This is a genomic window from Arthrobacter sp. PM3, from assembly GCF_003352915.1.
Classification (GTDB): domain Bacteria; phylum Actinomycetota; class Actinomycetes; order Actinomycetales; family Micrococcaceae; genus Arthrobacter.
Genome location: NZ_CP022314.1, coordinates 1046131 through 1103801 on the forward strand (window position 1 = coordinate 1046131; position 57671 = coordinate 1103801).

The following is a 57671-nucleotide window of genomic DNA, read 5'->3' on the forward strand; positions in this document are numbered from 1 at the left end:
TGAAGTCCTCCCTGCATGGCCGGACCGCGAAACCGGCGCGATGGCCGGCGGGCACCCTTGCCCCGACCGTGGTCCTGTCCTGAACCTACCGTCTGGCGGCGGCAGAAATCAATGGAAATCTGCGCGCGTCCCGGGACCGGCGCACCGGTCCCGGGACGCTTTTGGACGCTCTTGGACGGTTCCTCGCCGCGTCAGTCCGCGAGGAGCTCCTCGAGGGTGCGCCGGGCGGCGCCCCGCAGGGCCGACGGCGACGGTCCGGCGCCCAGGATGTCCCGGCTGGAGGTGCCCAGGACCTGGGGGTACGCCGCCCCGAAGGTGCGGCGCAGGTCTTTGGCCGTCGCACCCTGGGCGCCGAGGCCCGGGGCCAGGATCGGTCCGCGGACCGCCGCGAGGTCGAGGTCCAGTTCGGTGAGGGCGGACCCCACGGTGGCGCCGACCACGAGGCCGACGGATCCGAGGGCACCGTCATAGCGGCCGTTTTCCGCCGCGGCCGCCGCCGTGATCCGGCGCGCCACAGAGTCCGCGCCGCCGACGTGCTGCACGGACGCGCCTTCCGGGTTCGAGGTCAGCGCGAGGACGAACACGCCACGCCCGGTCCCGGCCGCGAGGTCCAGTGCCGGCCTGAGCGACTCGAAGCCCAGGTACGGGCTGAGGGTGACCGAGTCCGCGGCCAGGGCGGACCCGTCCCGCAGCCAGGCGTCGGCGTAGGCGGCCATCGTGGAGCCGATGTCGCCGCGTTTGGCGTCCGCGATGGTCAGCACCGAGGCCTCGGCCGCGGCGGCCAGGGTGCGTTCGAGCACGGCGATCCCGGCGGAGCCGTGCCGCTCGTACAGTGCCACCTGCGGCTTGACCGCGGCAGCGAGGGAACCCACGGCCTCCAGGACGGTCAGCGAGAAGCGTTCCAGCCCGGCGGCGTCGTCCGTCAGGCCCCAGCTTTGCAGGAGGGCCGGATGCGGGTCGATGCCGACGCACAGCGGGCCGCGCTCCGCCATGGCCCGGCCCAGCCGGGAGCCGAAGGACTCCCGGCCGGCCGGTTCTGCGGGGCGTGCCTCAGGCATTCTGCAGGGCCTTCAGGTACGCGGCGTGCTCCTGCAGGCTGGTGACCGACCACTCGTAGGTGCGCAGTGCCTCGATGGCCTGGACGGCGGCGTTGAACTCGGCCACCGTGGTGATGCACGGAATGCCGATGGACGTGGCCGCCGCACGCAGTTCGTACCCGTCGCTGCGGGCTTCGCCGCCGGAGGGCGTGTTGAAGACCATGTCGATCTCGCCGGCGACGATGAGGTCGGCAATGGTGCCCTCCCCCTCGGCGCTGGACCCCTCGGCGACCTTCCGGACCGGGGTGGCCTGGATGCCGTTGCGGCGCAGGACGTCCGCGGTGCCGCCGGTGGAGACGATCTCGAAGCCGAGGTCGGAGAGCCGCTTGACGCCCATGATCACCGAGCGCTTGTCCCGGTTCGCCACGGAGACGAAAATCTTGCCCTCCGTGGGCAGGGCGTTGTTGGCGGCCGACTGGCTCTTCGCGAAGGCGGTGTCGAAGTGCTTGTCGATGCCCATGACCTCGCCGGTGGAGCGCATTTCCGGTCCGAGCAGCGAGTCGACCACCTTGCCCTCCAGGGTGCGGAAGCGGCTGAAGGGCAGCACGGCTTCCTTGACCGAGACCGGGGCTTCCAGCGGCAGGGTGGAGCCGTCGCCGGTTTCCGGCAGCATCTTGTAGGCGCTGCGGAGCTGGTTGATGGTGACGCCGGTGCCGATCAGGGCAGCGGCCTTCGCCATCTGGACGCCGGTGGCCTTGGACACGAACGGCACGGTCCGGGAGGCGCGCGGGTTGGCTTCCAGGACGTAGAGGACGTCGGAGGCCAGGGCGAACTGGATGTTGATCAGGCCGCGGACGCCGACGCCTTCGGCGATGGCCAGGGTGGCGGTGCGGACCCGGTCCAGGACGTTGTTCCCGAGGGTGATGGGCGGCAGGACGCAGGCGGAGTCGCCGGAGTGGATGCCGGCTTCCTCGATGTGTTCCATGATGCCACCGAGGTACATCTCGGTGCCGTCGTAGAGGGCGTCGACGTCGATTTCGACGGCGTCTTCCAGGAACCGGTCGATCAGGACCGGGTGCTCCGGGGTGATTTCGGTGGCGTTGGCGATGTACCGGGAGAGGTTGGCCTCGTCGTAGACGATCTCCATGCCGCGGCCGCCCAGGACGTAGGACGGACGCACCAGCACGGGGTAGCCGATTTCGTCGGCGATCTTCTTGGCGTCCTCGAAGGACACGGCGGTGCCGTTCTTCGGCGAGACCAGCCCGGCCTCGTCCAGGACGCGGGAGAAGGCGCCGCGGTGCTCGGCGAGGTCGATCGCCTCCGGGGAGGTGCCCAGGATCGGCACGCCGGCGTCGGCCAGCTGCTGGGCGAGCTTGAGCGGGGTCTGGCCGCCAAGCTGGACGAAGACGCCCAGGACGCCGCCGGTGCGCTCCTCGGCCGCGATGACCTCAAGGACGTCCTCCAGGGTGAGCGGTTCGAAGTACAGGCGGGTGGAGACGTCGTAGTCGGTGGAGACGGTCTCCGGGTTGCAGTTGACCATCACGGTTTCGTAGCCGGCCTTGCGCAGCGCCATGGAGGCGTGGACGCAGGAGTAGTCGAACTCGATGCCCTGGCCGATCCGGTTCGGCCCGGAGCCGAGGATGATCACGGACGGCTTGGCGTGCAGCGCCACCTCGTCCTCCAGGTCGTAGGAGGAGTAGTGGTACGGGGTGTAGGCGGCGAATTCGGCGGCGCAGGTGTCCACCGTCTTGTAGACGGGGCGGATGCCCAGGGCCTGCCGGACGCCGCGAACCACGTCCTCCGAGTTGTGCGTCAGGGCGCCGATCTGCCCGTCGGAGAAGCCGTGGCGCTTGGCGCGCTGCAGCATGTCGAGGGTCAGGGCGCCGGAGGTGCGGATTTCGCGGGAGATCTCGTTGAGCAGCTGGAGCTGGTCGAGGTACCAGGGGTCGATCTTGGTGGCTTCGAAGAGCTGTTCCACGGTGGCGCCGCCGAGCAGGGCGCGCTGGACCTGGTGCAGGCGTTCCGTGGAGGGCCCCTTGGCCTTTTCGATCAGGTCCGCGACTTCCCATTCCGGGACGTGGCTGAAGTCCAGCTGGGAGCCCTTCTGCTCCAGGGAGCGCAGGGCCTTCTGCAGGGCCTCGGTGAAGTTCCGGCCCATGGCCATGGCCTCGCCCACCGACTTCATGGTGGTGGTCAGGGTGGGGTCGGCGGCCGGGAACTTCTCGAAGGCGAAGCGCGGGACCTTGACGACGACGTAGTCCAGGGTCGGTTCGAAGGACGCCGGGGTCTTCTGCGTGATGTCGTTGGGAATCTCGTCCAGGGTGTAGCCGAGGGACAGCTTGGTGGCGATCTTGGCGATCGCGAAGCCGGTGGCCTTGGACGCAAGGGCCGAGGACCGGGAGACGCGCGGGTTCATTTCGATGACGACGACGCGGCCGGTGTCGGGCTGAACGGCGAACTGGATGTTGCAGCCGCCGGTGTCGACGCCGACTTCGCGGATGACCGCGATGGAGATGTCGCGCAGCCGCTGGTACTCGCGGTCGGTCAGGGTCAGGGCCGGGGCCACGGTGATGGAGTCGCCGGTATGGACGCCGACGGGGTCGAAGTTCTCGATCGAGCAGACCACCACGACGTTGTCGTTCTTGTCCCGCATCATCTCGAGCTCGTACTCCTTCCAGCCGAGGATGCTCTCTTCGAGCAGCACCTCGGAGGTGGGGCTGTACTGCAGGCCCTGGCCGACGATCCGGCGCAGGTCCTCCTCGTCGTACGCCAGCCCGGAGCCGAGTCCGCCCATGGTGAAGGAGGGGCGGACGACCATCGGGTAGCCGAGGTCCTCGGCCGCGGCGAGTGCCTCGTCCATGGTGTGGATGATGTGGCTGCGGGCCGACTCGGCACCGCAGCGCTCCACGACGCCCTTGAACTTCTCGCGGTCCTCACCGAGCTCGATCGCGGCGATGTTGGCGCCGATCAGTTCCACGTTGTACTTCTCCAGCACACCGTTCTTGTCCAGCGCGATGGCCGTGTTGAGGGCCGTCTGGCCGCCGAGGGTCGGCAGGAGCGCGTCGGGGCGCTCCTTGGCGATGATCTTCTCGACCACTTCGGGAGTGATCGGCTCCACGTACGTGGCGTCGGCGAACTCCGGGTCCGTCATGATGGTGGCCGGGTTCGAGTTGACGAGGATGACCCGCAGGCCTTCCTCCTTGAGGACGCGCAGTGCCTGCGTGCCGGAGTAGTCGAATTCGGCCGCCTGGCCGATCACGATCGGGCCGGACCCGATCACCATGACGCTCTTGAGGTCAGTTCTCTTGGGCATTACTTCTTGTCCTCAGTCTTGGAATCGGTGGCGGTCTTGGTGTCGGGCTCAGCCTTGGCGGAAACGTCCGCCATCAGGTCGATGAAGCGGTCAAAGAGGTACGCGGCGTCGTGCGGGCCGGCGGCCGCCTCGGGGTGGTACTGCACCGAGAACGCGGGGATGTCGAGGCAGGCGAGGCCTTCGACGACGTCGTCGTTGAGGCTCACGTGGCTGACCTCGACCCGGCCATAACGCTCTTCGGGTGCCTGGGTGGCGCCGTTGAGCGGGGCGTCGACGGCGAACCCGTGGTTCTGCGAGGTGATTTCAACCTTGCCGGTGCGGCGGTCCATGACCGGCTGGTTGATGCCGCGGTGGCCGTAGCGCAGTTTGTAGGTACCGAAGCCGAGCGCGCGGCCCAGGATCTGGTTGCCGAAGCAGATGCCGAAGTACGGGATCTTCTCGTCCAGGACCGAGCGGAGCAGCTTCACCTGGCTGTCGGCGGTGGCGGGGTCGCCCGGGCCGTTGGACATGAAGACGCCGTCCGGGTTGACGGCCTGGATGTCGGCGAGGGTGGCGGTGGCGGGCAGCACGTGCACCCGGACGCCGCGTTCGGCGAAACGGATAGGGGTCATGCGCTTGATGCCTAAGTCGATGGCGGCGATGTTGAAGCGCGGTTCGCCGTCCCAGCCGAAGTCCTTGGGTTCCACCGTGTAGGCGGTGTCCACGCTGACTTCCTCGGCGAGCCGGGAGCCTTCCATGCGGGCGCTGGCCAGGACGGCGTCGATCAGTTCCTTGTCCGGGGCCTGGGCGGCGTCGCCGGAGAAGATGCCGGCGCGCATGGTCTTGTGTTCGCGCAGGTGGCGGGTGATGGCGCGGGTGTCCACGCCCTGGATGCCGACGATCCCCTGGTCGGCGAGTTCGTCATCGAGGGACCGTTCGGAACGCCAGTTGGACGGGCGGCGGGCGGCGTCGCGGACGATGTAGCCGGCCACCCAGATGCGCCGGGACTCGGCGTCGTCGGTGTTCACGCCAGTGTTGCCGATGTGCGGCGCCGTCTGCACCACGAGCTGGCGGGCGTAGGAGGGGTCCGTGATGGTCTCCTGGTAGCCGGTCATGCCGGTGGCGAAGACTGCCTCGCCGAGGGCCGTGCCGGTGGCGCCGTAGCTGGTGCCGCGGAAGATCCGGCCGTCTTCGAGGACGAGGACCGCGGGCGTCACTGTGTTTTCTGTCGTTTCCGTCGTTTCTGTCACGTCTGTCTTCTTCACTTCTGCGTTCGTCGCTGGCTGGGATTCCGTCACGTCGTTACTTTCCACTATCGGCATCTGCCTGGGGGGCTGCGGAGATCAATTCCTGCAAAGCCGTCTGAAGGGTTGTCTTGTCATCGGCACGCCGCGTCCTGAAGCCGGAGTCCAGCTCGCGGGAGCCGAGCATCCAGCTGAGCACCAGCAGGCCGTCCTTTTCCACGAACTTCCCGGCCATGCCGCTCTCCTGCCGAACGCCGGTGAGGCGGCCGGCCGGGATGAACACCGGGCCGGCGCCGGAGCGCTCGAACAGGACGCCTTCCGGGTGCACGCTGAGTTCGGCGCTGGTGCGGATGCCCAAGTTGTGGACGGCGATCCGGTCCAGCCAGTCGCCGGCGGTGGTGGTGGCCACGTACTGGCCGTCAGCGGACGCCAGCGCGGCGCCCAGGTCCGCGGGGACTTCGGGGAGCGGTTCGATGTCGGACTGGCGGCGGAGGCGGTTGCGCCAGCCGAGACCGAGCAGCGCGATGACCGCCGCGGCGAGGCCCAGCATGAGGAGCCCGGGGAGCAGCCTGTCCATCAGGGGCGGCCCGCCGGTGCGGCGTCGGCGTCGGCGTCGGCGGCCGGCCACCGGTACGGGCTGTTGAGCCTGCCGTCCAGGACGGTGGGATGGCCCTTGAAGAACGTCGCCACCACCTTGCCGGGAAGCTCCCGGCCGGCAAACGGAGAGTTACGGCCCATGGTTGCCATCTTAGAAGGGTCCACGGTCCAGCGCGCAGCCGGGTCCACGAGTGTGACGTTGGCCGGTTCGCCGGGTTCCAGCGGCCGGCCCTGGTCCTGCAGCCGGCCGATCGCGGCGGGGGCCGTGGAGGTGACGCGGGCGAAGTCCGCCCAGTCCATGAGCCCGGTTTCGATCATGGTGTGCTGGACCACCGAGAGCGCCGTTTCGAGCCCTGTCATGCCCATGGCGGCCTGCGCCCATTCGCATTCCTTGTGTTCGCTCGGGTGCGGGGCGTGGTCGGTGCCAACGACGTCGATCGTCCCGTCGGCGAGGGCGGCACGGAGGGCCTGGACGTCGGCGTCGGTGCGCAGCGGCGGGTTGACCTTGTAGACGGGGTCGTAGCTGCGGGCGAGTTCGTCCGTGAGCCAGAGGTGGTGCGGGGTGACCTCGGCCGTGACGTTGACGCCGCGGGACTTGGCCCAGCGGATGATCTCCACGGACCCGGCGGTGGAGACGTGGCAGACGTGCAGCCGGGAGCCGACATGCTGGGCCAGGAGGACGTCGCGGGCGATGATGCTCTCCTCGGCGACGGCCGGCCAGCCGGTGAGGCCGAGGACCGCGGAAACCTCGCCTTCGTTCATCTGGGCGCCGGCGGTAAGGCGCGGTTCCTGCGCATGCTGGGCGACGACGCCGTCGAACGCCTTGACGTATTCGAGGGCGCGGCGCATCAGCACCGGGTCGTGGACGCAGATGCCGTCGTCGGAAAACACGCGGACCCGGGCGCGGGAGTCGGCCATGGCGCCGAGTTCGGCGAGCTGCTCCCCGGCCAGGCCGACGGTGACGGCGCCGACCGGGCGGACGTCCACCCAGCCGGCGGTGCGGCCGAGGGTCAGGACCTGTTCGACGACGCCGGCGGTGTCCGCCACCGGGGTGCTGTTGGCCATTGCGTGCACGGCCGTGTAGCCGCCCAGGGCGGCGGCGCGGGTGCCGGTCTCGACTGTTTCCGCGTCCTCGCGGCCGGGTTCGCGCAGGTGGGTGTGGATGTCCACCATGCCGGGCAGGGCCACGAGCCCGGCGGCGTCGATGACTGTCGCGTCGCCCGCGTCGAGGTCCCGGCCGCGGGCGGCGATGACACCGTCGCGGATCAGCAGGTCCTCGGCGGCGCCGCCCAGGATCGCGGCACCGCGGATGAGGTAGGCGCCGCTGTCGTTGGCGTTCTGTTGCTGGTCGGCCATCAGTGGCCCTCCTCGTGGGAAGAAGTTGCGTTCGGATTGGCGGCAGGGGCCGCGCCGGCCGGAACCAGTGCCGCGGTGGCCGCGGCCGGTTCGCGGGTGTCTCCGGAGAGCAGCAGGTAGAGGGCTGCCATGCGGATGGAGACGCCGTTGCGGACCTGGGCCAGGACGGTGGAGCGGGGTGAGTCCGCGGCGGCGGACGAGATTTCCAGGCCGCGGTTCATGGGGCCCGGGTGCATGATGATGGTGTCCTTGAGGCCCAGGCTGTCCAGGGCGCGGAGCCGGTTGTCATCGAAGCCCCAGCGCCGTGAGTATTCGCGGGTGGTCGGGAAGAAGGACGCGTTCATGCGCTCGCCCTGGACGCGGAGCATCATCATGGCGTCCACGCCCTGCGCGAGGGTCTCGTCGAGGTCGAAGCTGACGGCGCAGGGCCACTTTTCGACGCCGATCGGCAGCAGCGTGGGCGGGGCCACGAGCGTCACCTCGGCGCCCAGGGTGCGCAGCAGCCAGACGTTGGACCGCGCCACCCGGGAGTGCAGGACGTCCCCGGCGATCGCGACCCGCATGCCGGTGAGGTCGGCGCCGGCCGACGGCACGCCGGCAAGCCGCGCCCAGTGGCGGCGCATGGTGAAGGCGTCCAACAGGGCCTGGGTGGGGTGTTCGTGGGTGCCGTCGCCGGCGTTGATGACGGCGGCGTCGATCCAGTCCGTGGCGGCGAGCCGGTGCGGGGCGCCGGAGGCCCAGTGCCGGATGACGACGGCGTCGGCCCCCATGGCCGCGAGCGTCTGCGCGGTGTCCTTGAGCGACTCGCCCTTGGAGACGGAGGAGCCTTTCGCGGCGAAATTGATGACGTCCGCGGAGAGCCGTTTGGCGGCGGCCTCGAAGGAAATGCGGGTCCGGGTGGAGTCCTCGAAGAAGAGGTTGACCACGGTGCGCCCGCGCAGGGCAGGCAGCTTCTTGACCTCGCGCTCCCCCACTGCCGCCATTTCCTCGGCGGTGTCGAGGATGCGGACGGCGTTGGCGAGGCTGAGGTCCTCGGTGGAGAGCAGGTGCCTCATGCGGTGACCTCGATAACCACTTCGTTGACGGGGGCGCCACTGTTTTCCCCGCCTGCTGCCGAATCAGTTTCCTCCAGCCGGACCCGGACCTTCTCGGCCGAGGAGGTGGGCAGGTTCTTGCCGACGTGGTCGGCGCGGATGGGCAGTTCGCGGTGGCCGCGGTCGATCAGGACGGCGAGCCGGACAATCCTGGGCCGGCCGAGGTCCACGAGGGCGTCCAGGGCGGCCCGGATGGTGCGGCCGGAGTAGAGGACGTCGTCGATCAGCACAACCACTTTGTTGTCGATCCCGGTCCGCGGCAGCTGGGTCGGATACGGCGGGCGCGTGGGCTGGTGCGAGAGGTCGTCGCGGAACATCGTGACGTCGAGCTGGCCGACGATCGCGGCGGCGTCCACACTGGGATCGGCGGCGGCGATTTTGGCGGCGAGGCGCACGGCGAGGGGGTAGCCGCGGCGCGGGATGCCGAGCAGGACCAGGTCCTGGGAGCCCTTATTGGCCTCAAGAATTTCATGGGCGATACGAGTAAGCGCGCGGTCGATGTCAGCCTGGTTGAGGACAACCCGGTTGAGCACAACTTTCGCCGGACCCGGTGCAGATGGCACGGAAGTCAAAGCTCGTCTCCCCTTTCCCCGCCTCACGGGACGGAATTAAAAAAGGATTGTTTGCCCTTTCAAATTACCACAGCGGGACTCGCGCCCTCCGCCGTCGGACTGCGTTTAACCTCACATCCACATAGGCTCGGTGCCATGACGACGAACGAACCGCAGCCGGGGCCGGGCCGGCCCGTCAACCCGACGTGGCTGGGGCAGATCCGGCCGGAGGACTACCGGCAGGCGCCGGCCAACCCCGCGGGCCGGTTCCAGCCGGCGTTCCCGCCCGGTCCTGCGCCGGTCCGGGCCCGCCGCAGCACCGCCGGCGCGCTCGGGCTCGTGCTGGCCGGCGGACTCCTCGCGTTCACCAGCATTTTCCTGGTGCTGCCGTTCCTTCTCGCCAGAACCGGCGTCTCCGGCTTCATCGTCGGCTTCGTTGCCTCGCTGATTCCGCTGGGGACCGTCCTGTTGACGGTGCGCTTCATTGACCGCTGGGAGCCGGAGCCAAGACAGCTCCTGCTGTTCGCCTTTGCCTGGGGATCGGTTGTCTCCATCGCGGTCACGATGCTGATCCAGCCCTATTTCTCCTTGGTGGCGGGGCCCGCCTCGGGGCTGGACTACACCACGTTCGCCGTGACGGTGCAGGCCCCGGTCGTGGAGGAATTCGCGAAGTCCCTCGGGCTGCTGCTGCTCCTGCTGTTCGCACGCAAGGAGATCGACGGGCCGGTGGACGGTGTGGTGTTCGCGTTCACGATCGCGGCCGGCTTCGCGTTCACGGAGAACATCCTCTACTTCGGCCGCGCGATCGCCGAATCCAGCGATCCCGGCACGGACCTGGCGATGGTGTTCTTCCTCCGCGGGGTCATGTCGCCGTTCGCCCACGCCATCTTCACCGGCACCACCGGCATCATCATGGGATTCGCCGCGCGGCGCGGCAGCAACGGGCCCGCGGCGCTGGCCTTCGTCGCCGGCCTTGTCCCCGCGATGCTGCTGCACAGCGCCTGGAACAGCATGGGCCGGGATTTCCTGGCCCAGTACGTGTTTGTGCAGGTGCCGATCTTCCTCGTGGCCGTACTGGTGATCATGCTCCTGCGGGTGGCAGAACGCAGGCTCACCCGGCAGCGGCTCGCCGAATACGCGGCCGCGGGCTGGTTCAGCGCGGCGGAGGTGGACATGCTGGCCACCGGCCGCGGTCGCCGTGCTGCGCTGCGCTGGGCCAAGTCCGTGGGCAGGGGCGCGCAAATGAAGGCGTTGCTCGCCGCGGCCACCCGGCTGGCCTTCACCCGGCAGCGGATCCTCACGGGCCGGGACGTGCCGGCCGGCCTGCGCGACGAGCAGCACCAGCTCGCCGAAATCGCCGCGCTCAGGGCCGCCGTCATCGGTTAGGTGCCCGCGGGAAGACCAAAGAACCCCGCCCGGAATGTCCCGGGCGGGGTTCTTGTGGCTGTTGCTTCACGGCTAGGCCAGCAGCGACGGCTTGAGCTGCTGGAGCCGGCCGAGGAGCCCGTTGATGAACGACGGCGACTCATCCGTGGAGAGCGTCTTGGCCAAGGCCACTGCTTCGCTGACGGCGACGCCGTCAGGGACGTCGTCGTTGTAGAGCAGTTCCCAGGTGCCGATGCGCAGGATGATGCGGTCCACCGAGGGCATGCGCTCCAAGGTCCAGCCCTGCGAATAGGTCTCCAGGAACTCATCGATGGCCGCCTGGTGGGAGACGACGCCTTCGATGATTTCCAGGGTGTAGGGATTGACGATCTGGTCGGTCTGCTCGCGGCGGGACTTCAGTACGTCGAACGCCGAGGCCGAGCGCTGCTCGGCTTCAAAGAGGACATCGAGGGCCCGGTTTCGGGCCTTACCGCGGGCACTCACTAGTCGTTGACCCGGCCGAGGTAGGAACCGTCGCGGGTGTCGACCTTGACCTTGGTGTTGTTCTCGACGAACAGGGGCACCTGGATTTCGTAGCCGGTCTCGAGGGTGGCGGGCTTGGTGCCGGCCGAGGAGCGGTCGCCCTGCAGGCCCGGCTCGGTGTAGGTGATTTCGAGCACGACGCTGGGGGGAAGTTCGATGTAGAGCGGGTTGCCTTCGTGGATGGCGATGTTGACCATCTGGTTCTCGAGCATGAAGTTGGTGGCGTCGCCGACAGTGGCGGCCGGGACCGTGAGCTGGTCGAAGTCCGAGGTGTCCATGAAGACGAAGTCGGCGCCGTCCTGGTACAGGTACTGGTAGTCGCGGCGGTCAACGGTGGCGGTCTCGATCTTGAGCCCGGCGTTGAAGGTCTTGTCGACGACCTTGCCGGACATCACGTTGCGCATCTTGGTGCGAACGAACGCGCCGCCCTTGCCGGGCTTGACGTGCTGGAACTCGATGACGTTCCAAAGCTGGCCCTCAAGCTTCAGGACGGTTCCGTTCTTGATGTCGTTAGTGGTTGCCACTGTTTCCTCTTAGTTTCGTCTCGGGTATCAGGCCGGTCCTGCCGGCCGGACGTTCTATGCCGGGCCGGCATGCCAAGCGGCCGCCAGCGCGTATTTGTCAAAAAACCAAGATCTATTCTACCGGTTCCGGCGGACTGCTGGCCGACGGCGGCTCAGGGCTGCTGTTCGAGCACTTCCCGGGCGCGCTGCAGCGCCACCGTGGAGGCGTAGATCAGGGCGGCGTCGGCGGCTCCGGCCACGCGCAGGTCGAGGGCTTTGGCGAAGGATTCCACCGCGGCGCCCACGTTGCCGCCGGCGAAGTAGGACCGGCCGAGGTGCTGGCGGACGGCAGCTTCCTCGAGAGTGCCCTGCGTCTCGGCCAGGAGCTGGCGGAAGACCTCCACGGCGCGGTCGAACCGGTTCGAGACCCGGAGCACATCCGCTTCGAAGATCCGCAGCCGGAGCGAGTCCGGGTCCTTGTAGCGTGCCTCGGCGAGGAGCTCGGCGGCTTCGGCCGCGCGACCTTCGACGATCCGGACGAAGACCAGGTCCCCGGGATCGTCGGAGGCCGCCAGCGCCTCGGCCAGGGCCTCGTCATTGACGATCTGGGGCATCAGGCTCTCGGGATTGATCCGGACTCCGGGGAATCCGGCGTCCGGCCATTCGCTTGTGCCGCCCTTGACCATGATCATCAGGAGGCAATCTCCTGGTAGGCGGCGAACAGCAGCGACGTGTCCGGGACGTCAAGGATGCCGGGGCGGCCGACGCCGTCCAGCACCACGAAGCGCAGCAGGTCGCCGCGCGACTTCTTGTCCCGGCGCATCCCGTCCAGGAGGGCCTGCCAGCGGTCCCGGCGGTAGGTGATGGGAAGGCCGAGGCTTTCCAGGATGCTGCGGTGCCTGTCGGCGTCGGTGTCGCTGAGCCGGCCGACGCTGCGGGCGAGTTCCGCCGCAAACATCATGCCCACCGAGACGGCGGCACCGTGACGCCAGGAGTACCGCTCGGCTAGTTCGATGGCGTGGCCCAGGGTGTGGCCGTAGTTCAGGATCTCGCGCTGGCCGGTTTCCTTGAGGTCCTCGGAGACCACGCGGGCTTTGACGCCGATGGCGCGTTCGATCAGTTCCCGCAGGATCTCCGACTGAGGATCGGTCACCGCGGACGGGTCCTTTTCGATCAGGTCCAGGATGGCGGGGTCGGCAATGAAGCCGCACTTGATGACCTCGGCCATGCCCGAGATGATCTCGTTCTTCGGCAGCGTGTCCAGCGTGTCCAGGTCCGCGAGGACACCGGCGGGCGGGTGGAAGGCGCCCACAAGGTTCTTGCCTTCGGCCGTGTTGATGCCGGTCTTGCCGCCGACGGAGGCGTCCACCATGCCGAGCAGGCTCGTGGGCATGTGGATGACCTTGACGCCGCGCAGCCAGGTCGCGGCGACGAAGCCGGCAAGGTCCGTCACGGCGCCGCCGCCGACCGCGACGATGGCATCGGAGCGGGTGAAGTCGTTTTGTCCCAGGACCTGCCAGCAGAAGGACGCCACCTCGATGTGCTTGCCTTCCTCGGCGTCCGGGATTTCGGCGGTCAGGGCGGTGAAGCCGGCCGCGGCCAGTTCCTCCCGGACGGTGTCACCGGTCAGCCGCAGCGCACGGGGGTGGATGACCAGCACGCGGCGGACCCGCTCCCCCAGCAGGCCCGGCAGGTTGGCCAGGAGGCCGCGGCCGACTACGACGTCGTAGTTTTCGGCGGGCGTCTGTCCGGTCACTTTGATGACGGTTGATTCGGTACTCACTGTTGAACTTCCTTTATCGGCGCCGGAGCGGGCACGGCGGCGGTTTTCGCCGCGGCGTACTCTTCCAGCGCATCTTCCAGGCGGTGCGCGAGCTCCGGAACGCTGCCGTTCCGGACATCGAGGACGAGGTCGGCGAGCCGTTCGTAGACCGGCTGCCGGGTGGCGAACAGGGTCAGCCACCGGCCCATCGCGTCGCCGGCCAGGAGCGGCCGGCCGGAATTCTTGGCGATGCGTTCTGCCACGGTCTCGGCGTCGCATTCGAGGTACACCACAGTACAGCGTCCCAGCAGCTGCTGCGTCCCGGAGTCCAGCACGGCGCCGCCGCCCAGGGAAATGACGGCGTTGCTGCCCCGCGCCGCTTCAATGGCGTGCGCCACGGCACGGGCTTCCAGCTCACGGAAGGCGTGCTCTCCGCGGCTGGCGAAGATCTCGGCGATGGTTCCGTGCTGTTCGACCACGACGGCGTCGGTGTCCACAAACGCTGACCCGAGGTGCTGCGCGAGCTGGTGGCCGATCGCCGACTTGCCGACGGCCATCGGTCCGATCAGGACCACGGGGCCGACGGCTCGTGCTGCGGCGGGGGTCCAGCCGGTGTTTCCGGCCGGCACTAGCGGCCGATCGAGTCCAGGGACGCCGGGATGTTGTCCAGGTAACCCTTGATGTTGCGTGCGGTCTCCTCCACGGAGTCACCGCCGAATTTTTCGGTGACGGCCTCGGCGAGCACCAGGGCCACCATGGCCTCGGCAACCACGCCGGCGGCCGGGACGGCACAGACGTCGGAGCGCTGGTGGTGGGCTTTGGCGGCCTCCCCCGTGCTGACGTCGACCGTCTTGAGCGCGCGCGGCACGGTGGCAATCGGCTTCATGGCCGCGCGGACGCGCAGGACGTCACCGATGCTCATGCCGCCCTCGATCCCGCCTGCGCGGTTGGACGTGCGGACGATCTTGCCGTCAGCATCCTTGACGATCTCGTCGTGGGCGGCCGAACCGCGGCGGGCGGCGGTGAGGAAGCCGTCGCCGACCTCAACACCCTTGATGGCCTGGATGCCCATGAGGGCCGCGGCCAGGCGCGAGTCGAGGCGCCGGTCCCAGTGCACGTAGCTGCCAAGCCCCGGTGGCAGGCCGTAGGCGAGCACCTCGACGACACCGCCAAGAGTCTCGCCTTCCTTGTGCGCGACGTCGACCTCGGCGACCATGGCGTCCGACGTCTCGCGGTCGAAGCAGCGCAGCGGGTCGGCGTCGAGGGCAAGCACGTTCTCCGGCACAGGCAGGGGCCGCCCTTCGGGCACGGCGACACTGGCGATGGAGACGGTGTGGGAGACGAGCTCGATGCCCAGCTGCTTGAGGAACGCGGCGGCGACCGTGCCGAGGGCTACCCTGGCAGCGGTTTCGCGGGCGCTGGCACGCTCCAGCACCGGGCGGGCCTCATCGAAGCCGTATTTCTGCATGCCGGTGAAATCGGCGTGTCCGGGCCGGGGCCGGGTGAGCGGGGCGTTCCGGGCCTGGTCGGCCAGGATGTCCGGGTCGACCGGGTCCGAGGACATGATCTGTTCCCACTTGGGCCATTCGGTGTTGCCCACCTGGACGGCGACGGGGCCGCCCTGGGTCAGGCCGTGGCGTACGCCGCCGAGGATTGTGACGACGTCCTGCTCGAACTTCATCCGGGCGCCGCGGCCGTAACCGAGCCGCCGGCGGGCCAGGGCCTCGCTGATGTGGGCGCTGGTGAGTTCGACACCGGCGGGCACGCCTTCAATAATTCCGACCAGTGCCGGGCCATGGGATTCTCCGGCAGTCAACCAACGCAACATAGATTCCATCCTGCCATGTCGGGGGCTTAGAACACCCGTCGGGGCGCCCCGACTGCGTCACACATCACATCTATGACTCCGGCCGGCATTGCCTGACCCAGCCCGGTGAAAAGCCGGACCTGCTCCACGGCCTGGTAGATGAGCATTTCCAATCCGGGGACCACGGTGCCGCCGGCGTCCTGCCAGGCCGCGGCGATCCTGCTGGGCCACGGATCGTAGGCGACGTCCAGGAGGACACCGGGGCCGCCGGTGCCGGGTAGCCGTCCCGGGTAGTGGTCCCCTGCGGGCAGGTCCGCGAGTTCTCCGGCCAGCGTGTCCGCCGCGCGCGGCGGCAGGGTGGAGATGACGACGTCGGCGGCGGCCACTGCGGCGGCCGCCCCGGCGAGGGGCAGGACCTGGATGGGGAGCCCGACGGCGGCGGAGGCCGCGCGGGCTTCGGCGGCGCGGCCGACATCGCGGACGAACACCGCGGCTGAGACGGATCCCAGTTCTTTGAGGGCGGCGATGGCCGCGGCCGCGGTGCCGCCGCCGCCCAGCACGGCGGCAGTTGGCGCCGGGGCCGCTCCCGCGTGCCGGAGCGCGTTGACGATTCCGGCGACGTCCGTGTTGTACGCCACGAGCCGGGGTGCGCCGGCGTCGGATTCGAAGGCAACCGTATTGACCACCCCGAGCGCGCGGGCCACGCCGCGGACCTCGTCGACTTCGGCCACCATGGCGGTCTTGAGCGGCATGGTGACCGAAAGCCCCCGCCATGATCCGTCCGCACGGGCCTCATCCCGGACCCGGCGCATGAACTCCGGCAGTGCAGCCTCGGTGACGTCAGTGGCGGAGTACGCATAGTCCACGCCGAGGTAGGCATAGGCGGCCCGGTGCAGCGCCGGCGACTTCGAATGGCTGATGGGATGGCCGAGTACGGCCGCCCGCAGCGTCATACGCAGCGTCCCGGGTTGGCCTCGCACCAGGCGTTGTACTGCGCGACGTAGCCGTTGTGCTCGGCCAGGGTCTTGGAGAACTTGGTCTCCTTGGTGTCGAGGTTGATGGTGACCCAGTAGAGGTAGTTGTTGGCCTTGGGCTTAGCGGCGGCGTCGATGGCCGTCTTGCCGGGCGACCCGATGGGCCCGGCGGGCAGGCCCTGGTTGGCGTAGGTGTTGTACGGATTCGACTTGTCCGCTTTCTGGGCCTCGTCGATGTGGAAGCTGCGGATGCCCAGGCCATACGTCACCGTCGCGTCGGACTGGATCAGACCGTTCGTTTCGGTGTTGTTGGGCTTAAGCCGGTTGTAGATCGCGCCGGCCACATCACCGTACTCAGCCTGGCCGCCTTCGGCCTGGACGATGCTGGCGACAGTCACGACGTCGTACTGCTTGGCGGGATCGGTGACGCCCTGTGCCTTGAGTTCGTCCAGGGTGCTGCCGACGAGCTTCTGCAGGATGTCCTTGGCCGAGGTCCCCAGCGGGAAGCGGTACTCCCCCGGGGCCAGGAACCCCTCGAGGTTCTTCGCCTTGGCCGGGACGCCGAACTGTGCCGGTGCGTCGCTGAGGGCCTTCAGATCAGGAACCGGTATCCCGGTGCCTTCGGAGATGGCCTGGAGCGACTCGCTGATCCGCAGGCCGGCATTGAGCGCGAAGTACATGACTTTGCCCTGGCCCTTGTTGAGCAGGATGTCCACGGCGTCGGAGTTCTTCATTTCCTGGCGCATGGAGAAGGTGCCCGGGCTCAGGGCGCCGCCCGCGGCGCTGAATGCCTTGAGGAAGGTGTCGGCGTTCGCCACGACCTTTTTCGACTCGAGTTCGGTGGCGACGGATTTCGGTCCGGCGCCGGGCGCGACCGTAATGGAGACGTCGCCGGTGCCGGGGCCCGGGTAGTCGGCCACCGTGTCGCCGCCGAGGAGCGGCTTGAGGAACTGCGCGCCGACGGCGATCGCCACGACGAACACGGTGAGCGTCAGCACCAGCGCGAGGAAGCGGCGCCGGCGGCGGATTTTCTTGGACGGGGCCTTGTCGTAGCGGACCGCTCCGGCCATGAGGTCGTCGTTGTGTTCGTCGTAGGCATGGGCGGCCTCGTCGTGGGGGTGCGGCGCATAGCGGTCGTAGTGGCCGGCATCGCTGGCGCCCTCGTCGTGGTGGGCTGCGTAGCCGTGCTGTCCCGCCGTGGCATAGATGACCTCTTCGCGGGCAGGGACGTCGTGGACCGAATTGTCGCTGACCGGAATGTCGCGGACGTGGATGATCTGTGTGAAGTCCTCGCGGGCCGGGGCGGCTGCCGCGGCGTCGCTCACGGCCTCTTTGGCCGCGGGTTCTTCGTGCACGGTCTCCTCGTGCACGGTCTCCTCGGGCACGGTCTCCTCGTGCACGGTCTCCTCGTGCACAGTCTCCTCGTGCACAGTTGGCGCGGAGTCGGGAAGCTCAGGGGCCGCTTCGGGTGCGGCCGGCGCGGGGTCCGGTTCCGATCGCGGGGCCGGGACATCTTGTCCCGTTTCGAACGCCTGGGGCGGGATCACGCTGTGTCCCTGGGTGGCCAGGAGTTTTTCCCGGGCCCTGATCTCTTTGCGCGTCAGCGGTCGGCCGGCGCCGCCGAGGGCGTCACCGGAGGAGTCATCACTGTTGACCGGGCTCACTTTAGCCTTCCATGTTCTGAAGAGTGCGTCTGTACTGCCGGGCCGGACTGTGCGCCGTCTCCGGTCGGCCCCGGCGCAGACTCCGCGTAGACGCGGTTTCCGACCTCCGTTCCCCTGGCCTTTTGCATATCAATCGCATGCTGCAGAATACCTGCCGCCGCAACCTGATCAACCACTGTACGGTGATTCTTGCTGCTCATGCCAGCTTCGTGCAGGGCGCGGTGCGCGCTCACAGTGCTGAGCCGTTCGTCCACCAGGCGCACCGGCACGTCGGATCCGGCGTCCTGCAGAGACAGCGCCAGCAGCTGCGCATATTCCGTGGCCATCCGGGCCGAGGCGTGTTCTTCGCCCTTCATGGTGCGCGGCAGTCCCACGAAAATCTCGACGGCCTCCAGTTCCGCCGCCAGCGCGGCCAGAATGCGCACATCCGTGTTCTTTTTCACGTTCCGCTGCAGCGTGCGCAGCGGTGTCGCCAGGATTCCGTCGCGGTCACAGACGGCCACGCCCACGCGGACGGTGCCGACGTCCACCCCGAGCTTCACGCCCCGGGGATAGACGCCGGCCGCGGCACCTTCAGTCATGGAGGGTCCGCTATCGCCGGGTAATGGCGTCCACGACGGCGCTGAGGGCGGCGCCGACCTTGGTGGCATCCGTGCCGCCGCCCTGGGCGACGTCGTCCTTGCCTCCGCCGCCGCCGCCGAGGACACCGGCGGCCAGGCGCACGAGGGCACCGGCCTTGACACCGGCGGCCCGGGCCGCTTCGTTGGTGGCGATCAGGACCACGGGGCGGTCGTTGCTGACCCCGGCGACAGCAACAGCTGCGGCCTCGGAGCCGAGGCGGGCCCGCAGGTCCAGTGCCAGGCCGCGGAGGTCGTCGGCGCCGCTGACCTGGCCGGCATCGTGGGCAATGACCTTGACGCCGGCGGCGTCCCTGGCGGTGCCGACCAGCTGGGCGGCCGCGGCGCTGAGCTGTTCCTTACGCAGGCGCTCAAGTTCCTTTTCTGCGGTCTTGAGCTTGGTCAGCGTGGCGGCGATCCGGTCCGCGAGGAGTCCGGAGGGCACCTTGAGCATTTCCGTGAGCTCGGTGACGAGGGCACGTTCGGCGGCGAGGTGCCGGAAGGCGTCCATCCCCACGAAGGCTTCCACACGGCGGTTTCCGGAACCGACGGACTGTTCGCCGAGCAGGGACAGGCTGCCGATCAGGGCGGTGTTCTCGACGTGGGTGCCGCCGCAGAGCTCACGCGACCACGCGCCGTCGATCTCCACGACCCGGACCTCGTTGCCGTAGTTCTCGCCAAACAGCGCCATGGCGCCGAGGGCCTTGGCCTCGGCGAGGCCCATCACCTTGGTGTCCACCCGGAAGTTGTTGCGGATGGCGATGTTGGAGACTTCCTCGATCTCGGACCGGGTGGCGGCGCTCAGGCCCTCGCCCCAGGCGAAGTCGAAGCGCAGGTACCCGGCCTTGTTGAAGGAGCCGCGCTGCAGGGCTTCCGGGCCGAGGATCTGGTGCAGGGCTGCGTGGACGATGTGCGTTCCCGTGTGGGCCTGCTCGGCGGCGTGCCGGCGTTCCCGGTCGACGGCGGCCTGGACCAGGGCGTCCGCGGCGATTTCGCCTTCGCGGACGATCGCCTTGTGCACGCTCAGGCCCTTGACGGGGCGCTGGACGTCCAGGACCTCAACAACGAAGCCGTCGCCGGTGATGAGGCCGGTGTCGGCGGCCTGGCCGCCGGCCTCGGCGTAGAACGGCGTCTCGGCCAGGACCAGTTCGATTTCCTCGCCGGTGGAGGCCTGCGCGACTTTCCGGCCGCCGGCCAGGATGCCGCGGACCTTGGATTCGCCCTGGAGTTCGGTGTAGCCGGTGAAGACAGTCTCGCCCTGGGCCAGGAGCTCCTGGAACGCGCTGAGGTCGGCGTGGGCGCCCTTCTTGCCCTTGGCGTCGGCCTGGGCGCGCTGGCGCTGTTCGAGCATGAGCTTGCGGAACTCGGGCTCGTCGACCTTGAGTCCGGCCTCCTCCGCCATTTCGAGGGTGAGGTCGATCGGGAACCCGTAGGTGTCGTGAAGGGCGAAGGCGTCGGCGCCGGAGAGCGGCCGGCCGGCGGACTTGGATTCCTTCACGGCGTCCTCGAGGCGGGCCGTGCCGGAGGCGATGGTGCGCAGGAAGGCTTTCTCTTCCGCGTAGGCGATCCGGCTGATGCGCTCGAAGTCGGTCTCCACGATCGGGTAGACGCCCTTCATGGCGTCCCGCGAGGCCGGCAGCAGCTCCGGCAGGCAGGCCTTCTCCACGCCGAGCAGGCGCATGGAGCGCACGGCGCGGCGGATCAGGCGGCGCAGCACGTACCCGCGGCCCTCGTTGGACGGGGTGACGCCGTCTGCGATCAGCATGAGGGCCGAGCGGATGTGGTCGGCGACGACGCGCATCCGGACGTCGTCGGTGTGGTGCGGGTCATCCGGGGTTTCGGCGGAGGTGTATTCCTTGCCGGAGAGTTCGGATGCCTTGTCGATCACGGGCCGGACCTGGTCGGTCTCGTACATGTTCTCGACGCCCTGCAGGATCAGCGCGAGGCGTTCCATGCCGAGACCGGTGTCGATGTTCTTCTTGGGCAGCTCGCCGGTGATGTCGAAGTCGACTTTCGAGCGGACGTTGTCGATCTGGTACTGCATGAACACCAGGTTCCAGATCTCGATGTACCGGGTCTCGTTGGCGATCGGTCCGCCCTCGACGCCGTAGGCGGGGCCACGGTCGTAGTAGATCTCCGAGCAAGGGCCGGCCGGACCGGGCTGGCCGGTGGACCAGTAGTTGTCGGCCTTACCCATCCGCTGGATGCGCTCGGCGGGTACACCGGTGTTCTTCAGCCACAGTTCCTGGGCCTCGTCGTCTTCTTCGTAGACGGTGACCCAGAGCCGCTCCGCCGGGAGGCCGTAGCCGCCGTCCTCAACGCTGGTGGTCAGCAGCTCCCAGGCGAACTTGATGGCGTCTTCCTTGAAGTAGTCGCCGAAGGAGAAGTTGCCGCACATCTGGAAGAACGTGCCGTGGCGGGCGGTCTTGCCGACTTCCTCGATGTCACCGGTCCGGATGCACTTCTGCACGCTGGTGGCCCGGGAGTAGGGGGCCTCCTCACGGGCTGTCAGGTACGGGATGAACGGGACCATGCCGGCCACCGTGAACAGCAGGGAGGGGTCGCTGGAGACCAGGGAGGCGGAGGGCACGGCGGTGTGTCCCTTGCTGACAAAAAAGTCGATCCAGCGCTTGGTGATCTCCTGCGACTTCATGAGCTGATTTCTTACCCTTCAATATTCACTGCGTTGAGTGACCCGCGACCGTGCTGCGCGGGACAAGCTGAGGCCCGGCACCGGCCCGGACCCTGCGTGCAGGGTCCGGCGGCTGTGCCGGGGCGTCCGTGACGGACACCGTACTTACTAATTCTCTCCCGGCTAGCGCCGGGCTGCATCCCCGCGCCCGCGCGCGATGGCAGCGTCGACGCCACCGCCCAGGGCGGTGTCGATGCCCAACGCGGAGCGGAGCTCCGCTTCCCGTTCGCCCATGCCGTCGCGGACGGCGTCCGCGAAGTCGAACAATCCGTCCGCAAGCCGGCCGACGGCCCGGTTGAGGCCTTCGGGGCCGAGGGCGGACTGGGCTTCGGTGAGCTTGCGGAAGGCGATGACGCCGATCGCGACGCCGATTCCCATCCAGATGATTCTGTTCATGTCAGGTTCTCCCCGGAGATTTAGCGGCTGCGGCGGCCGGTGGCGGGCTTCTTGCGGGAGCCCAGGGCGGAGCGCACGCCGTAGCTGAAGGACGCGACCTTGATCAGCGGCGAGCCTACGGTGGCGGCCATGAGCGAGGACAGCGCCGAGATGTTGGCGGAGGCGTCGGAGACGTTTGAGGAGATCCCGTCAACCTTCTTCAGCTGCTCGTTGGTGGTGGACACCGTGGCGGTGACCTCGTCCATGAGCGGGGTGGCGCCGTCGCTGATGGAGCGGATGGAGGTCCGCACTTCGTCAAACACTCCCCCGAGCTTCAGGATCGGCACGGCAAGCAGCAGGACCAGAAGTGCGAACACTCCGGCTGCGATCAGGCCGGCAATATCGCCACCAGACATAGTCACTCATCTCCTTGAACTGCAGTGGATACCTGCGCGTTGCGTCAGGGCCCGACGGTTTCGGCCGGCGGTTTTAACCGGCAAGCAGAAACGGCTTCCGGGGAAGTCCCCCAAGTACCTTACATACAAAGAAGCCCGCGGCGCTTGCCACGGGCTTCTTTGTAGGTGTTGCCTTTGATTTAGCGTGCGTAGAATTCCACGACGAGCTGCTCTTCGCAGGTCACGGGGATCTCGGAACGCTTCGGGCGGCGCACCAGGCGGGCCTGCAGGGCGTCAAGCTTGACGTCCAGGTAGGCCGGAACCATCGGCAGGACGTCGCGGTGGGCGCCGGCTGCTGCAACCTGGAACGGAGGCATGGTCTCGCTGCGGCTGTGGACGTGGACCAGCTGGCCCTCGCCGACGCGGAAAGACGGGCGGTCAACGCGGACGCCGTCAACGAGGATGTGGCGGTGCACAACCAGCTGGCGGGCCTGGGCGATGGTGCGGGCGAAACCGGCACGCAGCACGAGGGCGTCGAGACGCATTTCGAGCAGTTCGATCAGGTTTTCACCGGTCAGGCCCTTGGTGCGGCGTGCTTCTTCGAAGGCACGGGTCATCTGGGCTTCGCGGATGCCGTACTGGGCGCGCAGACGCTGCTTTTCGCGCAGACGAACGGCGTAGTCGGAGTCCTGCTTCTTGCGGGCACGGCCGTGCTCACCGGGGCCGTACGGGCGGCGCTCCATGTACTTGGCGGCCTTGGGGGTCAGAGCGATGCCGAGGGCGCGCGAAAGGCGCGCGGTACGGCGAGCACGAGTGTTGTTAGCCACTTGTGTCCTTCCAATATCTGCGGTGTGTCAGTGTTACTGGCCTCCACGATGGAGAGCATCGGCCAACCGCTGCCTTTTGCTACTGGGCACAGGGCAACCCTCATCGAAAGAGAAGATTCAATGGATTGTGCGTCCGTGCCTTGCCAGACAACGAACCAGCCTACCATGAAGCGGCCCGTGGCCCGAAGCCGGCGCCGATGCCGGTACCGGCGTCAGATTCTGGCGTGCAGGCCGCGGCCGCCCCGGCGCCCGAATGACGCCGCGCCCAGAAATTCCACCGCCACGAACGGGTCCGGGCCCACCACCCATTCGTCGTGGCCCGGCGGAATCGCGTAGGTGTCGTTGGCGTGGATCGTGGAGTGCAGTCCTTCGTCCGTCTCAACTTCCAGCACCCCGGAAACACAGAAGCCCAGGTGGTGGTGCTGGCAGACATCCGTGTGCTCGTAGGGCCTCGTGCTCTCGGACCACCGCCAGCCGGGGCCCAGGATCAGCCGGGCCACGGAGTAGTCGTCCACGGTGCAGAGATCGAACTCGGCCTTGTCCGGACACCGCTTGGTGTCGGGAACGTCGAAGGATTTCACTGCCATGGCGGTAACGCAATTAATGCTCATGGGACACTGCCTGGGGTCGGGGCGCGGACGCCCGCGCTGGATAAGCCTTGTGTAGAGCGGAACCGGCTGCCGTCCCGGGGATCCGGTCAATCGGGAGCCGGCGCTGCGGTCCGCTGTCCCCTGCCCCGCACGTACCGTCAGCAGATCAAATGCTGGCGTAATTCCACGTTAGACCCCCAGGCTCCGCTGTCAACGGCCAATTCCCACGCCGCGGGGCACCGGAGCTCAGGTGCCCCGGATGATCCTGCGGAGCCGGTCAAGTCTGGCGGCGATGTCGCGTTCGGCCCCGTTGGCAGTGGGGAGATAGTAGTTGCGGCCCACGAGATCGTCCGGGGGGTACTGCTGGGTGGCCACGGCATGCGGTGCGTCGTGGGCGTACTTGTACCCTTTGCCGTGGCCCAGCTGTTTTGATCCCGGGTAGTGGGCGTCGCGCAGGTGGGCGGGGATTCCGTTGCCCAGCCCGGCACGGACATCCGCGATCGCCTGGTTGATCCCCATATAGGCGGCGTTGGACTTCGGCGCGGTGGCCAGGTGCACCACGGCTTCGGCGAGGATGATGCGGCCCTCCGGCATGCCGATCAGTTGCACGGCCTGGGCCGCCGCGACGGCGGTTTGCAACGCTGTCGGGTCCGCCATCCCGACGTCCTCAGCGGCGGAGATCACGATACGTCGGGCCACGAACCGCGGGTCCTCCCCCGCCTCGAGCATCCGGGCAAGGTAGTGCAACGCGGCGTCGACGTCGGAGCCCCGGATGGATTTGATGAACGCGCTGGCGACGTCGTAGTGCTGGTCGCCGGCGCGGTCGTATCGCACGGAGGCGGCATCGAGGGCACGCTCGGTGTGCCGCAGCTGGATGGTAACCGGGTCCGCCGTTCCCGTGCCGGCTGCACCGGCAACGACTGCGTCAGTGTCGTCCGCGTCGCCGAACGCGACGCCGGCGGCGGCCTCGAGCGCTGTGAGGGCGCGGCGGGCGTCGCCGCCGGAAAGCCGGACCAGGTGAGCCAGCGCTTCGGCGCTGAGTGCGGCCTTGCCGTTCAGCCCGCGGGGGTCCGCGGTGGCGCGCTGCAGAAGGCCTTCGACATCAGCGTCGGTGAGCGGCTTGAGCGTCAGCAGCAGCGAACGGGAAAGCAACGGGGACACCACGGAGAATGAGGGGTTTTCCGTGGTGGCCGCCACGAGCACCACCCACCGGTTCTCAACGCCGGGCAGGAGCGCGTCCTGCTGGGCCTTATTGAAGCGGTGGATCTCGTCGAGGAAGAGGACGGTGGTGGTCTTGTACAGATCCCGCGCCGTCAGGGCCTCGTCCATGACACGGCGGACATCCTTGACGCCGGCGGTGATGGCGGAGAGCTCGACGAACTTCCGGCCGGGACCCTTGGCTATGACATGGGCCAGGGTGGTCTTGCCGGTGCCGGGGGGACCCCAAAGAATCACCGAACTCGGCCCGGCCGGGCCGGTAGCCTCGGATCCGGCGGCGAGCTGGCGCAGCGGAGAACCCTGCCCCAGCAGATGCTGCTGGCCCACCACGTCATCCAGGGTGCGCGGCCGCATCCGGACCGCGAGCGGGCTGCGCGGCGCGGCGGACCGGGCGGCGGGACCGGACGTGCCGGAGTCGTCGCGGCTGTCATCGTGTCCGTCGGCGTCGTCGTGTCCGTCGTCGATTCCAGCGGCGTCGTCCCGCCCTGCGCCAAAGAGATCTTCCACATAGATAGGCTACTTCTAGTTCCTGCCCGCCGATTCCTGCCTGCCCGGGCACCCCATCCCTGTAACGGAGAACCGCCATGCCCAGCCCTGAGACCCGTGTGGCGTTCGTCTCCGGGGACCGCCTGCCCGGCTGGGTGGACCGTTTCGCGGCGAGCCATGGCGCTCTGGCTGCGGAAGAGCTCGACGCCGGACTCCAGCTATGCGCCGACGACGGTGCCGTGGCTCTGCTGCAGGCTCCGTGGCCGGTGGACGGCCGGCCGGGGCGCGGCGGCGACGCGGTGGCGCGGCTGGCCTCCCTGGCCGCGCAGCCCCGCAGCATCGGTGCCGTGTTGATTCGCCGTGGCGGATATTCGGTGGCCGTGGTCAGCGGTGGCGCCGTCCTTGCGTCCAAGACCGGCACGCGCCACGTCCAGTCGCGCACGGCTGCAGGCGGCTGGTCCCAGCAGCGTTTCGCCAGGCGTCGGACCAACCAAGCCGATGCGCTGGTCGAGGCCGTTGCCGAGCACGCCGGCCGGATCTTCGCCGCGCACCGGATCGAATACCTGGCGCCTGGCGGTGACCGGACCCTGGCCGGCCAGGTGCTCGCCGAGCCCGCGCTGAAGAGTTACTCCGGACTGGGGAGGCTGGCCTTCCTGGACGTCCCGGACCCCCGCGCGGCCGTCCTGAAGAAGGCCGCCGCGGACCTGTGCTCGGTCCGGATCACGGTCACCGACCCGCCTGAGTAGACAGGCCCACAGTTCCACCGCAGCATGTCATCAGAGGTCAGGCACTCCCATGCGGGGCGCAACCAGGAACGAAGTCATCGACTGGGGCGGCCAGCCGTGGTCGTCCGTGTCGGCCGGAGGCCATGGATGCCCGGCGGTGAAGTGTTCCCAGTCGGGGAACTGGTCCCATTCGGGGAAGGGGTCCGGGGGCAGGGCGGCGTCAGGGTCCGGGCCGGGGTCCGGGAATGGATCTGCGCACAGGAGATTTTCGGGCCAGCGGGGTGGTTCCCAGTCGGGGTATTCGCTGGCGTAGTGGCGTCCGGCCGGTGAGGTCCAGCCCGGCGGGTGCTCCGCGCTGGCGGCGGCGGGTGTCCAGGTGGAGTTGTGTTTGAGCCGGTGGTGTTTCGGGCAGGGCTGGGCCAGATTCGCCACCCCGGTGCCGCCGCCGTCGGCCCAGGCCAGCAGGTGATCGGCCTCGTTATCCAGCGACGGGTTATTACACCCCGGGAACGGGCACTTGCCGTCGCGCAGCCGCAGCCACTGCCGCATCGCCTTCGTGACCCGGTAACTGGTACGCCCGATTTCCAGCGGCGCCCCGTCGCGGGGGTCGACCAGGACCCGGTGGAAGGACTCCGCGCCGTCGGCGACCAACCGGCGGGCCATCGAGAGCGGGACCGGCCCGTACCCGTCCAGCATGGCCGGTTCCTCCGTGGCCCCGAGCAAAGCCATCACCGGGACCGTGACCAGGACCTGCGCCCGCGGCGACGGAACACCCCCGCCAGTGCCGCCGGTCCCGTCGCCGCCGCCTACGCCGCCGGTGCCGGGGGTGTTGGTGGTGAGGAGCCAGGTGGCGGTGACGTCGGCGCGGAGCTGGGCCAGGGTCCGGGACTCGCCCGGGCCCTGCAGCGCCCGGGCCGCGGCGGTGGTCCGTTCCCAGATCCCCGCCGCAACATCGGCCGGGAGCCGGGCCGAGAGCCAGGCCATGCCGTCCCGGTCCGGGACAAACTCCACCCGCCGCTCCGCCACCCCCGTGGCGTGGCGGGCCTCGATGCTCTCCGGGTGGTGGCGTTCGCGCCAGGTGCGCGCCTTGGCCCGGAACCGGCCCGGGGCCAGCTCCCCGGCCGGGCACCCCCGCGCCGGATCCGGCGCGGCGGGGTCCAGGAAATGCGCCTCCAGCCCCGCCGCCCCGGCCCGGTCCAGGTTCGCCGCCTCATCGACCATGATCCGGGCATGCTGCCAGGACAGCTCCCCGGCCTGCAACGCCGCCAACGTCAACGGCAACGACGAGACCAATGCCAGCGCGTCGGAGAGCAGCGCCGAAGCGGTCCGTTCGCTCACGGTCAGGACACCCGCGACCTCCGCCACGACCGCCAGCTCCCGCGCCGTGGCCTCCCGCGCCGACACGACCGGGGCGGCCAGGAGTTCCTCCGCGCGGACATAGTCGGCGGCCAGGTGGACCTTCAACGCCGCCATCCCGGCCTCCAACCGCGCCACCAACGCCAACCCATCCAGGCACCCGTCCGCGAAATCCCGCAACGGATCAGCCCCGACATCAGCAGCCACAGCGGTTTCCCCAACGCGCGAATCAGCGCGGTCCGCACCGGCCCCGCCCGCCGAATCTCCGCCGGCAAGGCCGGCGAGAGCAGCCAGGGCGGCAACCGACGCGGCCACAGCCGCCAACGCCTCCCCGCTCTCCGGGCTCCAGGCTGCTCTGCTCTCCATACCCACAGCATGACAGGAGGCACTGACATTTTTGACGCCGCGGGCTGTGACTTTCGGCGGTAAATGGCTGTGCTTTCACAGCGCCATTTGGCGCATGGTGCAGTCCCGAAGGGGATGCTTCTAGAGGGCGTACGTGACGCACCGGGCCGGCTCAGTATGGGACAGTGTGGGCGAAAGTAACTGTCAGGATGCCAGTCCCGCACCCGAGGTAGAGTATGGACTCCGCCCCGCACTCGTCAGCTACCGAGCGATAGAAGTCGTGGTCCGGTCCATCCGGATTGTCATTGTCGTACAGGTCAACGAGCCTGGCGTCGTAATCGCTTACAGCTAGACCTTGCGCACTGGCGGCATATATCCGGAGCTTGCGCCCCTAGACCGGTCCGGACGAGTTCACCGACGCCCAGACAATCGCCGCGGTCGAACGGGACATGCGCGGAACCTTCCGGCTCCTCGAGCGCTTCTTCCGCCAAATCACCCATGTATTGAAGATCAAGGAATTTGAAACCATCTCCGACGACGTCATCGAAGCAGCCGCCAGCACCGTCGTCATCGGCAACGAACGACAAAGAGCGCCAACAATACACCGAAGTTCACAAGCGCGGGCCGCGGGAACCCCGGGCCGGCAACGAAGACTGCCCGCCGCCGGAACGGCAAAGCGCCATAAACCGATCAGGCCCCTATATCAGCAGCCGGTCAGGTGCCGTTTCGGCCGTTCCTGCCGGTACCGGTACCGGGCGGTTTCCCGGAAACCGGCCTGCGCATACAAGTCCCGGGCGCCGACATTGGACGCCATCACCAAAAGCCAGTAGCCCTCGAGGCCGCGAGCATCGCCCTCGCGCAGCAGCGCCCGGACAATCCGGCCGCCAAAGCCCTGCCGGCGCGCATCAGGACGGGTTGCCATGCAGTACAACCCGCCCCAGCCTGGCACCGCCGATCCGGCGGCAGGCATGGCGAGCCGCGCCACAGCGGCGGGCGCGCCGGCGTCGTCGCGCACCAGCCCGTACAGCGAAGCGCAACCTTCGAGGATGCCGCGGGCGACAGCGAGTTCCGCTCCTCCCCCACGCCCGTCGACGCTCCACCAAAGTTCAAGCCACTCCGCTGTCGGCGCGGCTGAAATCTCCACGGCGGGGTCCGCGCCAGCGTCAGCCCCACTTACCGGCCCGCCAAGCGGGCCCCTGACCAGGACCAGTGTCTCGGACTGCCGGGTGAACCCCTCGGCGTCGAGGACGGCGTTGAGGGCCGCGGAGCGCGGGCCGTCAAAGACCTGAAAGATTACAGGTAGCCGGCGGCTCCGGTACCAGAGCCTCGCCTCGCGCAGTGCCGACAACAGCGCGTGCGGGTCCTCGCCGGGATCCCTGGGCCAGACAGAGTTTGCCCGCTGCGTCACGCCGGAGGCCGCCCGCAGCACCCAGCCGCCGGACCCGTGCCGCTCGGCGGCAGGCCACGCGGAATCCATCAGGGCCTCCAGCCGCGGAACCGAAACAGGCACCGGCGCAGGCGCCGATGCGGGGGTCGGGGTCAGGTCCATCGCGGGTCTCCGTCCGGGAAGAATGCCGGTGCTGGCGAATACGGGCAACTGTGAAGACGGCAGGGGCTCCCCGGTCATCCGGGGAGCCCCTGCCGCTGGTGCCAGGTTAGTTCTGGCCCTCCGCGGGCTTTTTGGCCTCGGGCTTGAAGTCCACGCCGGCTTCCTTGCGCTGCTGCGCCGTGATCGGAGCAGGGGCCTGGGTCAGCGGGTCGAAACCGCCGCCGGACTTCGGGAATGCGATGACGTCGCGGATGGACTCCACGCCGGCCAGCAGGGCAACGACGCGGTCCCAGCCGAAGGCGATGCCGCCGTGCGGCGGGGCGCCGAACTTGAAGCCCTCAAGGAGGAAGCCGAACTTCGTCTGGGCGTCCTGCTTGTCCAGGCCCATGAGCTCGAAGACCCGCTCCTGGACGTCGCGCTGGTGGATACGGATCGAGCCGCCGCCGATTTCGTTGCCGTTGCAGACGATGTCGTAGGCGTAGGAGAGCGCCGACTCGGGGTCCTTATCGAAGGTGTCGAGGAACTCCGGCTTCGGCGACGTGAACGCATGGTGCACCGCGGTCCACTTGCCGGCACCGACGGCGACATCGCCGGAGGCGACAGCAGCGGCGGCCGGCTCGAACATCGGAGCGTCCACAACCCAGCAGAAGGCCCAGTCGGACGGGTTGATCAGTCCGGTGCGGTGCCCGATCTCGACCCGGGCTGCGCCCAGGAGGGCACGTGACGGCGTCTTCTCGCCCGCTGCGAAGAAGATGCAGTCACCGGGCTTGGCGCCGACGGCGTCGGCGAGGCCCGCACGCTCGGTGTCGGTGAGGTTCTTGGCGACGGGACCGGCGAGTTCGCCGTCTTCCTTGTACAGGACGTAGGCCAGGCCCTTGGCGCCGCGCTGCTTGGCCCATTCCTGCCAGGCGTCGAGGGCGCGGCGGGCCTGGGAGGCGCCGCCGGGCATGACGACGGCACCGACGTAGGGCGCCTTAAACACGCCGAAGTTCGTGTCCTTGAAGAATTCAGTCAGCTCGGTGAGCTCCTGGCCGAAGCGCAGGTCCGGCTTGTCCGAACCGTAGCGGGCCATGGCGTCGTTGTAGGTGATGCGCTGGATCGGCGTCGGGATCTCGACGTCGATCAGCTTCCACAGGGCCTTGACGATGTTCTCGCCGAGCTGAATGATGTCGTCCTGATCCACGAAGCTGGCCTCGATGTCGAGCTGCGTGAACTCCGGCTGGCGGTCCGCACGGAAGTCTTCATCGCGGTAGCAGCGGGCGATCTGGTAGTACTTCTCGAAGCCGCCAACCTGCAGGAGCTGCTTGAACAGCTGCGGGGACTGCGGCAGCGCGTACCAGGAACCCGGTGCGAGCCGTGCGGGGACCACGAAGTCGCGGGCGCCTTCCGGCGTCGAGCGGGTCAGTGTGGGGGTTTCGATCTCGACATAGCCGTCCTGGTGGAGCAGCTCGCGGGCCACGCGGTTGGCTTCCGAGCGCAGGCGCAGGTTGCGGGCGGGGCCGGGCCGGCGCAGATCCAGGTAGCGGTGCTTCAGTCGTGCTTCCTCGCCGACCTCCACGTGCTCGTCGATCTGGAACGGCAACGGGTCCGAGGTGTTGAGAATGGTGACGTTCTCGGCCATGACCTCGATTTCACCGGTGGGAAGCGCCGGGTTCTCGTTGCCCGCGGGGCGCTGGGACACCGTGCCGGTGACCTGCAGCACGTATTCGTTGCGCAGGCCGTGGAAGACCTCTTCTTCACGGACCACGACCTGGGCGACGCCGGACGCGTCGCGCAGGTCAACGAATGCGACACCACCGTGGTCACGACGCCGGCCGACCCAGCCGGCGAGGGTTACGGTTTGTCCAATGTGCTCGGAGCGGAGGGATCCGAGGTCATGTGTGCGCAGCACAGCACGCCTTTCTGAAGAAGACAGAGGGAAAATCAAAAGCGATATTGAACCAATGACGCTCTAATAGGATCGCTACTGGAACGATCCCGTTCGAGTTTACCCGTTGGAAAGGCCCCGCCCGCCATGACGAGCCGGCATCACAGAACCCAGCCAGGCGACCGGCCCGGCATGACGCCGAACAAGGCGCCCGGTGGGCGCCCCGGCCAGCAGCTACAGCGTCGCCTCGGTGTGTTTGATTCCACGGCAATCGGCCTCGGTTCCATGCTGGGCGCCGGGGTCTTCGTGGTCTTCTCCCCCGCCGCCGCCCTGGCCGGGCCGCTGCTGGTGCTGGCGGTGGCCGTGGCCGGCGTCATCGCCTACTGCAACGCCGTGGCGTCCGCCCAACTGGCGGCAAAGTATCCTGCCAGCGGCGGAACCTACGTATACGGGCGCCGGCAGTTGGGCGAGTGGCCGGGCTTCATTGCCGGCTGGGGTTTCGTGACGGGCAAGACGGCGTCCTGCGCGGCGATGGCGCTCACGTTCGGACACTACGTGGCGCCGGCGTACGCCACGCCGCTGGCCGTCGCCGCCGTCGTGGTTCTCACCGGGGTCAACCTGCTCGGCATTACCCGGACAGCAATGCTGACCAGGATCCTGCTGGCCGTGGTGCTGGCAACGCTCGCCTTCGTCGCCGTCGCCTCGCTGCTCGGCCCCCACCCGGCCGGCGCCCCCGCGTCGGGGACAACGGCACCACTGACGACGCCGGCCGGCGGCTGGGGCGTCCTTCCCGCCGCGGGGCTGATGTTCTTCGCTTTCGCCGGCTACGCGCGGATCGCCACCCTGGGCGAAGAGGTCAAGGACCCCACCCGCACCATCCCGCGCGCCATCCTGGCGGCACTGGCCGGGGCCTTCGTGATCTACCTCGGCCTGGCCGCCCTGCTGCAGTGGCACCTGCCGCCGCAACTGCTGGCGGGTTCGACGGCGCCGCTGCTGGACGCCGTTGCCGTGTCGCAGCTCAGCGGCGGAGTCCCCTTCGTCCAGGCCGGGGCCGCCGCCGCCTGCCTCGGCGCGCTGCTGGCCCTGATCACCGGGGTGGGCAGGACCACCCTGGCGATGGCCCGGGAACGCGACCTTCCGGGCCCGCTGGCGCGGGTGGGCGGCACCCACACCGTCCCGTTTGTCGCGGAACTCGCCGTCGCCGGCGTCGTCATCATCCTGCTGCTGCTGAGCACCAACGTGATGACCGTGGTGGGCTTTTCCAGCTTCGGCGTGCTGATCTACTACGCGGTGACCAACGCCGCGGCCTTCACCCTCGCCGGCCGGCCGTGGCATGCGCCGCGCTGGCTCAACGTGTTGGGCTTCCTCGGCTGCCTGGTCCTGGCCGTGACGTTGCCGCCGGCCTCCATGCTGGTCATGGCTGCGGTGCTCACCGTCGGGATGGCAGGGCGGTACCTGGTCCTGCGGCTGCGCCGGACCCGCCGGAAGGACTAACCCGCGGCGGTGACCCGGACGTGCAGGTCCTCCTCGGCGGGCATCCACTCAGCCGGGTCGGCGTCGTACTGCTCACCCGAACGGATGTCCTTGACCTGGTGCTTGCCGTCGTCGTCGGTGAACCAGACGAACGGAATGCCGCGGCGGTCGGCGAACTTGATCTGCTTGCCGAACTTCTCTGCCTTCGCGGCCACCTCCGTGGCGATGCCCCGGCTGCGGAGCTGGGCGGCGACGTCCTGCGCCGCGCCCCAACTCTCGTCGCTGTTGAGGGTTACCAGCACGGCAGTCGGGACGGAGCGGCTGGCCTTGGCCAGGTCCTGGCTCAGGATCCGGGACACCAGGCGGGTCACGCCGATGGACAGCCCGACGCCGGGGAACTTGCGGTTGCCCTTGCTGGCGAGGGCGTCGTAGCGTCCGCCGGAGCAGATCGATCCCAGCTGTTCATGTCCGACCAGGACCGTTTCCACCACGGTGCCCGTGTAGTAGTCCAGGCCGCGGGCGATACTGAGGTCGGCGACCACCCGGCCCGGCGCGCGCTGCACGGCGGCCGCGATGACCTGCTCCAGTTCGTTCAGGCCTTCCTCGAGCAGCTCATTGCTGACGCCCAGCGCCCGGACCTGATCCACAAAGGAGGTGTCCTTGGTGCGGATGCCCGCGAGCTTGAGGGCGGCCTGCGCCTGCTCGTCGGTGGCGCCGAGCTCTTCCTTGAGCAGCTCGGCAACCTTCGCCGGTCCGACCTTTTCCAGCTTGTCGATGCTGCGGAGGACACCCGCGGTGTCGGTCAGCCCGATCCCCGTGTAGAAGCCCTCGGCCAGTTTGCGGTTGTTGATCCGGAGCAGGAAGTCCGGGATGGGCAGGGCGTTGAGGGCCTCGGCGATCACGAGCGCGATTTCGACGTCGTAGCGGAACGGCAGTTCACCGTCGCCGACGACGTCGATGTCCGCCTGGGTGAACTCCCGGGCGCGCCCCTCCTGGGGACGCTCGCCGCGCCAGACCTTCTGGATCTGGTAGCGGCGGAACGGGAAGGACAGGTAGCCGGCGTTCTCCACGACGTACCGTGCAAAGGGCACGGTGAGGTCGAAGTGCAGGGCCAGGGCGTGCGGGTCGGCTTTGGCCGCAGTGTCCCCCTCGTCGTCCTGGAGCCGGCTCAGGCCGTAAACCTCTTTGTCGATTTCACCCTTGCGCAGCAGCTGCCCCACGGTTTCCACGGCGCGGGTCTCGATCGAGGAGAAGCCATGGAGCTCGAACGTCCGTCGCAGCGTGTCCAGCACATGCAGTTCCACCAGCCGCTCCTCGGGAAGCCACTCGGGGAATCCTGACAGGGAGGCTGTGCGTGCCATGGTGAAATTTTCTCCTCTGGTTACTGCCGCGGCGTCTGGTTGCTGCCGCGGTGCCGTCGGGCACGGGCACGCGGCATTCTCCGTCGAAACATAACGAAGATAGGCGGCGGACCGGCCAGTCGTGCATAAACTGTGTGCGGCAGTCAGTTTATGCGTTCGGCGCCCCCTTGTTACAACGGAGCTGTTACAACGGAGCTGTTACAACGGAGCTGTTACAACGGAGCTGTTACAACGGAGCTGTTACAACGGAGCTGTTACAACGGAGCTGTTACAACGGAGCCGTTCCAACGGAGCCGGCCGGCGGGACTGCCGGCAGCTTGCTGCTGTTACTGCGGCGTCCCCTACGGCGCGTCACGGTCACAGCCATACAACCGGGAGGAACTTTGGCGGCCAGTTCACGCAACGCACGTGAGGCGAAGCGGCGCGTCCAGCAAATGGAGGCCAGGCGCGGACTGCGCCGGGACCAGGACAAGCGCCGCAAGCGTGACAACGTCCTGGCCATCAGCGTAGGTGCCGGAGCCATCGCCCTGGCCCTGATCCTGCAGCTCACCGTCTTCTCGTCGAACCCGACCGAAGAGGAGTTCGCGGCCGCGCAGGAGGGCCTGAAGAGCCCGTCAGCGTCCGCCACGCCCACGGCCTCCCCCACGAACGCCGGCAACATCCCCAAGCCGGACACCGCGGCGGGCAAGACCTTCACCGGTGAGCTCGCGCTGAACCGCGGCACGCTGGGCGTTGAGCTGGACGGCACCAAAGCCCCGCAGGCCGCCGCCGTCTTCAAGTCCCTGGCGGACCAGAACTTCTACAAGGGCCTGAGCTGCCACCGGCTGACCACGGCGGAGAGCTTTGGCGTCCTGCAGTGCGGCTCCAAGAGCGGCGACGGCAGCAGCGACCAGTCCTACACGTGGGGCCCGCTCGAAAACACGCCGGCGGACAACAAATACCCGGCCGGGACCATCGCCGTGGCCCGGACCAGCGGGAACGCCTTCGGCAACGGCACGCAGTTCTTCATTGTGTACAAGGACACCGTCATTCCGGCAGATGCCGCCGGCGGCTACACGGTGGTGGGCAAGGTGACTTCCGGCCTCGACGTGGTGAACGGGATCGCCGCCGCCGGGGTCACTCCGGGCGGCGCCAGCGCCACGGACGGCGCGCCTGTGGAACCAGTCACGATAGACTCGTTCTCACTGAAGTGACCAGCCGCGGCCGCCAAGGCCGCGGACCCGGTATTTCCCTCCAAGCGAAAGACTACGAGCGGTGACAGAGAGTCAGAAATCCGACGAAACATTGGCAACGGCAGCTGCCAGCGAAACCGAAGCCGAGGCAACCCCAGCCCAGGGTGCAGGTGATGCTGTGAACGTCACGGCCGGCGAGACGGCAGCTGAATCCGCTGCTGACGCCGCAGCGCAGGCCACCGGGCCTGACGCTGAGGCTGCGGCAGAGGCTGCGGCAGAGGCTGCCGGGGCGCCTGCCCCGGCTGTGCCGGCTCCTGCGGGACCGCGCCCGGCTGCGCCAAGCCCGGCCGCGTTCGCTGCCCGGCCGAAAGCCAAGCCTTCCGCCGCCGCCCCGGCCCCTGCACCCGCGGCAGTGTCCTCCGCGGCTTCCCTGGCCGAGGCGGCCCGCTGGGGCCGGGTTGAGGGCGACGGCCACGTGTTTCTCACCGTCGACGGCGAAGAGCATTCTGTCGGCCAGTACCCGGGCGTCAGCGCCGACGAGGCTTTGGGCTACTTTGCCCGGAAGTTCGAGGACGTCGTCGCACAGATCGTCCTGCTGGAACAGCGTGTGAGCTCCAAGGCGCCTACCACGGACATGCAGAAGACCGTCACCCACCTGCGCGAGCAGCTGGCCGAACGGAACATGGTAGGTGACTTCCGCTCCGCCGAGGCCCGGCTGGATGTCCTGGTGACCCAGATCAGCGAACTCGAAAAGGCCGAGAAAGCCGAACACGACGCCGTCCGCGCCGCCGAGCTCGCCGCCCGTGAGGCCATCGTGGCCGAGGCCGAGGAAATCGCCGCCCAGGACCCCGCGCAGACCCAGTGGAAGACGTCCAGCGCGCGCATGAATGAGCTCTTCGAAGCGTGGAAGACCGCGCAGAAGAGCGGTGTCCGGCTCGGCCGCAGCAACGAGGACGCGCTGTGGAAGCGTTTCCGCGCCGCCCGCACGGTCTTTGACCGGCACCGCCGCGCTTACTTCTCCCAGCTGGACAGCAACAACTCGGCAGCCAAGGCAGCCAAGGAGAAGCTGATCGCCGAGGCCGAGGCACTGTCGTCCTCGACCGACTGGGGCTACGCCGCCGGCGAATACCGCCGCCTGATGGATGACTGGAAGGCCTCGCCCCGGGCGAGCCGCAAGGACGACGACGCCCTGTGGGCCCGTTTCCGCGCCGCCCAGGACGTCTTCTTCACCAACCGGCAGGCAGCCAACGACGAGATCGACCAGGAATACGGCGCGAACCTTGTCGTGAAGGAAGCCCTGCTGGCGGAGGCGAACGAGCTCCTGCCGATCAAGGACCTGGCCGCCGCCAAGAAGTCACTGCAGTCCATCCGCGACCGGTGGGAGGAGGCGGGCAAGGTTCCGCGCGCCGACATGGGACGGATCGAGGCCGGCCTGCGGAAGGTGGAAGACGCCGTCCGCCAGGCTGAGGACGAGAACTGGAAGCGCTCCAACCCGGAGACGAAGGCACGCACCAACAGTGCCCTGACCCAGCTCGAGGCCGCCATTGCCGGGCTGAAGGAAGACCTCGCCGAGGCGGAGAAGGCCGGCGACGAGCGCAAGATCAAGGCTGCGAGGGAAGCCCTCGAGGCACGCCAGGCGTGGCTGGAGCAGCTCGAACGCTCCGCGAGCGAACTCTCCTAGCCACTCAGGACGCCTGAAGTCACTGCCAGGCCCCGTTCCGGTTTATCCACATGACCGGAGCGGGGCCTGTTCTGTGCCCGGGGAACCGGCCACGATGGCGGAATGGTACTCATGCCCCGAGCTCCCGCCCCGGTGGCCGCTGCGGGCCAGGACCCGGAGCCGTTCGGGCTGTATTCCCCCGGCCCCTTGTTTTCCTGGCCGGAGCTGCAGGCCATGGCGGCCGACGGCGTGCTGACGCAGCTCTATCAGCGCGGCTATCTGCCGCCCGGCGCCCACGCCAGTCCGCAACTGCGCGCCCGGGCCGCGTCTCTGGCCGTTGCGCCGGCAATCCGGCAACGGGTGGTGGCCGGCCGGATGACGGCGGCGTGGATCTACGGCTGCGCCGCGGAGCCGGACCGCCTGGCACTGCTGGTTGATGCGAACCGGCGCGTTTCCAGCCTGCGATCTGTGCGCGGCTGCACGTTCCATGAAGTGCGGCTGGGCCCGTTCGACGTCGTCAGCATGGGAGGACTGATGGTCTCCAGCCCGCTGCGCACGGCCATGGACGTGGCCCTGCACGTGGAGGCCGGCCTCGCCCTGCCGGCCCTGCGGGCCTTCCTGGCCATACCCGAGCTCGGCGTGCGGCTCCGGCTGCTCAGGCTGGCAGTGGACGCCAGCCCCCGCGCCCCGCACAAGAAGGCGGCCCTGGCGAAGATTGCCGCCCTCGAGTGACAGCCGCAGGCACCTCCCGGGCCCGGCCGGCGGGACCGTTCAGCTGCGGCGGCGGTTGCCGGTGGTGCGGTAGACGTCGAAGACACCGTCGATCCGGCGGACTGCGCTAAGGACGTGGCTGAGGTACTTGGGGTCGCCCATCTCAAAAGCGAACTTGGAGATCGCGACCCGGTCGGTGGACGTGTGCACGCTGGCTGCCAGGATGTTGACGTGGTTGTCCGAGAGCACCCGGGTGACGTCCGAGAGCAGGGACTTGCGGTCCAGGGCTTCGACCTGGATTTCCACCAGGAACACGCTGGACTGCGTGGGCGCCCAGTCCACTTCCACGATCCTGTCGGGCTGGTCCCTCAGGCCGCTGACGTTGGTGCAGTCGGTGCGGTGCACGGACACCCCGGAACCGCGGGTGACGAACCCGAGGATGGGGTCGGGCGGGACCGGCGTGCAGCACCGGGCCAGCTTCACCCACACATCATCCACGCCGCGGACAACCACACCGGAATCGGAGAAGCGGGCCTTGCTGACCTGGGTGGGGATCGAGACCTCGGCGAGGTCGTCATCCGGGTGCTCGGTGGGGCCCAGGCTCTCTACCAGGCGTTCCATGACGGACTGTGCGGAGGTGTGCCCGTCGCCTACCCCGGCGTAGAGTCCGGAGATGTCGGCGTACTTGAAGTCCTCTGCGATCGCGGCGAGGGCGTCGTGGGTCATGAGCCGCTGCAGCGGGAGGTTCTGCTTGCGCATCGCCTTGGTCAGCAGGTCCTTGCCGCGGTCGATCGCTTCCTCGCGGCGTTCCTTGCTGAACCATTGCCGGATCTTGTTCCGGGCCCGGGCGCTCTTGACGAAGTGCTGCCAGTCCTGGCTGGGTCCGGCGCCTTCGGCCTTGGAGGTGAAGATCTCCACCCAGTCACCGTGGTTCAGCTCGCTGTTCAGCGGGACGAGTTTGCCGTTGACGCGGGCCCCGATGGTCCGGTGGCCCACCTCGGTGTGCACGGCGTACGCGAAGTCCACCGGGGTGGAGCCGGCCGGCAGGGCCATAACCTCGCCCTTGGGGGTGAAGACAAACACTTCCCGGGCGTTGATCTCAAAGCGCAGCGAGTCGAGGAACTCGCCCGGGTCGGAGGTTTCCTGCTGCCAATCGACGAGGGAGCGCAGCCAGCCCATGTCGCCGTCGCGCGGGCTGCCGGGCCCGGCGGCCGTCCGGTTCGGCTGGTCCTTGTACTTCCAGTGCGCGGCGACGCCGTACTCGGCCCGCCGGTGCATCTCGTGGGTGCGGATCTGGATCTCCACCGGCTTGCCGCCCGGGCCGATCACCGTGGTGTGCAGCGACTGGTACATGTTGAACTTGGGCATCGCGATGTAGTCCTTGAACCTCCCGGGCAGGGGGTTCCAGCGCGAGTGCATGGCGCCAAGGGCCGCGTAGCAGTCCCGGACGGAGTCGACCAGGACGCGCACGCCCATGAGGTCGTTGATGTCGTCGAAGTCTTTGTCGCGGACGATCATCTTCTGGTAAATCGAGTAGTAGTGCTTGGGCCGGCCGGTGATCGTGGCTTTGATCTTGGCCGCGCGGAGGTCCTCGGTGATCTGGTTGCGGATGACAGCCAGGTTCTTTTCCCGCTCCGGGGTCCGGTCCCCCACCATCCGCACGATTTCCTCGTACACCTTCGGATAGAGGGCGGCGAAGGAGAGGTCCTCAAGTTCCCACTTGATGGTGTTCATGCCGAGCCGGTGGGCCAGCGGCGCGAAGATCTCGAGCGTTTCCCGGGCCTTCCGGGCCGAGGACTCGGCTGAGACGAACCGCCACGTGCGGGCGTTGTGGAGCCGGTCGGCCAGTTTGATCATGAGGACACGGATGTCCTTGGCCATGGCCACGACCATCTTGCGGACGGTCTCGGACTGCGCCGCCTCGCCGAAGCTGACCTTGTCCAGCTTGGTGACGCCGTCCACCAGCATCGCCACTTCCGGCCCGAATTCGGCTTTCAGGTCCGCCAGCGTGTAGGAGGTGTCCTCGACAGTGTCGTGCAGCAGGGCGGCGGCCAGCGTGGTGCCGCTGAGACCGAGTTCGGCCAGGATCGTGGCGACGGCGACCGGGTGCGTGATGTAAGGGTCACCGCTTTTGCGCTTCTGTCCCCGGTGGCAGCGCTCGGCCACGACGAAGGCGCGCTGGATGAGGTCGAAGTCCTCTTTGGGATTGTTGGCGCGCACAGTGCGCAGCAGCGGCTCCAGGATCGGCGAGTACGCCGGGGCACCGCGGCCTGTCAGCCGCGCCAGCCGGGACCGTGTCCGTTCCCGCCGTCCGGGGAACGTGGGGCGGGCCCCGGAGTTGTCAACCGGCACTGGAACATCGGGACGTCCGGGAGCCACCAGGCCGGTCTGAGAACCCTGGCCGTGGCCCTTGCCCGCAGGTGCCTGAGGCACCGGCGTCGAACGTTCTTCCAATGGAGCACCTCTCGCGACCGGTTAATTATTCCAGTGTATTCCCGCAGCAGGATACTTCGATAACCGGCCCGGATACGACAACGGGCCGGAGGCCGCCCGAAAGGACGCTCTCCGGCCCGCCGGCGGACGGCTCAGGCCGTGGCTGCGGACTCCTGCGCGGCGGTCTTGGCGGCCGCATCCGCGCGCCGCTGTTCCACCCGCTTGGCCTGCTTGACGAGGTCCGGCTCGCCCTGCCTCAGCGCGGCATACAGCGGGGCCGCGATGAAGATCGTGGCCGCGGTGCCGACGAGAATGCCGACGAACAGGGCCAGCGACAGGTCCCGCAGGGTGCCGGCCCCCAGGAGTCCGGCGCCGATGAAGAGGATGGCGCCGACCGGGAGGATGGCCACCACCATGGTGTTGATGGAGCGGACCAGGGTCTGGTTGATGGCCAGGTTGACCTCCTCGGCGAAGGTGCGCCGGGTGGATGCCTGAATGTCCGCGGTATTCTCGCGGATCTTGTCGAACACCACCACGGTGTCGTACAGCGAGTAGCTGAGCACGGTCAGGAAGCCGATGATGGCCGACGGTGTCACTTCGAAGTCACTGAGCCCGTACACACCGGCGGTAATGAACATCGTCACGGCCATGCCGACGATTGCCGACAGTGACATCTTCCAGGTCCGGAAGTATAGCGCCATCAGGACTGCGGCCAGGCCAACGAAGATCGCCAGGCCGATCAGGGCCTGCTTGGTGACGTCCGCACCCCAGGTGGGGCCGACGAACGTGGAAGTCACTTCGTTGTCGGTCACGCCGTAGGCCTTGGTGAGGCCCTGCTTGATCTGCAGCGTCTCGTCGTCGCTGAGCTTGTCCGTCTGGATGCGCATGGTATTGCCGGCGACGTTGGCGACGCGCGGCACCGCCCCCGGCACGACTTCCTGGACGGCCTTCTCGCCGCGGGACGCCTCGGTGGACTGGACATTGGAGACCGTGAACTCCGAGCCGCCGCGGAACTCGATGCCGAGGTTGAAGCCGCCCTTGAAGATCGGGATCAGGATGGACAGGGCGACGGCGATGCCGGCAACCAGGAACCAGACCTTCTTGTAACCGACAAAGTCGTACGAGCGTTTGCCCGTGTAGAGCTCGTTGCCGAATGTTGAGAAGTTGACCATTTACTTGCCCTCCTTGGACGTGCTCTTGGAGGTGCCGGCGAGCTGCTCCTGTTGTGCCTGCTCCTGCTTTTCAGCGAGTCGGCGTTCTGCAATCGTCATCCGGCGCTCTGCCTCTGCGGCGGCGCCGGTGTTCTTCGCGCGGACCACGGCCACCGGCTTGTCGTCCGGGGTGCGGAGCCGGCCGGCCCCGCGGTATAGCGGCACGGCGCCCAGGCGCTTCGGGTCCAGGCCGGAGAACCGGTGGCCTTCGCCGAAGAACTTGGTCCGGGCCAGCAGTTGCAGGGTCGGGTGGGTGAACATGAACACGACAATGAGGTCGGCAATGGCGGTGAGGCCAAGGGTGAACGCGAAGCCTCGGACGTTGCCCACGGCCACGAAGAACAGCACGACGGCGGCGAGCAGGTTGACGGCCTTGGACGCCAGGATGGTGCGCTTGGCTCGTTTCCAGCCGTTTTCCACCGCTGAGACCAGTCCCCGGCCCTCGCGAAGCTCATCGCGGATGCGTTCGAAGTACACAATGAACGAGTCCGCGGTCTGGCCGATGGCCACAATCAGACCGGCCACGCCAGCCAGGGACAGCCGGTAGTTCTCCGTCCAGCCCAGGATGGCGATGGCCAGGAACGTGATCACGCCGGCAATCACGAGGGACGCCACGGTCACGAAGCCCAGTGCCCGGTACTGGAAGAGCGAGTAGATCACCACGAGCAGCAGGCCGATGAGGCCGGCCAGCATGCCCATGCGGAGCTGCTCTCCGCCGAGGGTTGCCGAGATCTGCTGTTCGCTCTGGATCTCGAAGCTGATCGGCAGGGCGCCGAAACGAAGCTGGTCGGAGAGGGCCTTCGCGGACTCTTCGGTGAACCCGCCCGTAATCTGCGGGCGGCCGTCCGTGATGACGGCCAGAGAGCGCGGGGCGGAGATCACCTGGTCGTCCAGGACGATCGCGAACTGGGCCTTCGGGTCCGATCCGCTCTGACCGCCGGCGGCGGAATAGAACTGGTACAGCCGTTCCGTGACTTCCTTGAACTTGGCGGTGCCCTCGTCATCGAACTGGATGTTGACGGCCCATTCGTTGGTCACGGCGCCCTGTGCGCCGCGCTGCAGCTGGAACGAGGAGGACTTGATGTTCGAGCCCTTGACCTCAACCGGGCCAAGAATGTACTTGATGGCCGGGGACGTGGCCGTGGCCGGTTCACAGGTCACCAGCGGCTTCGCCGGATCGGAGCGCTGCTGCTTGTCCTGCGAGGGGTTCACGCAGTCAAGCGCCTCGAACTGCTTGTAGATCTCGGGGGTGATCCAGTTCTCGTCGCTGCTGTTGGCCGGTGCCGCCGTGGGCTTGGGCAGCTTGTCCTCCGGGGTGCGCGACTCGGCAGGCACCGCTGCGCCGGCGCCGGTCTGGATCACCGGCCGGAAGTTCATGTCCGCGGACGCCTGGATCAGCGCGCGGGTTTCCTTGGCGGGGGTACCCGGCAGGCTGACGACGACGTTGCGGCCGGACTGGGTGCTGATTTCCGCTTCCGCAACGCCGGAGCCGTCCACGCGCTGGCGAATGATCGCCACAGCCTGGTTGAGCTGATCTTCGGTAATGCCCGAACCGCCCTCTACCTTTGGCGCCAGGATCATCTGGGTGCCGCCTTCAAGGTCCAGGGCGAGCTTGGGCGTCCAGCTCGCCTGACCGGCCATCGTGCCGCCGGCCAGGACAGCCGTCATGGCGGCGATGAGTACACCAAGCCAGACCAGCATCCTGATGGCTGATTTTTTGGGGCCAGTTCGTGCCATTGTCGATCTTTCTAATATTTACGGCGGATCCGCCGGCGGGGGCGCTGCGTCCCCCGCCGGCGGACGCCCGCAATCGTTGCTTCGCTGGATAGCTCAGAGAGGCAGACTAGCTGTCTTTCTTGCCTTCGTCGTTGAGGCGGCGCAGGGTTTCCTCGGGAGTTTCGTTGCGGGGGGTTTCGTCGACCGGGGTTTGATTGACCGGCGTCGACCCGTCCGCAGCCTCGGCGGCCGGGCTGAGAGAGGAAGCGTCGTCGGGAACAACCGTCGGCTCCACGGCGGCAGCAACCGGCTCGACGATCTTGGTGACGGCCTGGCGGTGCACGGTAGCGGTGTTGCCGGGGGACAGTTCCAGCGTGACCTTGTTCTCCGCTTCGTCGATGTCGACGATCCGGCCGAACAGGCCAAAGCTCGTCATAACCTCCACACCGGGGCCGAACTTCGACTGGAGCTCAGCCTGCTGCTGCTGCGTCTTCTTGTTGCGGCGGAACATCATGAAGACGAACACGCCGAGCATGACGAACAGGAGAATTGTCATTGGATCCAAGGGGAATGTTCCATTCTGTACTTGCGTAGCTGGTTTTCAACAACGTCCGTTTGTTCCGGGCGGCGCGGGCAGAGGCCTGCACAGCAAGCTGGCAGAGAGACCATTCCCCCAACCGCCGGCGGCCACCTGCTCTCCGCCCACGGAAACAAAACCCGAACGTGCCGAGCGTCATACCAGTCTAAAGGGAAAAGCTGGACGAACGGTGCTAGCGGCCGTTTCGGATCCGCTCGGGACCGGTTTCTTCACCAAGCACGCCCGCCTGCCCGTCCGGGCCGTCGTCCGGATCGCCGGCCTGGAACAGTTCCAGTGGGTCCTGCCCGAAGACTCCGGCGGGAACGGCAAAGCCCAGGTGCGTCCATGCCGGAGCCAGGGCGATCCGGCCGCGGGGCGTCCGGCCCAGCAATCCTTCGCGTACGAGGTACGGCTCGGCGACCGTTTCCACCGTTTCGGTTTCCTCGCCCACGGCGATCGCGAGGGTGGAAAGCCCCACCGGACCTCCGCCGAACTTGGTGATGAGGGCCTCGAGCACGGCACGGTCCAGACGGTCCAGGCCGCGCTTGTCCACCTCATACATGTCCAGCGCCGCCGACGCCGCCCGCGCGTCGATCTGTTCGATACCGTGCACGAGGGCCCAGTCGCGGACCCGGCGCAGGAGCCGGTTCGCGATGCGGGGCGTCCCCCGGGACCGTCCGGCGATCTCGCTGAAACCTGCGGAGTTGACCTTCAGGTCCAGCAGCCCGGCGGAACGGCGCAGCACGAGCTCGAGCTCCTCGACCGAGTAGAACTCGAGGTGCCCGGTGAACCCGAAGCGGTCACGCAACGGACCGGGGAGCAGCCCGGCCCGGGTGGTGGCGCCGACAAGGGTGAAGGGCGGCAGTTCCAGCGGGATGGCGGTGGCACCGGCGCCCTTTCCGACCACAATGTCGACCCGGAAGTCTTCCATCGCCATATAGAGCATTTCCTCCGCCGGCCGGGACATGCGGTGGATTTCGTCCAGGAACAGGACCTCGCCCTCGGAGAGCGAGGACAGGATGGCCGCGAGGTCGCCGGCATGCTGGATGGCCGGGCCGCTGCTGATCCGCAGCGGCACGTTCATCTCGGCGGCGATGATCATGGACAGCGTGGTTTTTCCCAGGCCGGGAGGGCCGGAAAGCAGCACGTGGTCCGCGCTGCGGCCCCGCATGCGCGACGCTTCCAGGACCAAGGACAGCTGTTTGCGGACCCGGTGCTGCCCCACGAAGTCGTGCAGGTTCTTGGGCCGCAGGGCCGCTTCGATGGCGCGTTCCTCCGGCTCCTCTCCCCCGGCGACGATCCACGGCTCAGCCACGCGCGCCTACCCGGTTGCCCGCGCGTGCGCCGTCCTGCCCCAACCAGCGCAGGGTGGCGCGGAGGATTTCGGCCACGTTGCCGGCGGCGGCGAGTTCCGGGGCGTCGGCGAGGGATTTGTCGATGCTGGCGGTGGCATCCTTTTCGGACCAGCCAAGGCTCGTCATCGCCGCCACGACCTGCGGCTTCCAGACGGACTCCGTGGAGACTGACGGGGCCGGCGCGCCGGCGGTGCCGTGCGGGACAAGCTTGCCGGCGAGTTCCAGCACGATCCGGCCGGCCACCTTCGGCCCGATGCCGGGGACCTTGGTGAAGGCTTTGCCGTCACCGGAGTGCGCGGCCACCCGGATGGCTTCGGGTTCGTGGACGGCCAGCACGGCCAGGGCGAGCCGGGGCCCGACGCCGCTGACGCTGAGCAGGACATCGAAGACTTCCCGCTCGTCGTCGCTCGCGAAGCCGAACAGGGTCAGCGAGTCTTCCCGCACGATCAGGGACGTGAACAGTTTGCCCTCTTCACCCACGCGCAGGCTGCTGAGGGTCTGCGGCGTGGCGTTGACGCTCATGCCGGCCCCGTTGAGGTCGATCACCGCCGAGGACAGGCCCACATGCGCGACGGTTCCGCGAAGAAAACTGATCAAGGCCTGGCTCCTGGGTGTGTGGGCTTAAGCGTGCACGAACCTTAAGGTGCACGAACATCGAATATATCTACGAATACCCTACCAAGCCTGGCCCCGGAACAGGCGGACATTCAGCGTGCACGGCGCGCTTTTGCCTCCGCGTCGGCCCAGGCGCGCTGGGCGGGGGTGAGGGACTGGCTGCCCGGTCCCGTCGTTGAAACGACAGCACCGCTCCCCGCCCGCCAGGCATGCGTGATGGCCAGGGCCAGGGCATCGGCGGCGTCGGCGGGGCGGGGCGGGGCATCCAGCCGGAGGATCTTGGTCACCAGTTTGGTGACGGCGTCCTTGTTGGACGAGCCGCTCCCGGTCACGGCGGCCTTGACTTCAGACGGCGTGTGCAGGGCCACCGGGATGCCCCGGCGGGCGGCGGCCGCGATGACCACGCCGGAGGCCTGGGCGACGCCCATGACCGTGCTGACGTTGAGCTGGGAGAAGACACGCTCGACGGCGAGGACGTGCGGCTCGTAGTTATCGAGCCATTCGTCGATCGAGGTGGCGATGACCAGCAGCCGCTGGTCCAGGCTTTCCTCGGGCGAGGTCCCCACGACGCCGAAGGCCACCATGGTGGCACGCCGGTTCTTTTCGACGTCCACGACGCCGATCCCGCAGCGGGTGAGGCCGGGATCGACGCCGAGGACGCGAAGGGTCACTCGGCTTCCAGTGCGGCCTGCACTTCGTCGCTGAGGTCGGCGTTGCTGTAGACGTTCTGGACGTCGTCGAGGTCTTCGAGGGCGTCGACGAGCTTCATGAACTTCTTGGCGGCGTCGAGGTCCAGCGGCACCTCCATGGAGGGGACGAACTCGGCTTCGTCGGTATCGTATTCGATCCCGGCTTCTTTGAGTGCGTCGCGGATGGCCTGCAGGTCCTTCGGGTCCGAGTGGATCTCGAAGCTCTCGCCGTTGTCCTTGACTTCCTCCGCGCCGGCGTCGAGGACGGCCATCAGGAGGTCGTCCTCGGTGAGGCCGTTCTTCGGCAGCGAGACGACGCCCTTGCGGGTGAAGAGGTAGCTCACGGAGCCGGGGTCGGCGATCGTGCCGCCGTTGCGGGAGATAGCGAGCCGGACCTCGGAGGCGGCACGGTTCTTGTTGTCCGTGAGGCACTCGATGAGCAGGGCCGAGCCCTGCGGGCCGCGGCATTCGTACATGATCTCCGTGTAGTCCACGACCTCGCCGGTGAGCCCGGCGCCGCGCTTGATGGCGCGGTCGATGTTGTCGTTGGGGACGGAGGTCTTCTTGGCCTTCGTGACGGCGAGTTCCAGGCCGGGGTTGCCGGCGAGGTCGGGACCGCCCATGCGCGCGGCGACTTCGATGTTCTTGATCAGCTTGGCGAACGACTTGGCCCGGCGGCTGTCAATGATGGCCTTTTTGTGCTTGGTCGTCGCCCATTTGGAGTGGCCTGACATGCTTTACGCTTCTCCTCTGATCATTCGAATAAACAGTTCATGCACGCGCTTCTCCCCCGTCACTTCCGGGTGGAAGGAGGTGGCCAGCAGCTTGCCGGAACGCACTGCAACAATTCTAGCCGTCCCTTGCAGGACAGCGGCATGCGAGGCATGCTCCGGGTCTGCGGGCTCCACCTGCGCCAGGACCTCCACACCCGAACCCACACGCTCCACCCACGGGCCGCGGATGAACACCGCATGGACGGGAGCCACACCGGAGCCGGTGTCGCTGAAGCCCAGTCCCTTGAATTCGAGGTCGGTTTCGAACGACTCGCGCTGCCGGCCGAAGGCGTTGCGGCGCACGGTGATGTCGAGCCCGCCAAAGGTCTGCTGCGGGTTGCCGGCGAGGTCCGTTGCCGGGTCAGCGATCTCGTTGGCCAGCAGGATCATGCCGGCGCACGAGCCGTAGACGGGAAGGCCGTCCCGGATGCGCTCGCGCAGCGGATCGCGGAGCCCGAAAATCCCGGCGAGCTTGTCAATCGCGGTCGATTCGCCGCCGGGGATGATGAGCCCGTCCAGGTCGTCGAGTTCGCCGGGGCGGCGGATCCCGATGCCGGTGGCGCCGGCCGCCTCGACAGCGTGCAGGTGTTCCCGGAAATCGCCCTGGAGCGCCAGGACGCCGATCCGGAGGCCTGTGCCCGCGCGGGATCCAGGGGGGAAAGAGGGGGTGGTCATCCCCACAGCATAGTGCGCCGCAGGCTGCCGGGACGCACACGGCGGCCCCCGGCGTCCGGGTTCCATGCCTCTGCTGGGATATATTACAGAGCATGTTTTACTTCAGCGTTCCGCTCGGCAAGCTCGTCCGCCGGGTCTCCCGGCTCAGGGGCGGAGGCTCGGCCCTTCCCGGGCTCGTGGTCGAAAAAATCGACCCCGGTTTCATGCAGCGGACCCTGTCCACACTGCCGTTGGGGGTCGCCGTCGTCAGCGGCACGAACGGCAAGACGACCACCACCAAGATGGTGGTGGAACTGCTGGAGAGCCAGGGCCTGAAGGTCTTCACGAACCGCACCGGCAGCAACTTCACGCGCGGCGTGGCGGCAGCCCTGCTGGGTGAGGTCGACTGGCGCGGCCGGCTGGATGCCGATGTCGCAGTGCTGGAACTCGATGAGGCGCACGCCGTGCACTTCGTCAACAAGGTTCCGCCGCGGTACAGCCTCCTGCTCAACGTCCTCCGGGACCAACTGGACCGTTTCGGCGAAATCGACAAGACGGCCGAACTGCTCCAGCACATCGCCGCCAAGACCACCGGGACCGTCGTCCTGAACCGGGAAGACCCCCGCGTCGCCCGGATCGCCGGGACCGTGAACGGACCCGAAGTGCTCTACTTCGGGCTCGATGACTCCCTGCTAAGCACCTTCCCGAACGACGACGACATGCGCGCCGCCCCAGGAAGCCCTGTGCCGGCCGCCCCCGCCCGGCCCGCCGCCGACGTCGTGCTCCGCCGTGTGGGCGCCGATGACGCCGACTTCGAGTATGACGGCGCGACGGTCACCACGGCGATGCTACTGCGCGGCGTCTACAACATCTTCAATGCCGCCGCCGCACTGACCCTGGCCCGGGCGATCTCGAAGGCCCGCGGCACCGGCGCCGACCAGGCCGGCCTGCTCGCTGCCCTGTCCAAGGTGGCGCCGGCATTCGGCCGGGGCGAAAGCCTCGTGGTCGACGGCCTGCCCCTGGAATTGGTCCTGGTCAAGAACCCCAGCGGTTTCCGGCTCGGCCTGAAGTCCTTCCCGGCCGCCGGCTACGCGACGATGATCGCGATCAACGACAACTACGCGGACGGCAGGGACATGTCCTGGCTGTGGGACGTGGAGTTCGACACGCTCCGCGACGGCGGCGTGGACCAGCTCACGGGCTCCCGCGCCTACGACATGGCATTGCGGTTACAGTACGACGACGTCGCCATCGGAGCCGTAGATACCGACATCGCTCCCGCCCTGGCCGCGTTCATCCGCGGCGCCGAGGGCAAACCCAAGAGGATCTTCTGCACGTACACGGCGATGCTGGCCATCCGCCGCGAACTGTCCAAAATCACCACAGTGGAGGTGGTCTCGTGACCCCGGAAACCCCGCACGGGCTCTCCTTCGGCCATGTTCTCCCGCCCGAAGACCGTGCCGCCGGCAGCAAGGGAACCATCCGGGTCCTGCAGCTGTACCCGCGGGACATGAACATTTACGGTGACTGGGGCAATGCCCTGGTCCTGGCCCAGCGGCTGCGCTGGCACGGCTACACGCCCGAACTGCTCGAATACAACGTCGGTGACCAGTTCCCGGCGGACGTTGACCTCATCGTGGGCGGCGGCGGGCAGGACAGCGGTCAGCTCGTCATCCAGGACGACCTCCTCTCCAGGGAGTCCGTCCTGAAAGGGCTCGCCGAAGACGGCACCCCGATGCTCGTGATCTGCGGGCTCTACCAGCTCTTCGGAAAGTTCTTCAAGACCCGGCTCGGCTCGGTCATCCCGGGGATCGGCATCCTGGATGTGGAGACCCACGGCACCGACGAACGGCTGATCGGCAACGTCACGGTCTCCTCCCCCGAATTCGGGAACATCCTGGGGTACGAGAACCACAGTGGCCAGACCACGCTGGGGCCTGGCGTGAAGCCGCTCGGCACCACGGCCAAGGGCACGGGCAACAACAGTAACGACGGACAGGAGGGCGCCCGCTACCGCAACATCGTGGCGAGCTACCTGCACGGGTCGCTGCTGCCCAAGAACCCGGCCCTGGCGGACTTCCTGATCCGGACCGCCGTCGAACGCAAGTACGGCACGTTCGAGCCCGGCACGCCGGACGATTCCTACGCGGTGCTGGCGCGCGAGCACGCGGCACGCCGGCCCCGCTGACCTGTGCCAGGCACTGCAGGCGGCATGATCCTCATTGGACCCGACGTTCCCGGGCGCGCCGACGTCCTGGACCTGCTGGCCGGGCACCTCGCCGACATGTACGCGACGTCCCCGCCGGACAGTGTCCACGCCTTGGATCCTGCCGCGCTGGCAGGGCCGGGCATCAGCTTCTGGACGGCCCGGGAGGACTCCCGCCTGCTGGGCTGTGCGGCGTTGAAGCACCTGGCGCCGGACGCGGCCGAGATCAAGTCCATGCGGACTGCGGGGCCGGCCCGCGGGCGGGGCGTCGCCACCGCCCTGCTCCACCACCTGCTGGCGGCGGCCCGGACCAGCGGGTACCGGCGGCTCTACCTGGAAACGGGGAGCCAGGACTTCTTCGCTCCCGCACGGCGGCTGTACGAGCGGCACGGCTTCGCCGTTTGCCCGCCCTTTGCGGACTACCAGCCGGATCCCCACAGCGTCTTCATGACCCTGGAGCTCGACGCTCCCGACGCATAGCTGCGCCGGCGGGACGGCGTGCCGTCACCGCGACCGGACGAACGCCAGGACGTCGCGGGCGATCCGCCTGCTGACGCCTGCCCGGACATGGCCCCACCGCTCGTAGATGATGAGGGTGCAGTCCGGAATCAATCGTGCGGTCTCCTCTGCGACCTCCCGCGGAAAGAACGCGTCCCGGCCGCCACAGAGCAGCAGAACCGGCGGCCGGATGAACGGCAACACGGCCCGCGCGTCGAAGGCCACTTCCGCCCGCGCCTCGGTGAGGACATCCGCGGCGGGGCAACCGGAGCGGCCGAGCACCCGCCTGCCAACTGCGTGGCCCAGCAGTTCCCGCAGCCAGCGGGTCCGCGGACCCGGGAACACGTACTCGGCCAGGACGGTCCCTGCCCCCGAAAGCTCTCCGCCGGCGACGGCGGTGGCCATCCTGTGGTCCAGGTCCTTGCCCCAGGCACTGAGCTCGGCCCCCGTGACCACCATGGCGATGTGCCGGAAGGACCCCGGATGCCGCGCGGCCAGGTATTGCCCGATCATGCCGCCAAAGGACTTGGCCACAACCAGGTCAACCCGGCCGCCGAATTCCGCAGCAATGAGGTCCGCGTAGTCATCCGCCATGTCCGCGCTCGTGTGCAGGGCCGGCATGTTGCGCCGCCGGGTGACCACCCAGACGGTGTAGCCGGCGGCCAGGTATGCGTCAAACTCCCGGCGGAACATGCCCCCCAGCAACCCTGAGGGGACGGCGCTTCCTGGTCCGCCCTGGATGAAGAGCAGGGTCTTGACGCCCCGGCCCCACGTGGCGTATTCCATGCCGTTGCTGAACACGCCGTTCCGAGGTGTACGGCGCGGGTTGTCCAACGTCTCCATTTGCCTCCGGTCCCCCGCAATTCAGCTGACGGATGGCCCCATCCTACGGTGAGCGCCATCACAACACACGGCCACGATCGTTGAGAACCCCGGCACTGCATGAAAGAGTCACTTCATGACCAATCCCCTCCTGAGCCCCAGCACCCTGCCCTACGGCCTGCCGCCATTCGCCGGCATCGAAGACGCGCACTACGCCGAGGCCGTCGAGGCCGGCCTGGCCGAGCACCTGGCCGAGATCCAGGCGATCGTGGACAACCCGGAGGCGCCGTCGTTCGAGAACACCGCCCTGGCCATGGAGCGCTCCGGCCGGCTGCTGGAGCGGGCAGCCGCGTCGTTCTTCACGCTCGTTTCCGCGCACGCTTCCGACACCATCCGCGAGCTCGAAACCCGTCTCTCCCCGCTGTTCTCGGCACACCAGGACGCCGTCTACCTCAACCGGGGCCTCTACGAACGCTTCGCGGCCCTCGACACGTCCGCGCTGGATGCCGAGTCCGTCCGGCTCGTGGAGGAATACCTCAAGGAATTCCGGGCCTCGGGCATCCAGCTCGACGACGCCGGCCAGGCGCGCCTGAAAGACATCAACACTGAACTGTCCCGGCTCGGCACCGAGTTCGGCCAGCGCGTCAAGGAAGGGATGAAGTCCGCCGCCCTGCTGCTCGACGACACCGGCGACCTCACCGGCCTGCCCGCCGATGACATCGCCAGCGCCGCCGAGGCCGCCCGGACCGCCGGACACGAAGGCAAGTACCTGCTGACGCTGATCCAGCCCAGCAACCAGCCGGCGATGGCCGCCCTGGCCAACCGGGACGTCCGGCGGCGGCTCTACGAGGCCTCGATTGGCCGCGGCAGCGGCGGCGGCAGCCTTGATGTGCTCGGCCTGGTCAAGGACATGGTGAAGCTCCGCGCGGAGAAGGCCGCCCTGTTGGGGTTCGCGAACTTCGCCGAGCTCAGTGTGGACCGGCAGACAGCCCCGGACTTCGGCGCCGTCCAGGCCATGATGAGCCGGCTGGCACCCGCCGCCGTCCGCAACGCCGACGCCGAGGCCGAGGCACTGGCCGAGGCCGCCGGCCACCCCCTGGAGGCCTGGGACTGGGCGTACTACTCGGCCAAGGTCAAGCGCGAGCGGTACTCCGTGGACGAACAGGCGCTGCGCCCCTACTTCGAGCTGGACAGGGTCCTGAACGACGGGGTGTTCTTCGCGGCCAACGCCCTGTACGGCGTCACGTTCCACGAACGCGCCGACCTCGCCGGCTATCACCCGGACGTCCGCGTCTGGGAGGTCAAGAATGCCGACGGCACGGACCTGGGCCTGTTCCTGGGCGATTACTACACCCGTGACACGAAGCGCGGCGGCGCCTGGATGAACTCCCTCGTGGAGCAGTCCGGACTGTTGAATACCCGCCCCGTGGTCATCAACAACCTCAACATCTCCAAACCGCCGGCCGGCGAACCCACCCTGCTGACGCTGGACGAACTCCGCACCACCTTCCACGAGTTCGGCCATGCCCTGCACGGCCTGTTTTCCGCCGTGACGTATCCCCGGTTCTCCGGAACCAACGTGCCGCGCGACTTCGTGGAGTACCCCTCGCAGGTCAACGAAATGTGGATCATGTGGCCCGAGGTCCTGGCCAACTACGCCCGGCATTACGCCACCGGCGAGGCCCTGCCCCAGGAAATGGTGGACAAGCTCAACGCCGCGCAGCTGTGGGGTGAAGGATTTGCCACCACGGAATATCTAGGCGCGGCGCTGCTGGACCTGGCGTGGCACGTGCTGGACGGCTCTGAGGTCCCCGAGGACGCGGTGGAGTTCGAGGCAAAGGCCCTCGCCGCGGCGGGTGTCGCCCACAGCCTGATCCCGCCGCGCTACCGGACCGGCTACTTCCAGCACATCTTCGCCGGCGGCTGGTACGCCGCCGGTTACTACTCCTACATCTGGAGCGAAGTCCTGGACGCCGACACGGTCGAATGGTTCAAGGAGAACGGCGGGCTCAACCGCGCCAACGGCACGTTCTTCCGGTCCGAGCTGCTCTCCCGCGGCAACAGCCGGGACCCGCTGGAGTCCTTCCGGGCTTTCCGGGGCCGGGACGCAGAGCTCGGGCCGCTGCTCAAGCGCCGCGGCCTGGACTAGAACCCATCGATTGCTCCGTAGACGCCCTTCTGGAGGCTCATAAGGGCGGTAACGGAGCAATCGATGGGGATACAGACGACGGCGGCGAGTCACCTAACAGAGGTGACTCGCCGCCGTCGTTCTAATTGGAAGCGCAAGGCGCCGGGCGGTGTGATCCGGCAGCATGCGTAAAAGGGGCCCCGCGCCCTGCTCGCCGCGAAGCGGCCTTAGCGGGGGCGGGGAATAGCATGCCGAGGATCACACCGTTCGGCGCCCCCGAAAGCGCGAACTACCAGCCGCGCTCGGCGAGGCGGTGCGGCTGCGGGATCTCGTCGACGTTGATGCCGACCATGGCCTCGCCCAGGCCGCGGGAGGCCTTGGCGATCTCGTCCGGGTCGTCGTAGAAGGTGGTGGCCTTCACGACGGCGGCCGCACGCTGGGCCGGGTTGCCGGACTTGAAGATGCCGGAGCCGACAAACACGCCGTCGGCGCCGAGCTGCATCATCATCGCCGCGTCCGCCGGGGTGGCGATGCCGCCGGCGGTGAACAGCACCACCGGAAGCTTGCCGGTCGCGGCAACTTCCTTGACGAGCTCGTACGGTGCCTGCAGCTCCTTCGCCGCGACGTACAGCTCGTCCTCGGGCAGCGCGGCGAGCTTCTTGATCTCGGCCCGGATCTGGCGCATGTGCGTAGTGGCGTTGGAGACGTCCCCGGTGCCGGCCTCGCCCTTGGACCGGATCATCGCCGCGCCTTCGTTGATGCGGCGCAGCGCCTCACCAAGGTTGGTCGCACCGCAGACGAAGGGAACAGTGAAGTTCCACTTGTCGATGTGGTTGGTGTAGTCGGCCGGGGTCAGGACCTCGGACTCGTCGATGTAGTCGACGCCGAGGGACTGCAGGACCTGCGCCTCGACGAAGTGGCCGATCCGGGCCTTGGCCATGACCGGCACGGACACGGCCGCGATGATCTTGTCGATCATGTCGGGATCGGACATGCGGGACACGCCGCCCTGGGCGCGGATATCGGCCGGAACGCGTTCCAGCGCCATCACGGCCACGGCACCGGCGTCTTCGGCGATGCGGGCCTGCTCGGCGTTGACGACGTCCATGATGACGCCGCCCTTGAGCATCTCCGCCATGCCGCGCTTGACGCGGCTGCTGCCCGTGACGTTCTTCGCGGACGCGCCGGCTTCGCTGCTTACATCAGGTGTAGACACAAAAACCCCTATGGGTAGATAGATGACCTCGCCGGGGCGCGGGCGGCACGTTCATGACGTGCCTCGCGCACACCGGATTACCGGATCCATTGGCCGGTAAAGCTAATACTAGCCCCCGGCCGGTGCGCCGCAGAATTCGGGTTACAGCAGCGAAAAGCGCGTGCTGCCGGGTATCCGCCGCGTCCGCCGGGACGCGGCGCGGCGCCCTCAGGCGGCACGCTCGGAGGCGGTGCCGTCGGGCTCTTCCAGCGACTGCCGGTGCACTGTCGCGATGCGCTGGATGACGGTCACGAGGCTCGCCGCCGCCAGGAGGCACAGGGTGACGAAAAGGACCACGCTGGGCAGGCCCAGGCCGGTGAAGCCGGTCACGACCAGGACGGACACCAGCCGCTCGGCACGCTCGGCAATCCCGACGTTGGCGTGGAACCCCAGGGCTTCGGCCTTGGCCCGCGCATAGGAGACCACCATGCCCAGCACCAGGCAGACGACGGCGGCAATCGCCACCGCCGGGTTCGCGCCGCCGGTGAAGAACCAGACGGCGACGCCGGCGAACAGGGCGCCGTCGGCGACGCGGTCCAGGGTGGAGTCCAGGAAGTTGCCCCACCGGCCGCCGCGGTGCTGCATCCGGGCCATGATGCCGTCAATGACGTCGGAGAAAATGAAGGCCGTGATGAACAGGGTCCCCCACCAGAGCTGTCCGAGCGGGTAGAACACCAGCGCACCGATCACCACGCCCAGCGTGCCGACGATCGTCACGGCGTCCGGGGAGACGCCGATCTTCAGCAGCCACCGGGCGAGGGGAGAAAACAGGGCGGTGAAGAACCCGCGCGCGTGCCTGTTAAGCATCCTGCTCCCCGGCGCCCGGCGGGACTGGCAGTTCCTGCGGCCAAGCGTCGGCCACCTGCTGGCGGACCTCGCCGAGTGTCTGGGTGATGGCCTTGGTCTGGGCGATGATCGGGAAGAAGTTCCCGTCCCCGCCCCAGCGCGGCACCACGTGCTGGTGCAGGTGGCCGGCGATGCCTGCCCCGCCGGTGACGCCCTGGTTCATGCCCAGGTTGAAACCGGAGGGGTTGGCTACTTTGCGCAGCACCCGCATGGCCGTCTGGGTGAGCTCGGCGAACTCGGCTGTTTCCTCGACTGTGAGGTCCGTGTAGTCGGGGACGTGCCGGTACGGGCAGACCAGCAGGTGGCCGGGGTTGTACGGGAAGAGGTTCAGCACCACGTAGCTGGTCCGTCCCCGGTAGACGATCAGCGACTCGTCATCCTCGCGTTCCGGGGCCACGCAGAACGGGCAGTCGTCCGGGTTCTTGAACTGGTGCTGGCCGCCCTTGATGTACGCCATCCGGTGCGGGGTCCAGAGCCGCTGGAAAGCGTCCGGGACCCCGGCCAGGCCGAAGTCATCCGTCACGGCGTGGTCGCCCGGATACTCCGGCCCGGCCCCTGTGGTGTCCTGCACGCGCTGCCCTTCCGTCTGCCTAGCTGGTCCGGTTGCGGACAGCGTCGACGATCCGGCGGACGGCCTCGGCGACGGGCACGCCGTTGTCCTGGCTGCCGTCCCGGAAGCGGAAGGACACGGCACCGGCCTCGGCGTCGTCACCGCCGGCGATCAGCACGAACGGGATCTTGTCCTTGCTGGCGGTGCGGATCTTCTTCGGGAACCGGTCCGAGGAGATGTCCACTTCGGCGCGGATGCCGGCGGCCTTGAGCTGGTCGACGACGTCGAACATGTAGTCGTTGAAGGCCTCCGCCACCGGGATGCCCACCACCTGCACCGGCGCCAGCCAGGCGGGGAAGGCTCCGGCGTAGTGCTCGGTGAGCACGCCCATGAAGCGCTCCACCGAGCCGAATAGCGCGCGGTGGATCATCACGGGACGCTGGCGGGTGCCGTCGGCGGCCTGGAATTCCAGTTCGAAGCGTTCGGGCAGGTTGAAGTCCAGCTGGATGGTGGACATCTGCCAGGTGCGGCCGAGCGCGTCCTTGGCCTGGACCGAGATCTTGGGGCCGTAGAACGCTGCTCCGCCCGGATCCGGGACCAGTTCGAGGCCGGAGGCTTCCGCCACCTCGGCGAGGGTGCGGGTAGCTTCCTCCCACGTGGCGTCGTCGCCGACGAACTTGTCCTCGTTCTTGGTGGAGAGCTCGAGGTAGAAGTCGTCCAGCCCGTAGTCCTTCAGCAGCCCGAGGACGAAGTTCAGCGTGGTGGTGAGCTCGTCCTTCATCTGCTCGCGGGTGCAGTAGATGTGGGCGTCGTCCTGGGTCATGCCCCGGACGCGGGTCAGTCCGTGGACCACGCCGGACTTCTCGTAGCGGTAGACCGAGCCGAACTCGAAGAGCCGCAGCGGCAGTTCGCGGTAGGAGCGGCCCCGGGACCGGAAGATCAGGTTATGCATGGGGCAGTTCATCGGTTTGAGGTAGTAGTCCTGGCCCGGCTTGCGGACCGTGCCGTCCTCGTTCAGTTCCGCGTCGATGTGCATCGCCGGGAACATGCCTTCGCGGTACCAGTCCAGGTGGCCGGAGACCTCATACAGGTGGCCCTTGGTGATGTGCGGGGTGTAGACGAACTCGTAGCCGGCGTCCACATGTCGCTGCCGGGAGTAGTCCTCCATGGCCTTGCGGATGATGCCGCCCTTGGGGTGGAACACCGGCAGGCCGGAACCGAGCTCGTCCGGGAAGGAGAACAGGTCCAGTTCCGCGCCGAGTTTGCGGTGGTCGCGACGTTCGGCCTCGGCAATGCGCTCCTGGTAGGCCTTCAGGGCGTCCTTGGTGGGCCAGGCGGTGCCGTAGATGCGCTGCAGCTGCTGGTTGTTCTGGTTGCCCAGCCAGTAGGCGGCCGAGGACCGGGTCAGGGCGAAGGCGTTGGAGATCAGCTTGGTGTTGGGCAGGTGCGGGCCGCGGCACAGATCGCACCAGACGGTGTCGCCGCTCTTGCGGTCCACGTTGTCGTAGATGGTGATGTCGCCCGCGCCGACCTCAACGTTGACGCCCTCGCCGGCGTCGGCGGCGTCGTTCTTCTTGCCCAGGAGTTCGAGCTTGTAGGGCTCGTCCTTCATGGCTTCGCGGGCCTCGTCCTCGGAGACTACGCGGCGCACGAATTTCTGGTTCTGGTTGATGATTTTCTGCATCATCTTTTCCAGCTGGCGCAGGTCTTCCGGGGTGAAGGGCTCGGCGACGTCGAAGTCGAAGTAGAAGCCGTCCGTGATGTAGGGCCCGATCCCGAGCTTGGCGTCGGGGCGCAGCTGCTGCACGGCCTGGGCCATGACGTGGGCTGTGGAGTGGCGCAGGACGTTGAGCCCGTCCGGGGAGTCAATGGTCACGCCCTCGACCGTGGCGTTCTCCGGAAGGGCCTGGTCCAGGTCCAACAGAGCGCCGTTGACGCGGGCTACAACGACGTCGCGGCGCTCAAAGAAGAGTTCCGCGCCGGTGGTCCCGGTAGTCACCTTGGTCTCTTCGCCGTCGACGAGAAGGGTGATCTGCTGGGCATCTGACACGGGTGTCTCCTATTCAAAGTTAAGGCTTCGTAGCTTGTGGCGTACGGGGACCACAGCCAGCCTCGTCCATGCTATCGGTTTCTGA

Annotated in this window: 51 protein-coding genes and 1 pseudogene (1 of these 52 running past the window's edge); 11 read left to right on the top strand and 41 right to left on the bottom strand. The window is 68.1% G+C overall.

Annotated elements, in window-relative coordinates; all coding sequences use genetic code 11:
• Window positions 1–191: 191 nt before the first annotated feature.
• Genes pyrF through pyrR form a run of 7 tightly spaced genes read right to left on the bottom strand, consistent with a single transcriptional unit; the run spans window position 192 to window position 9192 of the window.
• Window positions 192–1058, bottom strand: a complete 867-nt coding sequence (pyrF, locus tag CFN17_RS04860; RefSeq protein ID WP_208750231.1) for an orotidine-5'-phosphate decarboxylase — start codon at window positions 1056–1058, stop codon at window positions 192–194.
• On the bottom strand, window positions 1051–4350 hold the full coding sequence (carB, locus tag CFN17_RS04865) for a carbamoyl-phosphate synthase large subunit (protein WP_208750232.1): 3300 nt from the start codon (window positions 4348–4350) through the stop codon (window positions 1051–1053). Before carB ends, pyrF begins: the two co-directional genes overlap by 8 nt.
• The gene (carA, locus tag CFN17_RS04870) at window positions 4350–5651 is read right to left on the bottom strand and encodes a glutamine-hydrolyzing carbamoyl-phosphate synthase small subunit (RefSeq protein WP_208750233.1); all 1302 of its coding nucleotides are present in this window, start codon (window positions 5649–5651) and stop codon (window positions 4350–4352) included. The genes carB and carA overlap by 1 nt, the downstream gene beginning before the upstream one ends.
• Window positions 5632–6150 carry a hypothetical protein gene (locus CFN17_RS04875; RefSeq protein ID WP_208750234.1) on the bottom strand — a complete coding sequence of 173 codons (519 nt, stop codon included), beginning with the start codon at window positions 6148–6150 and terminating at the stop codon, window positions 5632–5634. The genes carA and CFN17_RS04875 overlap by 20 nt, the downstream gene beginning before the upstream one ends.
• Window positions 6150–7526 (bottom strand): dihydroorotase, encoded by a 1377-nt coding sequence (locus CFN17_RS04880; protein WP_208750235.1) that lies wholly within the window; start codon window positions 7524–7526, stop codon window positions 6150–6152. Before CFN17_RS04880 ends, CFN17_RS04875 begins: the two co-directional genes overlap by 1 nt.
• Entirely contained in the window at window positions 7526–8581 is a 1056-nt protein-coding gene (locus CFN17_RS04885) for an aspartate carbamoyltransferase catalytic subunit (protein ID WP_208750236.1), read from the bottom strand. Before CFN17_RS04885 ends, CFN17_RS04880 begins: the two co-directional genes overlap by 1 nt.
• Window positions 8578–9192, bottom strand: coding sequence for a bifunctional pyr operon transcriptional regulator/uracil phosphoribosyltransferase PyrR (pyrR, locus tag CFN17_RS04890; RefSeq protein WP_208750237.1), 615 nt, complete (start codon window positions 9190–9192; stop codon window positions 8578–8580). Before pyrR ends, CFN17_RS04885 begins: the two co-directional genes overlap by 4 nt.
• A gap of 135 nt (window positions 9193–9327) precedes the next feature.
• Here pyrR and CFN17_RS04895 point away from each other — a divergent pair, with 135 nt between their 5' ends.
• A complete protein-coding gene (locus CFN17_RS04895) occupies window positions 9328–10557 on the top strand; it encodes a PrsW family intramembrane metalloprotease (RefSeq protein ID WP_208750238.1) in 1230 nt (409 codons plus the stop codon).
• 72 nt (window positions 10558–10629) lie between these two features.
• Here the strand turns inward: CFN17_RS04895 and nusB are convergent, their stop codons facing one another.
• The 15 genes from nusB to CFN17_RS04970 form a co-directional block, all read right to left on the bottom strand.
• Window positions 10630–11040 carry a transcription antitermination factor NusB gene (gene nusB / locus CFN17_RS04900; protein ID WP_208750239.1) on the bottom strand — a complete coding sequence of 137 codons (411 nt, stop codon included), beginning with the start codon at window positions 11038–11040 and terminating at the stop codon, window positions 10630–10632.
• A complete protein-coding gene (efp, locus tag CFN17_RS04905; protein ID WP_208750240.1) occupies window positions 11040–11603 on the bottom strand; it encodes an elongation factor P in 564 nt (187 codons plus the stop codon). The genes nusB and efp overlap by 1 nt, the downstream gene beginning before the upstream one ends.
• Before the next feature lie 152 nt (window positions 11604–11755).
• Window positions 11756–12274, bottom strand: a complete 519-nt coding sequence (locus tag CFN17_RS04910; protein WP_208750241.1) for a lipopolysaccharide assembly protein LapB — start codon at window positions 12272–12274, stop codon at window positions 11756–11758.
• On the bottom strand, window positions 12274–13365 hold the full coding sequence (gene aroB, locus CFN17_RS04915; RefSeq protein ID WP_208750242.1) for a 3-dehydroquinate synthase: 1092 nt from the start codon (window positions 13363–13365) through the stop codon (window positions 12274–12276). The genes CFN17_RS04910 and aroB overlap by 1 nt, the downstream gene beginning before the upstream one ends.
• Window positions 13362–13973 (bottom strand): shikimate kinase, encoded by a 612-nt coding sequence (locus CFN17_RS04920; protein WP_208750243.1) that lies wholly within the window; start codon window positions 13971–13973, stop codon window positions 13362–13364. The genes aroB and CFN17_RS04920 overlap by 4 nt, the downstream gene beginning before the upstream one ends.
• The gene (gene aroC / locus CFN17_RS04925; RefSeq protein WP_208750244.1) at window positions 13973–15172 is read right to left on the bottom strand and encodes a chorismate synthase; all 1200 of its coding nucleotides are present in this window, start codon (window positions 15170–15172) and stop codon (window positions 13973–13975) included. Before aroC ends, CFN17_RS04920 begins: the two co-directional genes overlap by 1 nt.
• Before the next feature lie 26 nt (window positions 15173–15198).
• Window positions 15199–16104 (bottom strand): shikimate dehydrogenase, encoded by a 906-nt coding sequence (locus CFN17_RS04930; protein WP_208750245.1) that lies wholly within the window; start codon window positions 16102–16104, stop codon window positions 15199–15201.
• Window positions 16101–17789: an endolytic transglycosylase MltG gene (gene mltG, locus CFN17_RS04935; RefSeq protein WP_208750246.1), complete on the bottom strand. Its 1689-nt coding sequence runs from the start codon at window positions 17787–17789 to the stop codon at window positions 16101–16103. Before mltG ends, CFN17_RS04930 begins: the two co-directional genes overlap by 4 nt.
• Window positions 17786–18370, bottom strand: a complete 585-nt coding sequence (ruvX, locus tag CFN17_RS04940) for a Holliday junction resolvase RuvX (protein WP_208750247.1) — start codon at window positions 18368–18370, stop codon at window positions 17786–17788. The genes mltG and ruvX overlap by 4 nt, the downstream gene beginning before the upstream one ends.
• 10 nt (window positions 18371–18380) lie before the next feature.
• Entirely contained in the window at window positions 18381–21059 is a 2679-nt protein-coding gene (gene alaS, locus CFN17_RS04945) for an alanine--tRNA ligase (RefSeq protein WP_208750248.1), read from the bottom strand.
• Window positions 21060–21221: 162 nt separating this feature from the next.
• Window positions 21222–21494: a DUF6167 family protein gene (locus CFN17_RS04950; RefSeq protein WP_395926262.1), complete on the bottom strand. Its 273-nt coding sequence runs from the start codon at window positions 21492–21494 to the stop codon at window positions 21222–21224.
• Window positions 21495–21514: 20 nt separating this feature from the next.
• Entirely contained in the window at window positions 21515–21889 is a 375-nt protein-coding gene (locus CFN17_RS04955) for a DUF948 domain-containing protein (RefSeq protein WP_208751342.1), read from the bottom strand.
• A gap of 179 nt (window positions 21890–22068) precedes the next feature.
• Window positions 22069–22695: a 30S ribosomal protein S4 gene (gene rpsD, locus CFN17_RS04960; protein WP_208750249.1), complete on the bottom strand. Its 627-nt coding sequence runs from the start codon at window positions 22693–22695 to the stop codon at window positions 22069–22071.
• A gap of 212 nt (window positions 22696–22907) precedes the next feature.
• Complete coding sequence (locus tag CFN17_RS04965; protein ID WP_395926265.1) at window positions 22908–23282, bottom strand: cupin; 375 nt, start codon at window positions 23280–23282, stop codon at window positions 22908–22910.
• 249 nt (window positions 23283–23531) lie between these two features.
• Window positions 23532–25010 carry a replication-associated recombination protein A gene (locus CFN17_RS04970; RefSeq protein WP_208750251.1) on the bottom strand — a complete coding sequence of 493 codons (1479 nt, stop codon included), beginning with the start codon at window positions 25008–25010 and terminating at the stop codon, window positions 23532–23534.
• A gap of 77 nt (window positions 25011–25087) precedes the next feature.
• On the opposite strand from CFN17_RS04970, the gene CFN17_RS04975 reads away from it, so the two are divergent.
• The gene (locus CFN17_RS04975) at window positions 25088–25735 is read left to right on the top strand and encodes an acVLRF1 family peptidyl-tRNA hydrolase (protein WP_208750252.1); all 648 of its coding nucleotides are present in this window, start codon (window positions 25088–25090) and stop codon (window positions 25733–25735) included.
• Window positions 25736–25765: 30 nt separating this feature from the next.
• Here CFN17_RS04975 and CFN17_RS04980 read toward each other — a convergent pair whose 3' ends face one another.
• Window positions 25766–27436: an HNH endonuclease signature motif containing protein gene (locus CFN17_RS04980; protein ID WP_208750253.1), complete on the bottom strand. Its 1671-nt coding sequence runs from the start codon at window positions 27434–27436 to the stop codon at window positions 25766–25768.
• Window positions 27437–27816: 380 nt separating this feature from the next.
• On the opposite strand from CFN17_RS04980, the pseudogene CFN17_RS19890 reads away from it, so the two are divergent.
• Window positions 27817–27993, top strand: a pseudogene (locus CFN17_RS19890) (ATP-binding protein); the annotation flags it as partial.
• 125 nt (window positions 27994–28118) lie between these two features.
• Here the strand turns inward: CFN17_RS19890 and CFN17_RS04985 are convergent.
• Window positions 28119–28964, bottom strand: a complete 846-nt coding sequence (locus tag CFN17_RS04985; RefSeq protein ID WP_208750254.1) for an N-acetyltransferase — start codon at window positions 28962–28964, stop codon at window positions 28119–28121.
• A 106-nt stretch (window positions 28965–29070) separates the two neighbouring features.
• A complete protein-coding gene (gene aspS / locus CFN17_RS04990; RefSeq protein ID WP_208750255.1) occupies window positions 29071–30855 on the bottom strand; it encodes an aspartate--tRNA ligase in 1785 nt (594 codons plus the stop codon).
• 168 nt (window positions 30856–31023) lie between these two features.
• Between aspS and CFN17_RS04995 the strand changes: the two genes are divergently transcribed.
• A complete protein-coding gene (locus CFN17_RS04995) occupies window positions 31024–32325 on the top strand; it encodes an APC family permease (protein WP_261792367.1) in 1302 nt (433 codons plus the stop codon).
• On the opposite strand, the gene hisS is transcribed toward CFN17_RS04995, so the two are convergent.
• Window positions 32322–33665 (bottom strand): histidine--tRNA ligase, encoded by a 1344-nt coding sequence (gene hisS, locus CFN17_RS05000; protein ID WP_208750257.1) that lies wholly within the window; start codon window positions 33663–33665, stop codon window positions 32322–32324. The genes CFN17_RS04995 and hisS overlap by 4 nt on opposite strands.
• 383 nt (window positions 33666–34048) lie before the next feature.
• Here hisS and CFN17_RS05005 point away from each other — a divergent pair, with 383 nt between their 5' ends.
• From CFN17_RS05005 to CFN17_RS05015, 3 genes are all read left to right on the top strand, one after another.
• Window positions 34049–34858, top strand: a complete 810-nt coding sequence (locus tag CFN17_RS05005) for a peptidylprolyl isomerase (protein ID WP_208750258.1) — start codon at window positions 34049–34051, stop codon at window positions 34856–34858.
• A 61-nt stretch (window positions 34859–34919) separates the two neighbouring features.
• Complete coding sequence (locus CFN17_RS05010) at window positions 34920–36518, top strand: DUF349 domain-containing protein (RefSeq protein WP_208750259.1); 1599 nt, start codon at window positions 34920–34922, stop codon at window positions 36516–36518.
• Between the two features lie 111 nt (window positions 36519–36629).
• Window positions 36630–37229, top strand: coding sequence for a type IV toxin-antitoxin system AbiEi family antitoxin (locus tag CFN17_RS05015; protein ID WP_208750260.1), 600 nt, complete (start codon window positions 36630–36632; stop codon window positions 37227–37229).
• A 39-nt stretch (window positions 37230–37268) separates the two neighbouring features.
• On the opposite strand, the gene CFN17_RS05020 is transcribed toward CFN17_RS05015, so the two are convergent.
• The 9 genes from CFN17_RS05020 to pdxT form a co-directional block, all read right to left on the bottom strand.
• Entirely contained in the window at window positions 37269–39560 is a 2292-nt protein-coding gene (locus CFN17_RS05020; RefSeq protein WP_261792368.1) for a bifunctional (p)ppGpp synthetase/guanosine-3',5'-bis(diphosphate) 3'-pyrophosphohydrolase, read from the bottom strand.
• Between the two features lie 233 nt (window positions 39561–39793).
• A complete protein-coding gene (gene secF, locus CFN17_RS05025; RefSeq protein WP_208750262.1) occupies window positions 39794–40813 on the bottom strand; it encodes a protein translocase subunit SecF in 1020 nt (339 codons plus the stop codon).
• Entirely contained in the window at window positions 40814–42589 is a 1776-nt protein-coding gene (secD, locus tag CFN17_RS05030; protein WP_208750263.1) for a protein translocase subunit SecD, read from the bottom strand.
• 106 nt (window positions 42590–42695) lie between these two features.
• A complete protein-coding gene (gene yajC, locus CFN17_RS05035; protein WP_208750264.1) occupies window positions 42696–43124 on the bottom strand; it encodes a preprotein translocase subunit YajC in 429 nt (142 codons plus the stop codon).
• A gap of 214 nt (window positions 43125–43338) precedes the next feature.
• Window positions 43339–44460, bottom strand: a complete 1122-nt coding sequence (gene ruvB, locus CFN17_RS05040) for a Holliday junction branch migration DNA helicase RuvB (RefSeq protein WP_208750265.1) — start codon at window positions 44458–44460, stop codon at window positions 43339–43341.
• Complete coding sequence (gene ruvA, locus CFN17_RS05045; protein ID WP_208750266.1) at window positions 44453–45097, bottom strand: Holliday junction branch migration protein RuvA; 645 nt, start codon at window positions 45095–45097, stop codon at window positions 44453–44455. Before ruvA ends, ruvB begins: the two co-directional genes overlap by 8 nt.
• 110 nt (window positions 45098–45207) lie before the next feature.
• Complete coding sequence (gene ruvC, locus CFN17_RS05050) at window positions 45208–45786, bottom strand: crossover junction endodeoxyribonuclease RuvC (RefSeq protein ID WP_208750267.1); 579 nt, start codon at window positions 45784–45786, stop codon at window positions 45208–45210.
• Window positions 45783–46538, bottom strand: a complete 756-nt coding sequence (locus CFN17_RS05055; RefSeq protein WP_208750268.1) for a YebC/PmpR family DNA-binding transcriptional regulator — start codon at window positions 46536–46538, stop codon at window positions 45783–45785. The genes ruvC and CFN17_RS05055 overlap by 4 nt, the downstream gene beginning before the upstream one ends.
• Window positions 46539–46541: 3 nt before the next feature.
• Complete coding sequence (pdxT, locus tag CFN17_RS05060) at window positions 46542–47252, bottom strand: pyridoxal 5'-phosphate synthase glutaminase subunit PdxT (protein WP_208750269.1); 711 nt, start codon at window positions 47250–47252, stop codon at window positions 46542–46544.
• Between the two features lie 92 nt (window positions 47253–47344).
• Between pdxT and CFN17_RS05065 the strand changes: the two genes are divergently transcribed.
• From CFN17_RS05065 to CFN17_RS05075, 3 genes are read left to right on the top strand one after another with little or no spacing between them, the layout of a single operon-like run.
• On the top strand, window positions 47345–48634 hold the full coding sequence (locus CFN17_RS05065; protein WP_208750270.1) for a Mur ligase family protein: 1290 nt from the start codon (window positions 47345–47347) through the stop codon (window positions 48632–48634).
• Entirely contained in the window at window positions 48631–49419 is a 789-nt protein-coding gene (locus tag CFN17_RS05070) for a type 1 glutamine amidotransferase (RefSeq protein ID WP_395926280.1), read from the top strand. The genes CFN17_RS05065 and CFN17_RS05070 overlap by 4 nt, the downstream gene beginning before the upstream one ends.
• Window positions 49420–49443: 24 nt before the next feature.
• A complete protein-coding gene (locus tag CFN17_RS05075) occupies window positions 49444–49917 on the top strand; it encodes a GNAT family N-acetyltransferase (protein WP_208750271.1) in 474 nt (157 codons plus the stop codon).
• Window positions 49918–49941: 24 nt separating this feature from the next.
• On the opposite strand, the gene CFN17_RS05080 is transcribed toward CFN17_RS05075, so the two are convergent.
• Window positions 49942–50778, bottom strand: a complete 837-nt coding sequence (locus CFN17_RS05080) for an alpha/beta fold hydrolase (RefSeq protein WP_222612659.1) — start codon at window positions 50776–50778, stop codon at window positions 49942–49944.
• Between the two features lie 115 nt (window positions 50779–50893).
• Between CFN17_RS05080 and CFN17_RS05085 the strand changes: the two genes are divergently transcribed.
• Window positions 50894–52906, top strand: coding sequence for a M3 family metallopeptidase (locus tag CFN17_RS05085; RefSeq protein ID WP_208750273.1), 2013 nt, complete (start codon window positions 50894–50896; stop codon window positions 52904–52906).
• Between the two features lie 268 nt (window positions 52907–53174).
• Here CFN17_RS05085 and pdxS read toward each other — a convergent pair whose 3' ends face one another.
• The 5 genes from pdxS to CFN17_RS05110 all read right to left on the bottom strand — a co-directional run.
• Entirely contained in the window at window positions 53175–54101 is a 927-nt protein-coding gene (gene pdxS / locus CFN17_RS05090) for a pyridoxal 5'-phosphate synthase lyase subunit PdxS (protein WP_208750274.1), read from the bottom strand.
• A 207-nt stretch (window positions 54102–54308) separates the two neighbouring features.
• Window positions 54309–54947 carry a phosphatidylinositol phosphate synthase gene (pgsA, locus tag CFN17_RS05095; protein WP_208750275.1) on the bottom strand — a complete coding sequence of 213 codons (639 nt, stop codon included), beginning with the start codon at window positions 54945–54947 and terminating at the stop codon, window positions 54309–54311.
• A complete protein-coding gene (locus CFN17_RS05100; RefSeq protein WP_208750276.1) occupies window positions 54940–55557 on the bottom strand; it encodes an HIT domain-containing protein in 618 nt (205 codons plus the stop codon). Before CFN17_RS05100 ends, pgsA begins: the two co-directional genes overlap by 8 nt.
• 19 nt (window positions 55558–55576) lie before the next feature.
• Entirely contained in the window at window positions 55577–57586 is a 2010-nt protein-coding gene (gene thrS / locus CFN17_RS05105) for a threonine--tRNA ligase (RefSeq protein WP_208750277.1), read from the bottom strand.
• 19 nt (window positions 57587–57605) lie between these two features.
• On the bottom strand, window positions 57606–57671 hold the final stretch of the coding sequence (locus tag CFN17_RS05110; RefSeq protein WP_261792369.1) for a DNA polymerase III subunit alpha. The gene runs 3453 nt beyond the window's last position; the window shows 66 of its 3519 coding nt (coding positions 3454–3519); the start codon falls outside the window, past its right edge; its stop codon occupies window positions 57606–57608.

Bases quoted from the DNA above. Each gene is read 5' to 3' on its own strand.
- yajC (WP_208750264.1), bottom strand. From the start codon at position 43,124: ATGACAATTCTCCTGTTCGTCATGCTCGGCGTGTTCGTCTTCATGATG.
- hisS (WP_208750257.1), bottom strand. From the start codon at position 33,665: ATGGCACGCACAGCCTCCCTGTCAGGATTCCCCGAGTGGCTTCCCGAG.
- CFN17_RS05055 (WP_208750268.1), bottom strand. From the start codon at position 46,538: ATGTCAGGCCACTCCAAATGGGCGACGACCAAGCACAAAAAGGCCATC.
- CFN17_RS04975 (WP_208750252.1), top strand. From the start codon at position 25,088: ATGCCCAGCCCTGAGACCCGTGTGGCGTTCGTCTCCGGGGACCGCCTG.
- aroC (WP_208750244.1), bottom strand. From the start codon at position 15,172: ATGTTGCGTTGGTTGACTGCCGGAGAATCCCATGGCCCGGCACTGGTC.
- pdxT (WP_208750269.1), bottom strand. From the start codon at position 47,252: ATGACCACCCCCTCTTTCCCCCCTGGATCCCGCGCGGGCACAGGCCTC.
- CFN17_RS04980 (WP_208750253.1), bottom strand. From the start codon at position 27,436: ATGGAGAGCAGAGCAGCCTGGAGCCCGGAGAGCGGGGAGGCGTTGGCG.
- CFN17_RS04895 (WP_208750238.1), top strand. From the start codon at position 9,328: ATGACGACGAACGAACCGCAGCCGGGGCCGGGCCGGCCCGTCAACCCG.
- pgsA (WP_208750275.1), bottom strand. From the start codon at position 54,947: ATGCTTAACAGGCACGCGCGCGGGTTCTTCACCGCCCTGTTTTCTCCC.
- CFN17_RS04885 (WP_208750236.1), bottom strand. From the start codon at position 8,581: ATGAGGCACCTGCTCTCCACCGAGGACCTCAGCCTCGCCAACGCCGTC.
- CFN17_RS05075 (WP_208750271.1), top strand. From the start codon at position 49,444: ATGATCCTCATTGGACCCGACGTTCCCGGGCGCGCCGACGTCCTGGAC.
- carA (WP_208750233.1), bottom strand. From the start codon at position 5,651: ATGCCGATAGTGGAAAGTAACGACGTGACGGAATCCCAGCCAGCGACG.
- CFN17_RS04985 (WP_208750254.1), bottom strand. From the start codon at position 28,964: ATGGACCTGACCCCGACCCCCGCATCGGCGCCTGCGCCGGTGCCTGTT.
- CFN17_RS04950 (WP_395926262.1), bottom strand. From the start codon at position 21,494: ATGAACAGAATCATCTGGATGGGAATCGGCGTCGCGATCGGCGTCATC.
- alaS (WP_208750248.1), bottom strand. From the start codon at position 21,059: ATGAAGTCGCAGGAGATCACCAAGCGCTGGATCGACTTTTTTGTCAGC.
- CFN17_RS05085 (WP_208750273.1), top strand. From the start codon at position 50,894: ATGACCAATCCCCTCCTGAGCCCCAGCACCCTGCCCTACGGCCTGCCG.
- pyrF (WP_208750231.1), bottom strand. From the start codon at position 1,058: ATGCCTGAGGCACGCCCCGCAGAACCGGCCGGCCGGGAGTCCTTCGGC.
- CFN17_RS05065 (WP_208750270.1), top strand. From the start codon at position 47,345: ATGTTTTACTTCAGCGTTCCGCTCGGCAAGCTCGTCCGCCGGGTCTCC.
- ruvX (WP_208750247.1), bottom strand. From the start codon at position 18,370: ATGACTGAAGGTGCCGCGGCCGGCGTCTATCCCCGGGGCGTGAAGCTC.
- CFN17_RS05015 (WP_208750260.1), top strand. From the start codon at position 36,630: ATGCCCCGAGCTCCCGCCCCGGTGGCCGCTGCGGGCCAGGACCCGGAG.
- CFN17_RS05080 (WP_222612659.1), bottom strand. From the start codon at position 50,778: ATGGAGACGTTGGACAACCCGCGCCGTACACCTCGGAACGGCGTGTTC.
- CFN17_RS04880 (WP_208750235.1), bottom strand. From the start codon at position 7,526: ATGGCCGACCAGCAACAGAACGCCAACGACAGCGGCGCCTACCTCATC.
- CFN17_RS04910 (WP_208750241.1), bottom strand. From the start codon at position 12,274: ATGATCATGGTCAAGGGCGGCACAAGCGAATGGCCGGACGCCGGATTC.
- CFN17_RS04965 (WP_395926265.1), bottom strand. From the start codon at position 23,282: ATGGCAGTGAAATCCTTCGACGTTCCCGACACCAAGCGGTGTCCGGAC.
- CFN17_RS04955 (WP_208751342.1), bottom strand. From the start codon at position 21,889: ATGTCTGGTGGCGATATTGCCGGCCTGATCGCAGCCGGAGTGTTCGCA.
- CFN17_RS04930 (WP_208750245.1), bottom strand. From the start codon at position 16,104: ATGACGCTGCGGGCGGCCGTACTCGGCCATCCCATCAGCCATTCGAAG.
- secD (WP_208750263.1), bottom strand. From the start codon at position 42,589: ATGGCACGAACTGGCCCCAAAAAATCAGCCATCAGGATGCTGGTCTGG.
- CFN17_RS04995 (WP_261792367.1), top strand. From the start codon at position 31,024: ATGACGCCGAACAAGGCGCCCGGTGGGCGCCCCGGCCAGCAGCTACAG.
- secF (WP_208750262.1), bottom strand. From the start codon at position 40,813: ATGGTCAACTTCTCAACATTCGGCAACGAGCTCTACACGGGCAAACGC.
- CFN17_RS04875 (WP_208750234.1), bottom strand. From the start codon at position 6,150: ATGGACAGGCTGCTCCCCGGGCTCCTCATGCTGGGCCTCGCCGCGGCG.
- carB (WP_208750232.1), bottom strand. From the start codon at position 4,350: ATGCCCAAGAGAACTGACCTCAAGAGCGTCATGGTGATCGGGTCCGGC.